The organism is Pseudonocardia zijingensis, assembly GCF_042657305.1.
Classification (GTDB): Bacteria; Actinomycetota; Actinomycetes; order Mycobacteriales; family Pseudonocardiaceae; genus Pseudonocardia; species Pseudonocardia zijingensis.
This window is the reverse complement of the sequence record NZ_JBHSKO010000008.1, coordinates 55,629-110,550: the sequence shown is the minus strand read 5'-3', so window position 1 is coordinate 110,550 and position 54,922 is coordinate 55,629. Positions and strand designations below refer to the sequence as shown.

The window sequence follows — 54,922 nt, the reverse complement described above, 5'->3', positions numbered from 1 at the left end:
CGGGCTCGTCCTCGGCGGCGTGCTCGGGATGGTGCTGGCCCTGGCGATGCAGCGGTTCGGGCTCCTGGAGCGCGCGGCCCTGCCCTACGTCGTGGCGTCGCAGACGGTGCCGCTGATCGCGATCGCCCCGCTCGTCGTGGGCTGGGGCGGCAAGATCGCGATCGCGGGGTGGACGTGGCAGCCGTGGGCCAGCGTCATGGTGATCGCGTCGTACCTGGCGTTCTTCCCGGTGGCGGTCGGGATGCTGCGGGGCCTGAACTCGCCCGCGAAGGCTGACGTCGAGCTGTTCCGCACCCTCGCGGCGAGCTGGTGGACCACCCTGCTGCGCCTGCGGCTGCCCGCGTCCGTGCCGTTCCTGCTCCCGGCCGTGCGGCTCGCGGCCGCGGCCTCGGTGGTGGGCGCGATCGTCGCCGAGATCTCCACCGGCACGCGCGGCGGGATCGGCCGCCTGATCATCGAGTACGCGCAGTCGGCCACCGGCGACCCGTCCCGGCTCTACACCGCGATCCTCGGCGCCGCCGTACTCGGGCTGGTCGCGGCGGGCGCGGTGGGCCTGCTGGACATCGGCCTGCGCCGCTACCGGGGGAGTGTCCGATGACCGCAGTGGAGCTCGCCGACCTGCAGAAGCGCTTCGGCGACGGCGACACCGCCGTGCACGCCCTGGACGGCATCGACCTGGAGGTCGGGGCGGGGGAGTTCGTTTCGCTCATCGGGCCCTCCGGGTGCGGCAAGTCCACCCTGCTGCGCGTGGTGGCCGACCTCGAGCAGCCCACGTCGGGCACCGTGCTCGTGGGCGGCAAGACCCCGCACCAGGCCCGGCTCGACCAGGACTACGGGATCGCCTTCCAGCAGGCGGGCCTGCTGGAGTGGCGCAGCGTGGTGGAGAACGTCGAGCTGCCGCTGCACGTCCACGGGATCGACAAGGCCGAGCGCCGGGCCCGGGCCGTCGAGCTGCTGGAGCTGGTCGGGCTGGGCGAGTTCGCGGGCGCGCGGCCCAGCGAGCTGTCCGGCGGCATGCAGCAGCGGGTGGCGATCGCCCGCGCGCTGGCGCCGCGCCCGCGGCTGTTGCTGATGGACGAGCCGTTCGGCGCGCTCGACGAGATGACGCGTGAGCGGATGCAGGCCGAGCTGCTGCGCATCGCGCGCGAGACCGAGGCCGCCGTCCTGTTCGTCACGCACTCGATCCCCGAGGCGGTGGTGCTGTCCGACCGGGTGGTCGTGATGTCGCCGCGGCCCGGGCGGATCACCGAGGTGGTCACCGGGGAACGACCCGGCGCCGACCGGCACGTCGACGACGTCCGCGAGTCGAGCGCGTTCTTCACCGCGATCACGGCCGTGCGCGAGGCGCTGCGCAAGGGGCACCCGTGACCAGGGCGGTGCCCGGCGCCGCCGGGATCGACGCCGGCCCGCGCGGCTCGTCGGGCGCGTGGCCGCCGGTCGTGTTCGGGATCGGGCTGCTCGTGCTGTGGGAGCTGGTGGTCCGGGTCGCCGGCGTGCCCGCGTTCCTGCTGCCCGCGCCGAGCGCGATCGCCGAGGAGATCGGCACCCAGTTCTCGGTGATCCTCTCCACGGCCGCGATCACCGGCGGCAACGCGCTCGTCGGCCTCGTCGCCGGCTTCGTGTTCGGCGTGGCGCTGGCCCTGCTCGCCACCTGGTCGCGCCTGGTGGGGGAGCTCGTCACGCCGGTCGTGCTCGCCGCGAGCGCCGTGCCGATCGTGGCGCTGGCACCCGTGTTCACCACGATGTTCGGCTCGGCCACCGAGATCCCGCGCCGGCTCGTCGTGACGGTGGTGGTCACGGTGCCGGTGTTCGTCGCGAGCGCCCGCGGGCTGCGCCAGGTGCGCCCGGTGCACGCCGAGCTCATGACGGCACTGGCCGCCACCCCTTGGCAGCACGCGCGGTTCGTGCGCCTGCCCGGCGCGGTGCCCCACATCATGACCGGCCTGCGGCTCGCGGCTCCTGCCGCGGTGATCGCCTCGATCGTCGCCGAGTACTTCGGCGGCCCGCAGAACGGGCTGGGCAGCCGCATCACCGCGGCCGCCGCCAACACCGCCTACGCCCGCGCGTGGGCGTTCGTCGCCGCCTCGATCGCACTGGGGCTGCTGTTCCACCTGGCCGGGTTGCTCGTCGAGCGCCTGGTGACCCGCGGTCGCACCGCCTGACACCGGAGGTCCCCATGCCGCGCTTCCCCGTCCGCCGTCTCGCGCTGGCCGCCGCCTTCCTCCTCGCGGCCACCGCCTGCAGCGTCACGCCCGAGGGCGGTGGCGAGCCGCCACCCGGCGAGGGCCCCCAGCCGGTGCGGCTGCAGCTGCAGTGGTTCAAGCAGGGCCAGTTCGCGGGCTACATCGCCGCCGTCGAGCAGGGCTTCTACGCCGAGCGGGGGCTCGACGTGGAGATCCTGGAGGGCGGGGTCGACATCGTCCCGCAGACCGTGCTCGCGCAGGGCCAGGCCGACTTCGCCATCGCGTGGGTGCCGAAGGCGCTCGCGTCGCGCGAGCAGGGCGCGGGGATCACCGACGTCGCGCAGGTCTTCCAGCGCTCCGGCACCTACCAGGTGTCGTTCGCCGACAAGGGCATCGCAACTGCCGCCGACCTGCGCGGCAAGAAGGTCGGCAACTGGGGCTTCGGCAACGAGTTCGAGCTGTTCGCCGGCATGACCGAGGCCGGGCTCACCCCGGCCACCGACGTCACGCTGGTGCAGCAGCAGTTCGACATGCAGGCGCTGCTGTCCGGCGAGATCGACGCCGCGCAGGCCATGTCGTACAACGAGTACGCGCAGGTGCTCGAGGCGGAGAACCCGGCCACCGGGCAGCTCTACCAACCCAGCGACTTCACGGTGATCGACTGGAACGAGACGGGCACCGCGATGCTCCAGGACGCGATCTGGGCGAGCACCGACCGGCTGGAGGACCCCGCCTACCAGGACCTCACCACCCGGTTCATCGCCGGCTCGCTCGAGGGCTGGGCCTACTGCCGCGACAACGTCGAGTCCTGCCGCGACATGGTGGTGGCCGCCGGGTCGACCCTGGGCGCCAGCCACCAGCTGTGGCAGGTCAACGAGGTCAACAAGCTGATCTGGCCGTCCCCCTCGGGTGCGGGCGTGATCGACGAGGCCGCGTGGGCCCAGACGGTGCAGGTGGCCCGCACCGCCGTCAACGCCGACGGGCAGACCGTGCTCACCCGCGACCCCGACCCCGAGGCGTTCACCAACGACTACGTGGAGCGGGCGCTCGAGAGCCTGCGCGCCGAAGGCGTCGACGTCACCGGTGAGGACTACGCGCCGATCGAGGTCACGCTCAACCCCGGCGGCGCGTAGTCAGGGAGCGAGCAGCTCGTACCAGACGCCGTCGTCGAGCGTGCGGTCCGCGCCGACGCCGACGACGGCGTCCTGGTGCACCTCGCCGACCAGGGCGAACCCGGCCCGCTCGGCCACGCGCCTGCTCGCCGCGTTGTCCTTCGAGGCGCCGATCTGCAGCCGGTGGCGGCCCAGCCCGCCCTCGGCGCGGGGCGCGAACGCGTGGCCCACCACGAGGCCGACCGCTTCGCTGACGACGCCGCGGCCGCGGGCGTCCGGGTGGGCCCAGTAACCGATCTCGCCGCCGGTGGGGTTCATCGCGTCGTCGAGCCGGAAGACGGAGACGTTCGCGAGCAGCCGGTCGTCGGCGCGGTCGGCCACCGCCCAGGTCACCTTCTCCCCGAGGGACTCGGCGAGCCGGCAGCCCAGCACGAACCCGTGCGCCGACTCGGCCGTGTAGGGGTGCGGGAGCGTCGGGAGCCAGTGCCGGGTGCGGGGGTCCGAGCACGCCTCGGCGATCCGCGGCACGTCGGCGTCGGTGTGCGGGCGCAGCCGCACGCGCTCGCCGACGAGTTCGGGAACCGGCCACCAGGTCGTGCGCGGGGTGGGTTCCTCCTCGGCGGTGAGCGAGGCGAACCACCCGTCGACCAGCCGGTCGCCCCGGCGCACCGCCTGGCGCCGGGTGCCCTCGAACGTGAACCCGCACGCGTGCGCCACGCGCCACGACGCCAGGTTGCCCACCTCGGCCCACCAGTGCAGCACCGGCCGTCCTGCCTGCGTGAACGCCCAGCGGGCGGCCAGGCGCAGCGCCCGCGACATGAGGCCGCGGCCGCGCGCGGTGGGCACCAGGCCGAACCCGATGAACGGTGGCCGGTCGAGGTGCACGTCCACCTGCCCGGCGAACCGGCCGTCCTCCTCCACCACCCACCGGGCCACGGTGCCGTCGCGCCACCCGGCCGGCACGGTGTTCTCGATCCACCGCCGAGCCTCGGCAGGGCCGTACGGCTGCGGGATCGCCGTCCAGCGCCGCGTCTCGGTGTCGGCCGCGAGCGTCAGCAACCCGTCGACGTCGGACGGGCCGTGGGCGCGCAGCGTCACGACGCCGTCGGTGAGGGTGGGGGCGAATGCGGGGAGGGGCACCCGCCGATGATCGCCCAGCGTCGCGGTGGGCCGCATGTCGATACCGCCGGACGGGGATCTTCGGGATGATGCGGCCATGTGCGCCGCCCTCCCCGCCTACCTCGACCGCATCGGCTCGCCGGAGGTCACCGGTGCCGACCTGCCCACGCTGCGCCGCATCGTGGCCGCCCACGCACGCTCGATCGCGTTCGAGAACCTCGACGCGTTCACCGGGCGGGAGGTGGCGCTCGACCCGGAGGCGCTCGACGCCAAGATCGTGCGCGGCGGCCGCGGCGGCTGGTGCTTCGAGCAGAACCTGCTGCTCCGCGGGGCGCTCGACGCGATCGGCTACACCACCACGGGCCTCGCCGCGCGCGTGATGTGGACCCGCCCGGCCGACGCACCGCCCGTGCCGCGCAGCCACATGCTGCTGCGCGTCGACCTACCGGAGGGCCCGCACCTGGTCGACGTCGGCTTCGGCGGGCTCACCCTCACCGGCGTGCTCACACTGCAGCCCGACGTCGAGCAGCCCACCCCGCACGAGACGTTCCGGCTGGTGCCTGCCGAGCGCGACGGGTACGTGATGCAGGCGCGGCTGGGCGCCGAGTGGCGGCCGCTGTACTGGTTCGACCTCACCGAGCAGCTCGCGCCCGACTACGAGGTGTCGAACTGGTACCTCTGCCACCACCCGCAGTCGCACTTCCGCAGCGGGATCATGATCGCCCGCCCCGAGCCCGACCGGCGCTACGCCCTGAGCGGCACCCGTCTGTCCGTGCACCACCTCGACGGCCCCGCCGAACGCCACGACCTGGAGACGCCCGCGGAGATCCGCAAGGCGATCGAGGAGACGTTCCTCATCGACACGACCGGCCTCCCCGACCTGGAGGCACAGCTCGGCAGGCTCGTCGAGAGCTAGCGATATCGTGAGCGCGTGACCGAGCGCGTCGTGGAGATCTACACCGACGGCGCGTGCAGCGGGAACCCCGGCCCGGGCGGCTGGGGCGCGGTGCTGCGCTACGGCACCGTCGAGAAGGAGCTCCACGGCGGCGACGCCGGCCCCACCACGAACAACCGCATGGAGCTGATGGCGCCGATCCGGGCGCTCGAGTCGTTGACGCGCCCCGTCGCGGTGCGCATCTACACCGACAGCACGTACGTCCGCAACGGGATCCTCAGCTGGTTGCCCCGCTGGAAGTCCAACGGCTGGACCACGTCGGCCCGCACCCCGGTGAAGAACGCGGACCTCTGGCGCAGGCTCGACGAGGCCGCCGCTCGGCACCAGGTCGAGTGGCACTGGGTGAAGGGCCACGCCGGGCACCCGGAGAACGAGCGCGCCGACCGGCTCGCCGTGCGCGGGGTGGCCGAGGCGGTGGCTATCCCCGCAGCCGGGGCCGCAGATCCCGCTCGTTGAGGCGGCCGAGGCCGTCGCGTTCGATCCGCCGGGCCAGCTTCTCGGCGTGGGCCTGCAGCCCGGCGATGTCCAGGCCGGCCGGCGCGGGCGCGGCCCAGCAGCCGATCCGGTGCGCCGCGCGATCCAGCAGCGCCGCCGCGCCGCGAGCGTTGCCGCGCTGGGCGTGCACCAGCCCGACGGCGAGCTGGGCGAGCCCCCGCCACAGCTCGCGCTCGCTGTCCGGGGCGGACTTCCAGACGGCCTCCAGCACGTCGTGCGCCGGGAACGGCAGGCCCTCGTCGAGGAGGCGCTGGGCCTCGGTGACGCCCTCGTCCGCGTCGAGCACCAGGTCGTCGGGCACCCGCTCCACACCCTCGGCGCCGCGGGGGAGGGGCCGCCCCGCCGCGTCGCGGGGGCGGGCGTTGCGGGGCCGTCCGGCCTCGTCGCGGTCTCGCGCGATGTTCACGACGCCACGGTAGTGACGCCCACGGCGGTGGACGGGAGGATGGCCGCGTGGATCACCTCGCCCGCGCCGAGGCGCTGCTCACCTCCACCCCGCTCGTCGACGGGCACAACGACCTGCCGTGGGCGTTGCGCGTCGCCGGTGGGGACCCGGCGGCCGCCGACCTCGCGGGCGGGCTGCCCGCGCTGCACACGGATCTCCCGCGGTTGCGGGCGGGGCGGGTCGGGGTGCAGTTCTGGTCGGTCTACGTGCCCTGCGAGCTCGCCGGCGCAGACGCCGTCACGGCCGTGCTCGAGCAGGTGGACCTCGTGCACCGGCTCGCCGAGCGCCACCCGGCCGACCTGCGGCTGGTCACCACCGCCGACGACGCCGAGGCCGCGTTCGCGGCCGGGAAGGTGGCGTCGTTGCTCGGGGCCGAGGGCGGGCACGCGATCGACGGCTCCCTCGGAGTGCTGCGGGCGCTGCGGCGGCTCGGCGTGCGCTACCTGACGCTCACGCACAACCGCGCCACGGCGTGGGCCGACGCGGCCACCGACGAGCCGGTCCACGGCGGGCTCACCGGCTTCGGGCGCGCCGTGGTGCGGGAGATGAACCGGATCGGGATGGTCGTCGACCTCTCCCACGTCGCGGCCACCACGATGCGCGACGCCCTCGCCACGACCGCCGCTCCCGTCCTGTTCACGCACTCGTCCTGCCGCGTCGTCACCGACCACCCGCGCAACGTCCCCGACGACGTCCTCGCCGCCCTACCGGCCAACGGCGGCGCCTGCATGCTCACGTTCGTGCCGTCGTTCGTGTCCGGGGACGTCGCGCGCTGGGACGCCCGGCTGCGGGAGGCGATGACGGCGGCAGGCCGGGATCACCGCGACGTGGCGGCGCGGGAGGCGTTCGCCGCCGCGTGGGACGGCCCGCCGCGCCCGCGCGCCACCCTCGCCGACGTGGTGGCCCACGTCGAGCACGCCCGGGAGGTGGCGGGCGTCGACCACATCGGCCTCGGCGGCGACTACGACGGCACCGCCGAGCTGCCCGCCGGCCTCGAGGACGTCTCGCGCTACCCCGCGCTGTTCGCGGCGCTGCTCGAGCGCGGCTGGAGCGAGCCGGACCTGGCCAAGCTCGCCGGGCGCAACGCGCTGCGCGTGCTGCGTGCCGCGGAGGAGGTCGCAGCCGGAGGCTGAGCCGTCTCCGGTGCCGCCCGTCTCCGGGCGGAACGTCAGAGCACGGCGAGGCGGTCCACCAGCAGCTCCACCCTCGCCCCCGTGTGCTCCGGGGGCAGCCGCCCGGCGCGGGTCAGGGTCACCAGGCCGTGCAGGGACGCCCAGAACACCTCGGTGAAAAGACCCGCGCCGACGCCGTCCCCCGCGACCTCGCCCAGGCTCTCCAGCAGCGCGGCGAAGGCGTCCTTGAGGGGTTCCGGGGTGTCCTCCCGTGCGTACGCGAGACCGCCTTCGAGCTGGAAGATGGCGTCGTAGACCGCCGGATTGCGGTCGGCGAAGTCGAGGTAGGCGCGCGCGAGGGCGTGCACCCGGGCGCGGGGGCCGTCCGCGGCGGCGGTGGCGGCCCGCACCGCCGCGGCCATCTCGGTGGCGCCCTGGAGGGCGACGGCACCGATGATCTCGCGCTTGCCGCGGAAGTGGCCGTACAGCACGGGCTGGCTGTACTCGATGCGGTCGGCGAGGCGGCGGGTGGTGACCGCGTCCCAGCCGTCCTGTTCGGCGATCTCACGAGCCGTCGCCACGATGAGCCGCTCGCGCTCCGCACGTTCGCGCTGCTTGCGTTCCTGCACCGACATGTGACGAGTCTAGCACTGCTAGACAAGAGAGCGGCAGCAGTACTAGCGTTGCCTCGTCAGCTAGCAGCGCTAGATAGAAGGCGGGTCGTCATGCTCAACGCAGTCCAGGTCGTCACCACCGTGGTCGTCGGCGTGATGGTGGGGGTCGAGTTCTCCGTCGCCTTCGTCATGAGCCGGATCCTCGACGCCCTCCCCGGGGACAGCGGCCAGCTCGGCCACGCCCACGGGGGCCGGATGCTCGGCGCCGTGATGCCGTTCTGGTACATCGGCTCGGTGGTCCTCGCCGGCATCTGGGCCATCGCCGGGTGGCAGCACCCCGGCAACGGCCTCGTCGTCGCCGCCGGCGCGCTGCTGATCCTCAGCGTGGTGATGTCGATCCTGCTGCTCGTCCCGATCAACAACCGGAACAAGACGTGGACCCCCGACAACCGGCCCGCCGACTGGAAGCAGCAGCTGGACCGCTGGAACCGCTGGCACTACGTCCGCGTCGCCGTCCTCATCGCCGCCTTCGCCCTGCTGGTCACCGCCCTCACGTGAGCCGGTCGGCCGACCCGCCCCGCAGCAGCTGCTCGAACGGCACCGGCTCGTCGAACGGGTCCGGCGCGGCCGCGGGCTGAGGGGGCACCCGGAACCACACGTGCGTCGCGAGCGGTGAGGCGCCGACGTCGATCCGCTCCAGCGGCACCGGCACACCCCCGGGGCGCTCGAAGAGCCGCACCCCGTCGCCGAGCAGCACCGGCGCGATGAAGACCAGCACCTCGTCGAGCTCGCCCGCCTCCAGGCAGGACCGCGCGGTCGCGGCGCCCAGGACGTTCACGTACCCCTCGCCCGCCGCGGCCCGCGCCGCGGAGACGGCCTCGTGGAGGTCGGTCAGGAACGTCGTGCCGGGCACGGGATCGGCCGGCGGCGTGCGGGTGAGCACGAACTGCGGCCCCTCCCAGCCGCCGCCGAACACCTCGCCCTCGCCCTCGGTGCCCGCGTACGGGTCGGCCCCGCGGAACGTGCGCCCGCCGACCAGGCACGCGCCCACGCGGGTGATCAGCTCGTCGACGGCAGGGTCCGGTTCGAGGTAGGGGGTGAGCCAGGACATGTCCCCGCCCGGGCCCGCGATGAACCCGTCGAGCGACGTGGTGGCCGAGTACAGCAATGTCGCCATGTCATGGAGACGGTGCGGCCCCGGGAACGTCATCGGTGAGCACGGCGGGCAGCCCGAACGCGGCGAACAGGTGCGTGTCGTGGAACGCCACCACGTCGGTGACGAGACCGCGGTCGACGCGCAGCACCGAGACCGCGAACGCGCGGTGGTGCCGGTCGTCCCCGGTCCGCAGCCACGTCGCCACCGCGGGCTGCCCGTTCGCCCCCGGTGGGCCGCATCCGGAAGCGGTACCCCAGCCCGCCGGCGGCCCAGCTCTCGCACAGCGCCGCCACCACCGCGTCCCGCCCGCGCAACCACATCGGCCACGGCGGCATCGCGGTGCGCACGTCCTCGGCGAGCACCGCGGCCAGCGCGCCGGGGTCGGCGCTCTCCATCGCGGCCACGTAGCGGCGCAGCACCGCGCGCTCCTGCGCCGTCGGCGGGGCGGAGGGCGCCCAGTCGGCACGGCGGGCCGGGAGGTGCTCGCGCACCGTCACCCGTGCCCGCTGCAGGGCGCTGTTGACCGACGCCACGCTGGCTTCGAGCGCACCCGCGATCTCGCCCGGCCGCCAGCCGAGCACGTCCCGCAGCAGGAACGCCGCCCGCTGCCGGGACGGCAGGTGCTGCACGGCCACGAGGAAGGCCAGCTCGATCGTCTCCCGCTCGACGGCGGCGTCCCCGGCGTCCCCGGCGTCCCCGGGCAGGAGCCGGTCCGGGAACGGCTGCAGCCACGGGACGTCCGTGCGGGCCGGCAGCGCGGTGCCCGCGTCGGACGGCGGGCGCAGGTCGTAGGGCAGCACGCGGCGCGCCCGGCCGTCGAGCGCGTCGAGGCAGGCGTTCGTGGCGATCCGGTACAGCCACGCGCGCACGCTCGCGCGCCCCTCGAACGCGTCGACCGCTTTCCAGGCCCGCAGGAACGTCTCCTGCACCAGGTCCTCGGCCTCGTCGAACGAGCCGAGCATGCGGTAGCAGTGCACGCGCAACTCGCGGCGGTGGCGTTCCACCACCGCCGCGAACTCCTCGTGCGCGAGCGTCATCCGCCGTGCAGCAGCTGCTCGAACGGCACCGGTTCGTCGAACGGGTCCGGCGCGGCCGCGGCGGGCCGGCCGGCCACGAGGTCGGCCAGCTCACCCGCGGCCCGCGCGATGCGCCGGTCCAGCGCAGGCACGCCCGCGGCTCCGCCCGCCCAGTCCTCCGGGGCGGCGAAGACCGCGGTGGGCACCACCACCGCGCGCAGGTACGCCATCAGCGGGCGCACCGCGTGCTCCAGGGCGAGCGAGTGCCTGCCGGTGCCACCTGTCGCGCCGATCACCGTCGGCTTCCCGTCCAGGGTGCCGTCCTCCAGCGCGTCGAAGAACAGCTTGAACAGGCCGTTGTAGGACGCCGAGAACGTCGGCGTCACCGCGATCAGCGCGTCGGCGCCCACCACCGCGTCCACGGCCGGGCGCAGGCCCGCCGCGACGAACCCGGTGAGCACGGCGTCCACCAGCTCGTGGGCGTGCTCGCGCAGCTCCACGACCGTGACCTCGGCGGTCTCGCCGCGCTCCGCCAGCGCATCGGTGGTGGCCGCGGCGAGGCGGTCGGCGAGCAGCCGGCTGGAGGACGGGACGCCGATCCCCGCGCTGACGACAGCGATCTTCCGGGTGGTCATGCGGACACCTCCTCCTGCTCCCGTGCCGCCTTCAGGCTCTCGTGCGTCGGGGCGTCCGGGACGTGCTCCGGCGTGCGCGCGGCGAACTCCTTGCGCAGCACGGGGATGACCTCCTCACCCAGCATGTCCAGCTGCTCGAGCACCGTCTTCAGCGGCAGGCCCGCGTGGTCCATGAGGAAAAGCTGGCGCTGGTAGTCACCCGCCATCTCGCGGAACGTCAGCGTCTTGTCGATGACCTGCTGCGGGCTGCCCACCGTGAGCGCGGTCAGCTCGGAGAAGTCCTCGAGCGACGGGCCGTGGCCGTACACCGGCGCGTTGTCGAAGTACGGCCGGAACTCGCGCACGGCGTCCTGCGAGTTCCTGCGCATGAACACCTGCCCGCCGAGCCCGACGATCGCCCGGTCGGCCGGCCCGTGGCCGTAGTGCTCGAACCGGCGCCGGTACAGCTCCACCATCCGCCGGACGTGCCCCGCGTCCCAGAAGATGTTGTTGTGGAAGAAGCCGTCGCCGTAGTAGGCGGCCTGCTCCGCGATCTCCGGGCTGCGGATCGACGCGTGCCAGACGAACGGCGGCACCCCGTCGAGGGGCCGCGGCGTGGAGGTGAAGCCCTGCAGCGGCGTGCGGAACCGGCCCTCCCAGTCCACGACGTCCTCGTGCCAGAGCCTGCGCAGCAGCGCGTAGTTCTCCACGGCCAGCGGGATCCCGTCGCGGATGTCCTTGCCGAACCAGGGGTAGACGGGACCGGTGTTTCCGCGGCCCAGCATCAGGTCCACCCGCCCGTCGGACAGGTGCTGCAGCATCGCGTAGTCCTCGGCGATCTTCACCGGGTCGTTCGTGGTGATGAGCGTGGTGGCCGTCGACAGCTGCAGCCGCGTGGTCCGCGCGGCGATGTAGCCGAGCAACGTGGTGGGGGAGGACGGCACGAACGGCGGGTTGTGGTGCTCGCCCGTCGCGAAGACGTCCATGCCCACCTCCTCCGTCTTCAGGGCGATGGCGACCATCGCCTTGATCCGCTCGGCCTCGGTGGGCGTGCGACCGTTCGTCGGGTCCGGCGTGACGTCGCCGACGGAGAAGACGCCGAACTGCATCTCGATCCCTGCCTCAGGTAGTTGCACTCGCAATCACCCTGCCCAACGCACGGGCCGCCGGGTTCATGCCCGGACGGTGCTCGGCGCCACACCCCGCTCCCGCTTGAAGGCGGCGCTGAACGTGAACGCGTCCGCGTAGCCGACCCGCCGCGCCACGGCACCCACCGTGACCTGCGGGTCGGCGAGGTACTCGGTGGCGAGCGTCATCCGCCAGCTGCGCAGGTAGGACAGGGGAGCGACCCCCACGAGCTCGCGGAACCGCTTCGCGAAGGCCGCCCGCCCGGCCCCGCCCCGCACCGCGAGGTCCTCCACGGTCCAGCGCCGGGCCGGCTCCGCGTGCAGCGCCTCGAGAGCGGGCCCCACCACCGGGTCCGCGAGCGCGGCGAACCAACCCGGCCGCTCCGCCCGGGCCGCGAACCACGCGTGCAACGTGCAGGTGAGCAGCCAGTCCAGGAGGCGGTCCCGCACCACGGCCGGCCCGTCGCACCCGCGTTCGAGCAGCTCCAGCAGCGTCACGCAGTCGGGCTCGTCGGGCGGCACGACGGCGGCAGGCGGCAGGGCGCTCGTCAGCCGGATGCCGCTGCCCCGCGACCGGTACCCGCAGACCAGCAGCGCCGCCCCCGCACCACCCGCGCGCACGGTCACGGTGGCACCCGGCTGCACCATCGCGACCCCGCCCGCGGCGAGCGGCTCGCCCGCCACCACGACCTCGCCGGAGACCACACCGCACAGCACGAGCGGCGAGCCGACCGGCACCGGGTACACCTCGCCCGCGTCGAGCCGGACGCGGAGCACCGCGCCCTCGTGGGTCCGGATGCCGCGGAGCAGGGTCTCCAGGACCGTCACCCCGCGGAGCATAGACGGCGGCGCATCCTCCGCGGACGCCCGAACATGGCCGTCGCCGGGGCCCGGGAGATCCACTGGACGACATGAACCCGAACGACATGAACGCGGACATCTCGGTGACGGCGGCGAGCGGCAAGTCCGGCCGCCGCGTGGTGGCGGCCCTGCGGGCCGCCGGGCACCCGGTGCGGGCCGCATCCCGGTCCGCCCAGGTCCGCTTCGACTGGGAGGACGCGCGGACGTGGCCCGCCGTGGTCCAGGGGGCGCGGGCGGTCTACCTCGTAGCGCCCGAGGACTCCGCCCCGCTCCCGGCGTTCGTCGACCTCGTGCACGACGCAGGCGTCAAGCGCGTCGTGCTGCTCTCGGGCCGCGGCCGCGGCCGCGACACGTGGAACGGCCGGTTCGGCCACGCCATGGCCGCGGCCGAGGACGTCGTGCGCGCCAGCGGCCTGAGCTGGACGATCCTGGCCGCGAACAACTTCATGCAGAACTTCACCGAGGAGCTGTGGCACGCCCCCCTGCTCGCCGGCCGGCTCGGCCTGCCCACCGGCGGGGTGCCCGAGCCGTTCGTCGACCTCGACGACGTGGCCGCGGTCGCGGCCCGCCTGCTCGTCGCCGACGACCACGCGGGGCGGACCCTCGAGCTGACCGGCCCCACCGCCATCACCTTCGCCGATGCGGTGGCCACCATCGCGGCCGCCGCGGGCCGCCCGATCCGCTTCGACGACATCACCCCGGCCGACTACGCCGCCGACCTGCGCTCCGCCGGTCTCACGCAGGAGTGGATCACCGAGCTGAACGGCCTGTTCGAGGTCATGCGGGAGGGTCGCATCGCGGCTCCCGCCACCGGGGTCGAGGACGTCCTCGGCCGCCCGCCCCGCTCGTTCGCGGCCTGGGTGGCGCACATCGCACCCACCGGGGCGTGGGCCGCCTGATCTCTGTCGGTGCGTGCAGGCATGATGCCCCCCGGACGAGTGAGGGGAGGCGCGGATGACGGACGCACCGCAGCCGCTTTCGGAGCAGGACCTGACGGCTGCGCGCGCGGAGCTCGCGGAGGGCCGGCTGTACCCGGTGTGGTTCACCGCGGCCGCCGTCGGCGTCCCGGTGGGCGGGTCGGCCAAGATCGTGTCGATCGGCGAGCCAGCCGAGGGCGACTTCATCGAGGTCCGGCCCACCGGCACCAAGGACACGGTGTTCTGCTCGCCCAACGAGCTCACGGCCACCCGCCCGCCGCGGAAGCGCGCGAAGAAGCAGGCCGAGCCCGCACCCGAGCCCGCGCCGACCCCGGCCCGCCCGCAGGCCACCGCCCCGGCGCGGGAGGTGCCGGCCCGTGCCCCCGCAGCCCCGCCGGCCGCCACACCCGCGCCGGCCGCCGCTGCGAAGAAGCCCGCGCGCCCGCGGCCCGCGGCGCGCCCGGTCGAGGTCACCGTCACGCTGAACAGCACCGCCGAGGGCGAGTGGACGGTGGAGGTCACCGCAGGCCGCAAGCGCACCGTGCGCCCCACCCCGGTGCAGCCCGGAGAGGTGGCCAAGGCCGCCCGTTCGCTCCCGGCCGCCGTCGCCGAGGCGATCGAGTCGTCGCTGGAGGCCGCCCGGCAGCGGCAGGCCGAGCGGGTGGAGCGGCTGCGCGCCGAGCTCGATGCCGCCCAACGCGCCCTCCAGGAGCTCTCCGGCTGAGCCCTCGCTGCCGGCCCGGGGGCGCTCGCACACCGGCATTGGTGCTGGCACACCGATTGCAGCTGATGTGTGAGCACCGAAGTCGATGTGTGGTCGGCGCGGAGGCGGCGCTCGGCGTGGGTGGCCGAGCCCATGATCACGGGTTCGGCGCGAATCCGGGCGTTTTCGACCCGGGAATGCGCCGACTCCGTGATCATGGGCGTGGGGCGGCCCCGTCAGGGCATGATCGCTGATCCGGCGCGTGTCCCGACACCTCGCGTCGGAAAACGCGCCAGACCAGCGATCAAGGGGAGATGGTCGCTGGTTGATCTCCAGGTGCGACCATCTGCCCGTGGTCGACGCGGGGCCTCGGCCGCACAGGGATGACCGCCTCCTGGTGGCGCCGCGCGCCAACGGGGCAGGCCCCTGGCCTGCCGCGAAGCCTGCCGTAGGGGCCGCAGAGGCTCGCAGGTCAGGTCCGCGCAGCGGATCGCGAAGCGACGCGGAGCGCCCTTGACCTGTGAGGGGCGGCCCCGCACGATGCGCGGCGCCACCACGAGGCCGTAGGCCTGACAAACGGGACCTGGTGCTCGCACATCGGTTGCAGTCGGTGTGTGAGCACCAGTCTCGGTGTGTCGCCGGCGAGGCCGCGGCGTGGCGTGGACTCGCACACCGGTTGTGGTGCTGGCACGTCGGTTGCAGTCGGTGTGTGGGTGCCTGGGGTTGTGTGTGAGCGCTCGGGGCGGCTGGCGCACCGGTTGTGGTGCTGGCACATCGGTTGCAGTCGGTGTGCGGGTGCCCGAGGTTGTGTGTGAGCGGCCCCCGGGGCCTCAGGCGTGCGGCGCCGTCGGCTTGCGGAGCACGTCGCCCTGGTCGCGGCCCTTGCCGGCCAGCCGGGCCGCGGCGCGCAGGGTGCGCCTCGGGAGCTCGAGCACGTCCACCACGGCCCGGTAGCGCCAGCCGGGGACCGACAGGGTGCGGCCCTTCGCGAGGTCGGCGAGGCAGGTGTCGACCACCGCGGCGGGGTCGAGGCCGTCGCGGGAGGCGTCGGGGGGTGCGGGGACCATCGCGTTGCGCAGCTGCCCCGCCACGAGAGCGATCATTCGGACGCCGGTGCCCGCGAGCGAGGCCGCCACGGTGTCGCTGAACGAGATCACCCACGCCTTGCTGGCGGCGTAGGCGTCGCCGCGTCCGGCGAGGTAGCCGGCGAAGCTCGCCACGTTGATGATCGCGCCGCGGTGCCGCTCGATCATGCCGGGTACCGCCGCGCGGGTGAGCCGCATCAGGGCCGTGATGTTGATGTCGATCTCGGCCTGCAGCTTGCCCATGTCGGCCTGGGTGAACTCGGTCTCGCCGCTGACGCCCGCGTTGTTGACGAGCAGGTCGATCGGGCGCTCGGCGTCCTCGACCCTGGCCTGGACGGCGGCCAGCCCCTTGTCCTCGGCCAGGTCGGCCACCAGCACCTCGACCGACCGGCCGGTGCTGCGGATGAACTCCGCGACACGCTCGACGCCGGCCTGGTCGCGGTCGACGAGCACGAGGTCGTGGCCGTCGCGGGCGAGCCGTCCGGCGAAGGCGGCACCGAGCCCGCGGCTGGCACCGGTGACGAGGGCGATAGGCATGCCCCGGAGGCTAGCGAGCCGCGGAATGCCGCCCGTGGTGCCCCCGGTGGGATTCGAACCCACACTGGACGCTGTTTGAGAGCGCGGCCTCTGCCGTTGGGCTACGGGGGCGAGCTGGTTGGAAACCTTAGCGTGCGCGGCGTCGTGTCGCTCTCACCGGTCGTGGGGATCGGCGGGATCACAGTTCGGCACCGCGACCTGCCGGTATTCTGAATCCTTCCGGTACAACCCCTCCGGCGAAGGAGTGCAGCCCTGTGAGCCAGCAGGTTTCCGAGCAGCAGGACGCGGACGAGGCCCGACCGGCCACGGGCCTGCGTGTGCTCGTGGTGGAGGACGAGGCCCTCATCCGCCTCGACCTCACCGAGATGCTGACCGAGGAAGGCTACGTCATCGCCGGTGAGGCCGGCGACGGCGAGCAGGCCGTCGATCTCGCCCGCGAGCTGCGGCCCGACCTCGTCATCATGGACGTCAAGATGCCGAAGGTCGACGGGATCGCGGCTGCCGGTTCGATCGTCGAGGAGAAGATCGCTCCGGTCGTCATGCTCACGGCGTTCAGCCAGCGCGACCTCATCGAGCAGGCGCGGGACGCGGGTGCGATGGCCTACCTGGTGAAGCCGTTCGCCCGCCACGAGCTGGTGCCCGCCATCGAGCTGGCGGTGTCCCGGTTCGCGGAGAAGCGGGCGCTCGAGGACGAGGTCGCCACCCTCACCGACCGCCTCGAGACCCGCAAGATCGTCGACCGCGCCAAGGGCCTGCTCATGACGCGGCAGAACATGTCCGAGCCCGACGCCTTCCGGTGGATCCAGCGCACGGCGATGGACCGCAGGACCACGATGAAGGCGGTCGCCGAGGCGATCGTCGACGGGCTCGCCGCTCCCAAGTCCTGACGCGCCTTCCTGCCACGTCCCCGGCTCACGCTGTGCCGCTGCCACGACCACGATGTGCGGCGACCAACGTTGCGGTCCGGTAAAGGACGCGCCGTCGATGATGACGGTGTCGCTCCGTTTCCCTTAACGTCCGCCCGTCTCCCACAACGGGGGGAGTGCGTGGGCGGTCCCGCGGGGAGCCCCGGGGCGGTAGGGAAGGACATAGAGATGAGTCGGAAGCGGAAGGTGCTCGCGCTCGCCGCGACACTTGCCGGGGCCATGGTTCTCGCGGCGTGCGGTGGCGGCGGTGGCGGTGGTGAGACCGGCGGCGCCGCCCCGACCCAGCAGCGTGCTGAGCCGACGCAGGCGCCGTTCACGCCGCCGGCGGACGCCCAGCTGCCGGCCGGCGACGGCCAGGGGCAGTGCAGCGGCAACCCGGCGATCGCGTACATCGGCACGATCGCCGGCGCGAACGCGGGTCTCGGCATCGCGATCAAGCAGGCCGTCGAGCTCGCCGTCGAGGAGCACAACGAGGCCAACCCCGGGTGCCAGGTCTCCTACAAGGAGTTCGACACCGGCGGCTCCCCGCAGACGGCGCTCGCGCCCACCGTGGCGGCCATCAACGACCCGTCGATCCTCGGCGTCGTGGGCCTGCCGTTCTCGGGTGAGTCCGAGGCCGTCGGCCCGGCCCTGACGGAGGCGGGTCTCGTCGGCGTCACCCCGTCGGCCACGCGCCCGGACCTGTCGCAGAAGGGCTGGACGCACTTCTTCCGCGGCCTGGGCAACGACTCGGTGCAGGGCCCGGCCGCGGCCCGGTTCATCACCGGCACCCTCGGCGCGCAGACCGTCTGCGTCATCCGCGACGACAGCGCGTACGGCCAGGGTCTGGCCACCGAGGTGACCAACGCCCTCGGTGACGCCGCCGCGTGCGACGAGGAGATCAAGACCGGCCAGACGGAGTTCTCGGCCGCGATCGGCACGATCGAGTCGGCGAACCCCGACGCGATCTTCTTCGCCGGTTACTACGCCGAGGGCGCACCGTTCGCCCAGCAGCTGCGCGACGCCGGCGTCGAGGCCGACCTCGTCGTGCCGGACGGCGTCAAGGACCCGATCTTCGTGCAGAACGCGGGCGAGGCGTCCGAGGGTGTCTACATGACCTGCCCGTGCCTGCCCGGTGACGTGTTCCCGGAGTTCACCGAGGCCTACCAGGCGCGGTGGAACGTCGAGCCGCAGACGTACTCGGCGGAGGCGTACGACGCCACCACGGTGCTGCTGCGCGGTCTCGACCAGGGCATCTCGGACCGGGCCGGTCTGCTCGACCACGTGCGCAACTACCAGGGGCAGGGCCTGACCAAGATGTTCGCGTGGAACGAGCAGGGTGAGCTCAACGAGACGCCGGTGTGGAGCTACGTCGTGAAGGACGGCCAGATCGAGCGGCTCTCGCCGATCGACTGAGAAGAGGAAGTCAGGCGCCAACAACGGTGATGGCGAGCGCGGTCCCGGGCGAGGCCCGGGGCCGCGCCGTCGTCACGTGAAGACGGGAAACACCCTGTGATCACCCACGTCACGAGCGTGCTCGCGCAGGACGGCCTGATCGACTTCAACTTCGAGTTGCTGGTCGACCGGTTCTGGGCCAACACCATCGACGGCCTGTCCTACGGCTCCATCTACGCCCTGGTGGCCATCGGCTACACGCTGGTCTACGGCGTGCTGAAGCTGATCAACTTCGCGCACAGCGAGATCTTCGTCATCGGCATCTTCGCCGCCTACTTCACGTTCCTCGGCCTGGGCTTCGCGCCCGGCGAGACCGCCGACCTCGGGTTGGCCGCCCTGATCGGGTCGCTGTTGCTCGCCGGCGTGGTGGCGATGGTGGCCTCGGGCGGCGCCGCGGTGCTGCTCGAACGGGTCGCCTATCGCCCGCTGCGCAAGCGGGGAGCACCCCGCCTGGTCTTCCTGATCACGGCGATCGGTGCGTCGTTCGCCATCCAGCAGCTGTTCCTGATCTTCCTCGGCGGCAACGCGCAGCCCTCGATCCGGCTGCTGCGGCCCACCGAGGCGTTCGAGGTGTTCGGCGCCCGGGTCACGAACATCCAGATCATGACGGTCGTCGCCGCGATCGTGTTGATGGTCATCGCCGAGACGTTCGTCAACCGCACCCGCCTCGGGCGGGGGGTCCGGGCGGTGTCCCAGGACCCCGACACCGCCACGCTGATGGGCGTCAACCGGGAGCGGATCTTCATGCTGACGTTCCTGCTCGGCGGCGTGCTGGCCGGGGCGGCGGCGCTGTTCTACCTGATGACGATCCCGGCGGCCGCGATCTACAACGGTGGCTTCCTGCTCGGCATCAAGGCGTTCACGGCCGCGGTGCTCGGCGGCATCGGCAACCTGCGGGGCGCCCTGCTCGGCGGGCTGCTGCTGGGCGTCGTGGAGAACTACGGCCAGTCCTTCTTCGGGGGCGAGTGGCGCGACGTCATCGCGTTCGTGCTGCTGATCGTCGTGCTGATGTTCCGGCCGACGGGCATCCTCGGAGAGTCGCTCGAGAGGGCACGCGCATGAGCACCGCAACGGCTGCCGAGGGCGTCACCGTCCCGTTCGGCGCGCGCCTGCGGAACTGGTGGGGATCGCTCGACCGCTGGCAGCAGTGGGGCGTCCTCATCCCGCTCGTCGCGCTGATCTACCTGCTCCCGGTGCTCAACCCGCCGCTGCTCACCACCGAGCCGGGCACCGACTTCCAGATCACGCTGTTCAACGCGGCGCGGATCGCGCTGATCGCGATCGGCCTGAACATCGTGGTCGGGCAGGCGGGCCTGCTGGACCTCGGGTACGTCGGCTTCTTCGCGGTGGGTGCCTACACCACGGCGGTGCTCTCGAGCCCGGACTCGTTCCTGACCACGCAGTACCCGTGGCTGGTCTGCGTGCCGATCGCCATGTTCGTCACCGCGGTGTCCGGGCTCGTCATCGGCGCGCCGACGCTGCGATTGCGCGGTGACTACCTGGCCATCGTGACTCTCGGGTTCGGCGAGATCGTGCGCCTTCTCGCCGACAACCTCGACCCGTTGCGCGGCCAGCGCGGCTTCGCCGACGTCCCCGGCCCCGAGGTCACCCGCGCGGACGGCTCGGCCGTGTTCACCTCGTCGGACGGCACGCCGTGGTACTGGCTCACCGTCACGGTGATCATCATCGTGCTGATGCTCGTCGGGAACCTGGAGCGCAGCCGCGTCGGCCGGGCGTGGGTGGCGATCCGGGAGGACGAGGACGCCGCCGAGGCCATGGGCGTGCCGACGTTCCGGTTCAAGCTGTGGGCGTTCGCGATGGGCGCCGCGGTGGGCGGGCTGTCCGGCTCGATCTACGCGGGCCAGGTCGGGTACATCAACAGCCAGGGCTTCGACGTCATCACGTCGATCCTGTTCCTCGCCGCGGTGGTGCTGGGCGGGTCGGGCAACAAGGTCGGGGTGATCCTCGGCGCGTTCCTCATCGTCTACATCCCGGACCGTTTCCAGGTGATCGCCCAGTACCGCTTCCTGATCTTCGGTATCGCCATCATGGTGCTGATGGTCTTCCGCCCGCAGGGGCTCCTCGGTGCCCGCCAGCGGCTGCTGACCTACGGGCGCCAGGCCTACCAGCGCCTCATCGGCAAGGGGGAGCAGATCAGCAGCGAGAGCGCGCTGCAGAAGCACGGGAACGGGGTGGCGCAGTGAACCCCCAGGAACCGCCGACCGACGAGATGCGGCCACAGGATCCGGTCACCGAGCAGCTCGGCGTGGTGCCGCCCGAGGGCGGGCTCGTCGCCGAGCTCGAGCGGATGAGCCCCGAGGAGCGCGCGAAGCACGAGGCGCAGGTGGCCGCAGCCGCCGCCACCGACCGGGAGATCACGGTCGGCGTCGGCGACACGCTGCTGGAGCTGCGCGACCTCACCATGCGGTTCGGTGGCCTCGTCGCGCTCGACTCCGTGTCGTTCTCGATCCGCCGGGGCGAGATCCTCGGGCTGATCGGGCCGAACGGCGCGGGGAAGACCACCTGCTTCAACGCGATGACCGGGGTCTACCGCCCGTCGTCCGGCGACGTCCTGCTGGAGGGGCAGTCCCTCGGCAAGCGCAAGCGGTTCGACATCACGCGGGCCGGCATCGCGCGCACGTTCCAGAACATCCGCCTCTTCGGTGAGATGACCGCGCTCGAGAACGTGATGGTGGGCACCGACGCCCGGCACCGCACGAGCGTGCCGGGCGCGGTCCTGCGCCTGCCCCGGCACTACGCCGAGGAGCGGGCGGGCACCGACAAGGCGATGGCGCTGCTCGAGTTCGTCGGGATCGCCGACCGCGCCGCCGACAAGGCCCGCAACCTTCCCTACGGCTACCAGCGCCGGCTGGAGATCGCCCGCGCGCTGGCCACCGAGCCCAAGCTGCTGTGCCTCGACGAGCCGGCGGCGGGCTTCAACCCCGCGGAGAAGGACGACCTCGTCGCCCTGATCCGCAAGATCAGGGAGGACGGGTACACGGTGCTCGTCATCGAACACGACATGCGGGTCGTCATGGGTGTCACCGACCGCATCGTCGTCCTGGAGTTCGGACGCAAGATCGCCGACGGCAAACCGGAGGCGATCCGCGAGGACCCCGCCGTCGTGGCGGCGTACCTGGGGGTGCCCGATGGCTCTGCTTGAGCTGGACGGCGTGGCCGTCCACTACGGGCGCATCCAGGCGCTCTCGGGTGTGTCGGTCACCGTGGAGGAAGGCGAGATCGTCGCGCTGATCGGCGCGAACGGCGCCGGCAAGACCACCACGATGCGCGCGATCTCCGGGGTGCGCCCGGTGAGCGAGGGCCGGGTGGTCTTCGACGGCGACGACATCACCCGGCTCCGGGCCGACCTGCGGGTCCAGCGCGGGATCTGCCAGGCGCCGGAGGGCCGGGGCGTGTTCCCGGGCCTCACGGTGCTGGAGAACCTCGACATGGGGGCCTACACCCGCAAGGACCGGCGCTCGGCGGCGTACCGCGAGGACCTCGACAACGTGTTCGAGTTGTTCCCCCGCCTCGCGGAGCGGCGCAACCAGCCCGGCGGCACCCTGTCCGGCGGTGAGCAGCAGATGGTGGCCATCGGCCGCGCGCTGATGGCGCGTCCCCGGCTGCTGCTGCTCGACGAGCCGTCGATGGGGCTCGCCCCGCAGATCATCCAGCAGATCTTCCGGATCATCGACAACATCAACTCCGAGCAGGGCACCACGGTGCTGCTGGTGGAGCAGAACGCCAGCCAGGCGCTCGCGCTCGCCCACCGGGCCTACGTGCTGGAGACCGGGCGGGTGGTGCAGCACGGCACCGGCCGCGAGCTGCTGGAGGACCCGGCCGTCCGCAACGCCTACCTCGGCGTGGCCTGAGGCTGCTCCGCCGGGCCACCTGCCGGTCGGGTGTCGCGGTGCAGGCAGGTGAGCTTGGCGGTGCAGGTGCGCCTGCCTGCCGCGTCGGTGATGACGATCTCGGTGGTGGACGTGGTGCGGCCGACGTGGATCGGCCGCGCCACCCCGGTGACGAGCCCCTCGGTGGCCGAGCGGTGGTGGGTGCAGGACAGCTCCAGGCCCACCGGGAACCGGTCGGGCAGGGCGTGCAGGGCCGCGAGCGTGGAGCCGAGCGTCTCGGCGAGCACGGCGTTGGCCCCGCCGTGCAGCAGGCCGAACGGCTGCCGGTTGCCCGCCACCGGCATGGTGCCGACCACCTCGTCGAGGCCGAGCGACACGAACTCGATGCCCATCAGCTTGGGCAGCTGCTCGGGCGGGTCCAGGAGCGGCAGGTCGGCGGGGTCGATGGGCACCCCGGGACTCTATGCCAGCCGTGGACGAGGCCCCGACGTACGCCAGCAAGGTGGCTTTACTGGCGCAATATGTCAGTAAAGCCACCTTGCTGGCATTCGGCTCCGGCCCCGCTCGCCGCCTACGCCTTGTGCGTCACGAAGATCGCCGTGCCGGGGAACAGACGGCCCCGCAGCGGCGACCACTGGCCCCAGACGGTCTCCCGGTCCTCGGGCCACTCCGGCTCCACGAGGTCGTCGAGCACGAGCCCGGCTGCGACGAGGTCGCGCACGCGGTCGCCCAGCGTCCGGTGGTGCTCGACGTAGGTGGCGTGGCCCGCGGCGTCGACCTCGACGTAGGGGGTGCGGTCGAAGTACGACTGCTGGACGGTGAGCCCGTCCGGGCCGGGGTCGTCGGAGAACATCCAGCGCATGGGGTGGTTCACCGCGAACGCGAACGTGCCGCCGGGGCGCAGCACCCGGGCCACCTCGCGCATCACGCGTTCCGGCTCCGCCACGAACGGGACGGCGCCGAACGCGGAGCAGGCGGCGTCGAACGAGGCGTCGGCGAACGGCAGGCGCTCGGCGCCCGCCTGCACGAGCGGCACCGGGAGGCCGGTGGCGGCACCGAGCGTGGCGGCGTGGCGCAGCATCGCGGCGGACAGGTCGAGCGCCACGGGGCGGGCGCCCTGGGCGGCGAGCCACCGCGCGCACGGCGCCGAGCCGCAGCCGACCTCGAGGACGCGCTTGCCCGTGACGTCGCCGAGCAGCCCGGCGTCGGCCTCGCGCAGGCCCTCGGGGCACCAGACGAAATCGGCGTCGCCGATGTCACCGCCGTGTTCGGCCAGGTAGTCGTCGGCGTCGGCGTCCCACCAGCGCCGGCTGGCGCGCTCCGACTCCGTGCTGTCGACGGATCGGCGGGCCACGCCCGTCGTCCCGAGGACCTCTTCGGCGCTCATCGGAAGGCCCCGCCCGCGTCCGCTCCCCGCCGCTCGTCCACCGGGGAATCATCCTGCAGGCCGAGCGGTTGATCAGGGGGTACCCGCATTGCCCGGCTGATCCGGCGGGGCGTAGCATGATACCCGCGGTGTGGTCCACGTCGCGGGCACGACTCGCACTTGATCCGGCCAGGCATCGCGATGTTCTTCACGATCCACGAGTAAAGGTGACAGCACCACGTCACGAGACGTACCCCACACAGACCGCACCACCAGCCCATCCACCACCGGAGCACCCCACTACATGTCCACCGACACCACCGCCGCCCCGACCACGCCGCAGGTCGCCGTCAACGACATCGGGTCGGAGGAGGATTTCCTCGCCGCCATCGACCAGACGATCAAGTACTTCAACGATGGCGACATCGTCGAAGGCACCATCGTCAAGGTCGACCGTGACGAGGTCCTGCTCGACATCGGCTACAAGACCGAGGGTGTCATCCCCTCGCGCGAGCTCTCCATCAAGCACGATGTCGACCCCGCTGAGGTCGTGTCGGTCGGTGAGTACGTCGAGGCCCTCGTTCTCCAGAAGGAGGACAAGGAAGGCCGCCTGATCCTCTCCAAGAAGCGCGCCCAGTACGAGCGCGCCTGGGGCACGATCGAGGCCCTCAAGGAGGCCGACGAGCCGGTCGAGGGCACGGTCATCGAGGTCGTCAAGGGCGGCCTGATCCTCGACATCGGGCTCCGGGGCTTCCTGCCCGCCTCGCTGGTCGAGATGCGCCGCGTCCGCGACCTGCAGCCCTACGTGGGCCGCAAGATCGAGGCCAAGATCATCGAGCTCGACAAGAACCGCAACAACGTGGTCCTGTCGCGCCGCGCCTGGCTGGAGCAGACCCAGTCCGAGGTCCGCAGCGAGTTCCTCAACCAGCTCAAGCAGGGCCAGGTCCGCAAGGGCGTGGTCTCCTCGGTGGTCAACTTCGGTGCGTTCGTCGACCTGGGCGGGGTCGACGGCCTGGTGCACGTCTCCGAGCTGTCCTGGAAGCACATCGACCACCCCAGCGAGGTCGTCGAGGTCGGCCAGGAGGTCACGGTCGAGGTCCTGTCGGTCGAGATGGACCGCGAGCGCGTCTCGCTGTCCCTCAAGGCCACGCAGGAAGACCCGTGGCGGCTGTACGCCCGCACCCACGCGATCGGCCAGATCGTGCCGGGCAAGGTCACCAAGCTCGTCCCCTTCGGTGCGTTCGTGCGCGTCGAGGAGGGCATCGAGGGCCTGGTGCACATCTCCGAGCTGGCCGAGCGCCACGTGGAGATCCCGGAGCAGGTCGTGCAGGTCGGCGACGACTGCATGGTCAAGGTCATCGACATCGACCTCGACCGGCGGCGCATCTCGCTGTCGCTCAAGCAGGCCAACGAGGGCATGACGGTCGACACCGAGTTCGACCCCACCCGCTACGGCATGGCCGCCGAGTACGACGACCAGGGCAACTACATCTACCCCGAGGGCTTCGACGTCGAGACCGGGGAGTGGAAGGAAGGCTTCGAGGCGCAGCGCGAGGCCTGGGAGCGCGAGTACGCCGAGGCGCACGCCCGCTACGAGCAGCACATCGCGCAGATCCGCAAGACCGCCGAGGCCGAGGCCGAGGCAGCTGCCGACGGTGGAGCGGCCAACTACTCGTCCCAGGGTGGGGGTGCCCCGGCCGAGTCCGGCGGCTCGCTCGCCAGCGACGAGCAGCTGGCGGCGCTGCGGGAGAAGCTGTCCGGCGGAGCCTGACAGGCGAGTAGCAGTCCGAGCGGACAGCCCCGGTGACCACAGGTCACCGGGGCTGTCCCGTGTCCGGGGGATGCGATGTCACGGTTCGGTGAGCGAGCGGGCGCGTCGGGTGATATCCCCACCGTTCCGATCTACCGTGGAGCCATGCGCGGGGCGGGAGGAGGCCGACGCGGCCGTGGGGCCCGGCGCGCCGCGGGCGCGCTGCTGGCGGCCGCTGTCGTGCTGCTGTCCGCCGCGTGCGGCACGTCCGACCTCGAGCCCACCGCCGTGCCCACGTTCTCGGCGGCCGCCGACACCGGCCCGGCCAGCACGGCGGCCGACGACGGGCGCGTCATCCCCGCCGACTGCGGGCGCATCCTCGCCACCTCCGACCTCGAGGCCGTGATGGGGCTGCCGCTCGGCTCGGTCGCCGTGCGCACCACCATCGGCGTGGCCCAGCCCGCGGTGTCGCGCACCGAGCGGGTCTCCTGCCGGTACACGCGCGTCGGCGAGAACCGCGGCCCGCTGCTGGACATCAACGCCAGCGCCTACATCGACGCCGCGGCCGCCTCCAAGCAGTGGAAGGTCAACGTCGAGGCCGAGTCGGGGGAGCGGCGCGACATGTCGCTGGGCACCGCCCCGGCCGCGCTCTTCGAGAAGCAGGGCAAGGCGGCCCTGATGCTCGCCCACTCCACGAGCAACCTCACGCTCGTGCTGCCCGACCAGCCGCTGCCCGGCGACAAGACCCGCGCCGACGCCCTGGTCGACCTCGCGCTGAGGGTGCTCCCGTCCGTCTCGATCGTGCCGAGCAGCACGGCGCCCCCGGCGCAGGCCCCGCACACCGGGCCGGTGTCGCAGGCCGGCGCCGCACGGTGATCTAGGCTCTCCCGTCGTGCTACGGGTGGGGCTCACGGGGGGAATCGGGTCGGGCAAGTCCACGGTCGCGCGCCGGCTCGTGGCCCGAGGCGCGGTCCTGGTCGATTCCGACGTGCTCGCCCGCGAGGTGGTGGCCCCCGGCACGGAGGGGCTCGCCGAGGTGGTCGACGCGTTCGGCCCGGACGTCCTCGACCCGTCCGGCGCGCTGGACCGGCCCGCGCTCGCCGCCGTCGTCTTCGGCGACCCGGCCGCCCGCGCCCTTCTCAACGCGATCATCCATCCACGGGTGCGGGAGCGGTCCGCCGAGCTGATCGCCGCCGCCCCGGCGGACGCCGTGGTGGTGCAGGACATCCCGCTGCTCGTCGAGAGCGGGATGGCGCCGCAGTTCTCGCTGGTGGTCGTCGTGCACGCCGACGTGGAGGAGCGGGTGCGCCGGCTCGCGCTGCGCGGCACCCCGGAGGCCGACGCGCGGTCGCGGATCGCGGCGCAGGCGAGCGACGCCGACCGCCGGGCCGCCGCCGACGTGTGGCTGTCCAACGACGGTTCGCAGGCCGAGCTCGAGGCGGCGGTCGACGCGCTGTGGGAACGGCGGCTGGTCCCGTTCGAGGTGAACCTGCGGGAGCGGCGGATCGCGCAGGGCGCGCCGGGACTCGTCGCGCCGGACCCGGAGTGGGCCGCCGCGGGGGAGCGGCTGCGGGCGCGCGTCGCCGCGGCCGCCGGGTCGCTGGGACGCGGGGTGGCGCACGTCGGGCCCACGGCCGTGCCGGGGCTGCCCGCCGCGGACGTGATCGACCTGCAGCTGGGCGTCGGCTCCCTCGACGACGCCGACGCGGTGCGCGACGCCCTGCAGGACACCGGCTTCCCGCAGCACCCGTCCGTCGGCCACGACCCGGTCCGGCCGGAACGGCTCCACGGGAGCGCCGACCCGGGTCGCCCGGTCGCCCTGCACGTTCGGGTGGTGGATTCACCCGGGTGGCGCGAGGCGCTGCTCCTGCGCGACTGGCTGCGGGCGGACGCGGACGCCCGCGCGGAGTACGTCGCGCGCACCCGAACGGCGGCTGGGGCTGCCACCGGCGACACCGCCGCCGACCGGGCTGCTGAGCTGCAGGAGCCCTGGTCGCGTACCGCATCCGAGCGAGCTGAATCCTGGGCCGCAACTTCCGCATGGGTCCCGTCGTTGGACTGAACGGAGGATGCTCGCGGTAACAGACCGGAGCATCCGGCGATGGAGGAGGCAGAGCGATCTCCGTTCGGGTGAAGGACGAGTTGTCGGGGAGGGCCGAGGAGTGACCACGTCGGTCTCCCGGGCTGATCTCGACGACGTGTCGGACGGCGCCGAGCTGGTGCACAGGCCTGCCGTGAACTCCCCGGCCGAGCTGCGGGTCGACTTCGGGGCCCACCTCGAGGCCAACTACCAGCGCCTGGTCGCCCAGCTGTACGCCATCACGCTCAACCCCGGCGAGGCCCACAACGTCGTGCAGGACGCGTACTCGCGGGCCTGGCGCAGCTGGGCGGCGCTCGGGCGCACCCCCGACCCGAGCGCGTGGATCCGCCGGGTCGCGGTGCGGTCCACCATCCGCAGCTGGCGCGGTGCGATGGCCCGCTTCGGCATCGGCCGTCCACGCCCGATCGGTTCCGGTGCCGACGAGCGCACCCGCGCCATCCTCCGGTCGCTCGCCCGGCTCTCGCCCGCCGAACGACGCGCGATCGTGCTGTTCCACATGGCGGGCACCTCCGTCGAGGAGATCGCGGCGATCGAACAGGCCTCCGAGACCCTCGTCCACGCCCGGCTGACCCGCGGCCGGCACGTCGTCACGGAAGGGATGGCCGACGTGCTCCCGGACGTGCTGGGCGACGAGGCGGCCACCGGATACGCCCCCGGCTACGGGCTCGACGGCCCCGGTTCCGGGTCCTACGGGAGCGCGCAGGGATCCGACGACTACGGGCTCGACGACGACGCCCGCGACTACGAGGGAGGTCGGCGGTGACGGACGGCCACGAGCGCATCACCGACGAACTGCGGCGACTCGACGACGAGCTGGCTGCGGCCGTCTCGCTCCCGTCGGTCGACACCGTGATCCGCCGGGCGAGCACGCTCACCCGCGCCAGCACCGCCGCGGCCGCCGCCGTGCTCACGGTCGGCGCCCTCGGCGCCACCACGGCGGTCGCGCAGCTCACGGCGCCGAGCCCGGTGGTCGACACGGCCGCCGCGGTCACCGACGACCCGCGCCCGTCGAGCCGGGTCGGGGCCGGGGCGTCGCTGCCGATCTCCGAGGAGCTCCCCTCCTCCACGGAGGACTCCACCGAGGAGGAGCCGCCGCCCGTCGACGAGCCCGTCCGCGACCCCGCGCCGGCCCCCGACCCCGGGCTCGCCGCGCCGCCGCCCGCGCCCCCGGTCCCGCCCGCGCCGATCGTGGAGCCGACGACCGAGCGCCCCACCACCACCACGCGCACGCGGCCCAACGACGAGGGCGACCAGGACCACGACGACGACAAGCCCGACAAGCCGACGAAGACCACCACCCGCACCACCGACCCCGAGCCAGACCCGGAGCCGACGGAGCCCGACAAGCCCACGGAGCCGACCAAGCCCACCGAGCCCACCGACCCGGGTGACGGCGGCGGCGACGGAGACGGCGACTCGACCAGCTCGCGGTCGTCCTCCTAGGGGCTCCCGGAAGTTCAGGAAAGCCACATTCAAGGCCTCTCCGGCCCTGAATGTGGCTTTCCTGTACCCGGGGGAGGCCTACCCGGGCTCCTGCAGCGGGACGCCCGGGCGCTCCTTCCAGGACAGCGTGATCCCCAGCGTGGCCAGCCAGGCGTCCAGGTCGTGGCCGTGGCTGGCCAGGCCGTCCACGGCGCGGTAGGCGGTGTGCATCGCCGACTCGGCCGCGGCGGTGGGCAGCAGCCCGAGTGCCACCGCCGCCACGAACTCGTCCACGTCCACGACGGTGGCGTCGCGGCCGGTGCGCACGACGAGGTCGAGGTAGTGGTCGGTGAGGACCCAGCGCTCGCCCTCGCGGACGATCTCGCAGACGTCGAGGTAGAAGTCCTGCTCCCGCTCGTGGCCGGGGTTCCACCACCAGTCGGTGACGCACAGGCCCAGGTCCGGCAGCAGCCATGACTGCACCCAGTGCGCCGTGGGCCTGCCGATCATCGGGCGGCTCATGTAGAGCCCGAAGGGGGTCTCGCGGTACTCGTCGACCGCGCGCCGGACACCTTTGGTGTCGGTGTTGACGCGGGCCGGGACGTCGAAGGTGGCGATCTTCGGCGGGTGCACCCGCCTGATGCTCCCAGAGAATGTCGGTGCGGCTCGTACCCTGGAGTCGTGGCATTCGCGACTGAGGTACCCGGCAGCGCGGCGCTCCCGGACGTTCCGGTGGCGCACTCGGAGTTCCGCCCGGTCGGGGAGATCCCCCGCACCGGTGGCCGCTTCGAGGTCGTCAGCCCGTACCAGCCCGCGGGCGACCAGCCCGCGGCCATCGACGAGCTGGAGCGCCGGATCAAGGCGGGCGAGCAGGACGTCGTGCTGCTCGGCGCCACCGGCACCGGCAAGTCGGCCACCACCGCGTGGCTGATCGAGCGGGTGCAGCGGCCCACGCTCGTGATGGCGCCCAACAAGACCCTCGCGGCGCAGCTGGCCAACGAGCTGCGCGAGATGTTGCCGCACAACGCCGTCGAGTACTTCGTCTCGTACTACGACTACTACCAGCCCGAGGCGTACATCGCGCAGACCGACACCTACATCGAGAAGGACTCCTCGATCAACGAGGACGTCGAGCGGCTGCGCCACTCCGCCACGATGAGCCTGCTGTCGCGGCGCGACGTCGTGGTGGTCGCGTCGGTGTCCTGCATCTACGGCCTGGGCACGCCGCAGTCCTACCTCGACCGGTCCGTCAAGCTCGAGGTGGGCGGCAGCGTCGAGCGCGACGCGCTGCTGCGCGCGCTGGTCGACGTCCAGTACACGCGCAACGACCTCGCGTTCAACCGCGGCACGTTCCGGGTGCGCGGCGACACCGTCGAGATCATCCCGGCCTACGAGGAGCTCGCGGTCCGCATCGAGTTCTTCGGCGACGAGATCGAGGCGCTCTACTACCTCCACCCGCTCACCGGCGACGTCATCCGGCAGGTCGACGAGGTGCGCATCTTCCCGGCCACCCATTACGTCGCCGGGCCCGACCGCATGGAGCGCGCGGTCCGCGACATCGAGGCCGAGCTGGAGGAGCGGCTCGCCGAGCTGGAGCGCCAGGGCAAGATGCTCGAGGCGCAGCGGCTGCGCATGCGCACCCAGTACGACATCGAGATGATCCGCCAGGTCGGGTTCTGCTCGGGCATCGAGAACTACTCGCGCCACATCGACGGCCGCGCCGCAGGCTCCGCGCCCGCCACGCTGCTCGACTACTTCCCCGACGACTTCCTGCTGGTCATCGACGAGTCCCACCAGACCGTCCCGCAGATCGGCGGCATGTACGAGGGCGACATGTCGCGCAAGCGCAACCTCGTCGAGTTCGGGTTCCGGCTGCCGTCCGCGGTCGACAACCGGCCGCTCACGTGGGAGGAGTTCGCCGACCGGATCGGGCAGACGATCTACCTGTCCGCCACGCCCGGCCCTTACGAGCTGTCCCGCACGGGCGGCGAGTTCGTCGAGCAGGTCATCCGGCCCACCGGGCTGGTCGACCCCAAGGTGGTGGTGAAGCCGACCAAGGGCCAGATCGACGACCTGGTCCACGAGATCCGCGAGCGCAGCGAGCGCGACGAGCGGGTGCTGGTCACCACCCTCACCAAGAAGATGGCGGAGGACCTCACCGACTACCTGCTCGAGCTGGGCATCCGGGTGCGGTACCTGCACTCCGAGGTCGACACGCTGCGCCGGGTGGAGCTGCTGCGGCAGCTACGGCTGGGCGAGTACGACGTGCTGGTGGGCATCAACCTGCTCCGCGAGGGCCTCGATCTGCCCGAGGTCTCCCTGGTCGCCATCCTCGACGCCGACAAGGAGGGCTTCCTGCGCTCCGGCACCTCGCTGATCCAGACGATCGGCCGCGCGGCCCGCAACGTGTCGGGCGAGGTGCACATGTACGCCGACACGATCACCGAGTCGATGCAGTACGCCATCGACGAGACCGACCGTCGTCGCGCCAAGCAGATCGCCTACAACGAGGCCCACGGGATCGACCCGCAGCCGCTGCGCAAGAAGATCGCCGACATCCTCGACCAGGTCTACCGGGAGGCCGAGGAGGTGCCCGTCGGCGGTTCGGGGCGCAATCAGTCGCGGGGCAAGCGCGCCGCGGGCGAGCCGGGGCGCGCCCCGGCGGCCGCGAGCTCGGGCATCGTCGCGCGGCGCGACACCACCAACATGCCCCGCGCCGAGCTGGCCGACCTGGTGCAGCAGCTCTCCGACCAGATGCTCGCCGCCGCCCGCGACCTGCAGTTCGAGCTCGCCGCCCGCCTGCGCGACGAGATCGCGGACCTCAAGAAGGAGCTGCGGGGGATGGACGCGGCCGGCATCCGCTGAGAGCCTGCCGCCGGTCGCGGCGGGCACCGGCCCGGCTCCCGAGGTCAGGGCTGAGGTCTGTGCCGGCGGGCGCTGCGGGCGGACCTGGGCCCATCCGGCCTGAGGTCACATGATCAGAGTCTGTGGTCGTGAGGCCGCAGCGGTGCGATTCTCTGACCGCACGTGGTGATCATGGCCGGGCCGAGTGGGCCGGTGCCGGTCTGGGGCGCCGAGCTCGGGGTCGCGGCCTGGACCCACGCTCTGCCTTCGGGTGGGCGGGGCCGTGCGGCCGGCCCGAGCGACATGATCAGCGTCTGCGGTCGTAAGGCCGCATGTGTGCGGTTCTGTGACCGCACACGGTGATCATGGCCGGGGCCGCTGCCGGAGGGCAGGCCTGTGTGCTCTGCAGTGGAGCCGGGCCCATCCGGCCCGAGTCACATGATCGGCGTCTGCGGTTGTGAGGCTGCAGGGGTGCGGTTCGGTGACCGCACACGGTGATCACGGCCGGGCCGGTGCAGGCGGGGCAGGCCGGTGGGTCGATGCAGGCGGGCCCAGGCCGGTCCGGCCCGAGGTCACATGATCAGCGCCAGCGGTTGCGCGGCCGCACCTGTGCGGTTCTGCGACCGCAAGCGGTGATGATGGCCAGGGTGGTGCCGGGTCGTGCGGCCGGTGCCGGCCGGGCGGAGGCGGCGGCCCCGAGGCCCGGGGCGAGGGGCCGGGGGCGTCGGGTCGTGCTGTCGCCGTCGGCCGGTCCGGAGGCGCCATGATCACCGTCTGCGGTTGTGAGGCCGCACCTGTGCGGCTCTGCGACCACACATGGTGATCATGGCCGGGGCCGGTGCAGGCTGGGCAGGCCGGTGGGCCGCTGCAGGCGGCCCGGGCCCGTCCGGCCCGAGGTCACATGATCACCGTCTGCGGTCGTGGGGCCACACCTGTGCGGCTCTGCCACCGCACACGGTGATCATGGGCGATCCCCGGCCCCGACAGCCGGGGATGATCACGGCTTCGGCGCGAAAGCGGGCGAATCCGACCCGGGAATGCGCCAGCTCCGCGATCACGGGCCGACGGTCCGGGCGATGGCGGCGGGGCGGCTCCCCGGGGTGGGGGGTCGTGCGGCCCCACGGTCGGGCTACCGTGGGGTGAGCCAACAGGGGAGGGTTGCGGCGTGACGGTTGTCGGCGCGTCGGGCACGCGCACGCCGGCTGCTCCGCGGTTGCTCCAGGTGCTCCGCAGCCCGTCGCGGGTCCTGCCGGTCACGGTGCCGCTGCTGGCGCTGGTGCTGGCCGCGGTCGTGGCCCACACCGGTGGCAGGCACATCGACCTGGAGGTCTACCGGTTCGGGGTGCAGGCCTGGCTGGCCGGGGGCGACATGTACGGCTCCCTGCCGGAGACGTCGGGCCACATCGCGCTGCCGTTCATCTACCCGCCGTTCGCCGCGCTGGTGATGGTGCCGCTCGCGGTGGTGCCGTGGGTCGTCGCGTGGGCGGCGCTGCTGGGGCTGTCCACGCTGGCGCTGGGCGTCACGCTCTACGCGTTCGCGCGGCGGTTGTGGCCGTCCGGGGGCCGGGGTGGGGCGCTGTCGGTCGCCTCGATCGCGTTGCCCCTCGCGATGGCGGTCGAGCCGGGGCGGGCCATCGACTTCGACCACCCCGTCGAGGGGCGGCCCGCGTTCGGGCTCGAGCCGGTGCTGCAGACCATCGAGTTCGGGCAGATCAACCTCGTGCTGATGGCTCTGGTCGCCCTCGACTGCCTCGTCACCCGGCCGAGGTGGCCGCGCGGCGCGCTGATCGGCATCGCCGCGGCCATCAAGCTGACGCCCGCGGTGTTCGTCCTGTTCTTCCTGCTGCGCCGCGACTACCGCGCCGCCGCCACCGCGGCGATCTCCGGCGTCCTCGCCACGGCGCTCGGGTTCCTCGTGGCGCCGGCGCAGTCGTGGGAGTTCTGGTCCGACCCGGCGGGCGGGGTGAGCGGGTCGCCGTTCTTCACCAACCAGACGTTCGAGGCGATCCTCGTGCGGGCGGGCGTCGACGGGCTGCCGCGCACGGTCGCCTGGCTGCTGCTGTCGGCCGCGCTGTTCGCGCTCGCTGTGCCCGCGATCCGGCGGGCCCCCGCCCCGCTCGCCCTGGTCACGCTCGCGGCCGTCGGGCTGCTCGTCTCCCCGACGTCCTGGTCGCACCACTGGGTGTGGATCGCCCCCGCGCTGCTGGTGGCGGCGGCCACCGCGTGGGCGAAGCGGTCGGCGGTGTGGGCCGCGGTCACGGTCGCGATGGCCGCCGTGTTCGTGGTGGCCCCCCACCAGTTCGTCCACCCCCGCGGCGGGGAGCAGGAGCTCACCTGGACGCCGTTGCAGCAGTTCGTCGACAGCACCTACGTCTGGTTCACGGTGCTCCTGATCGTCCTGCTCTGGACGGCCCGCCGCTCGTGGCCGGGCGCCGCACGTTCCTAGGGCTCATGCCGTGGGGCTCATGTGCTCCTTCGCCCACGTCTCGAAGCTGGTGAGCGGGATGCCGAGCTTGCGCGCGAACTCGGGGCGCCCCGGCTGAGGGGCCACGTTCAACCACTCGTGCGTGGCGCCCATCGGGAGCATCCCGGCGGCGAACGCCTCGTCCTCGGTCATGTCGGGTGCGGTCAGCGGCGTGCCCAGGGCGCGGGAGAGCACCGCGGCGATCTCGGTCATCGACAGGTGGTCGCTCGCGAGCTCCAGCTCGACCCCGTCGAACCGCTCGGGATCCGCGACGGCCGCGGCGGCGGCCCGCCCGATGTCGTCCACGGCGACGAGTGACAGTCGCGTGTGCGGGTGCAGGACGCTGACCAGGCCGCCCTCGACCCCGCGTGGGAACAGGAACCCCAACGACGGGCGGAAGTTGTCCATGAAGAATCCCGGCTTCAGGATCGTCCAGTGCGGGAAGCCGGCCGCGCGTACCCGGTCCTGGATCGCGGCCTTGGCGCCGAGGGCGGGTTCGACGGCCCAGCGGCCCGGCTCCCACGCGGGGTGCTGCGTGTGCCGGCCCGCGCCGGTGACGGAGGTGTGCACGAACTGCGGCACCCCGGCGGCCTTCGCGCCCTCGATGAGGTTGACGCCCTGGGTCACCTCGCCGTCGAAGTCGAACCTGTCGCCGGTGAAGGCGGGCATCTGCACGGAGAAGACGGCGCGGACGCCGTCGGCGGCCCGGGCCACGGAGTCGCGGTCGAGGAGGTCGCCCTCGACCAGCTCGGCGCCGAGTGCCGCGACCGCCTCGGCCCGCGGGGAGCTCGGGTCGCGCACGAGCGCGCGGACGGGGACGCCCGCCGCGAGGAGGGCACGGGTGGTGGCGCCGCCCTGCTTGCCGGTGGCGCCGGTGACGAGGACGGGTGGGGACTGCGTGGGCACGACGTTCTCCTCGGATCGGCAAAACGGCGGGGTCCGCCGTTTCTGCTCCGCTACGATATGGCGGGCCCCGCCGCTTGGCAAACCTGGAGGTGACGCGATGGCCGTGCGGCAGCGCGCCGACGCGCGGCGCAACTACGCGCGGATCCTCGCCGTGGCCGAGGAGGAGGTCGCCGCCCACGGCGCAGCCGCCTCGCTCGAGCAGATCGCGCGCGTCGCCGGGGTCGGGTCGGCCACGGTCCGCAGGCACTTCCCCACCCGGTACGCGCTGCTGGAGGCGGTGTCCCGCAAGCGGATCGAGGCACTCGCGGAGCGGGCCCGCGTGCTCGCGGCCCGGGACGACAGCCGGGCGGCGCTCCTCGAGTGGCTCGGCGAGGTGGTCACCTACTGCATCTCCGTGCGCGGGCTCGCGGCCGTCCTCACCGACGACGGCGGCCCCGGCCCGGCGCCCGAGAACGCCTGCTCGACCGCCTTGGAGGAGGCGGCGGGCCCGTTGCTGCGCCGGGCGGTGCGGGACGGCGCGGTGGCGGCGGACGTCGGCGTCGGTGACCTGATCGCGCTGGCCGTCGGTGTCGTCCTCGCCACCGAGCACCAGCCCGACCACGCCGCACGGGCGCACCGGCTCTTCCGCCTGGCGGTGGAGGGACTGAGCCCGTTGCCGCGCCCTCTGCCGCGATGACCGGCAGGATGCAGCCATGGCGATCCCCATCCAGATCACTGTGGACGCACGAGACCCCGGTCGCCTCGCCGCGTTCTGGGCGATGGCCCTCGGCTACGTGCTGCAGTCGCCGCGTCCCGGTTACCTCGTGAGCGGCGGCGAGGAGCACTACACCGCGATCGTGGACCCGGCCGGATTCGGGCCGCGGCTGCTGTTCCAGCGCGTCCCGGAGCTGAAGGCCGGGAAGAACCGCGTGCACCTCGACGTCAACGCGGGCCACGGCGCCACGGACCGGCGGGCCACGGTGCGGGCGCGCGCGTCGCAGCTGGTGGCAGCGGGCGCCACGATCGTGCGGGAGATGCAGGAGGAGAGCGGCTGGTGGATCGTGCTCACCGATCCCGAGGGGAACGAGTTCTGCCTGCAGTGACCGCGCCGGTGATCGCGGTGGCCTCGGCGCGCAGCGCGTCGAGCACCGTGGCGACGGCCGGGCGCTCCGCCGTGGTGGAGCGCATCACGGCCTCGACGAGCCGCGCGGCGCGCACCCCGGTGAGCGGGCGGCACACGAGCCTCCCGCCGCGGTCGTCGGTGGAATAGCGCGGCAGCAGCGCGATCCCGTGCCCCGAGGCCACGAGTTCCTCGGTGACGCTGAAGTCGTTGATCCGCTGCACCACCCGCGGCGTGGCCCCGGTGGCGAGGGCGAGCGACCGCAGCACGTCGTCGACGGGCCAGCCGACCCCCACGCTGATCCAGGCCTCGTCGGCGAGCTCCTCGAGGCGCAGCGACGGGCGCCGGGCGAGCGGGTGGTCCGGCGGCAGCGCCACGTCGAGTGGCTCGCGCATCAGCGGGACGACGCGCCACCGGCTGGTGGGCGACGCGGGTGCCGTCTCGTCGCGGTGGTTGATCACGATGTCGAAGTCGGCGGCGAGCGCAGGCACGTCGGAGGGCGTCAGGTCGATGTCGCGGCACTGCAGGTCGACGCCGGGCACGGCGTCCATCCGGCGCAGCAGGCCCGGCAGCAGCATCCGGGCCCCGGACGGGAACAGCGCCAACCGCACCGGGCCGCGGGGTTCGGTGCGCAGCCGCTCCACCGCAGCCTCGGCGCGGGCGAGCGCGGCGAGCACCGCCTCGGACTCCGCGACGAGGGCGTGGCCCGCGTCGGTGAGGCGCAGGCCGCGGCCCGCCGGCTCGGTGAGCGGCACCCCGACCTCGTCGGCGAGCGTCTTGAGCTGCTGCGAGATCGCGGACGGGGTGAAGGAGAGGGCCGCGGCGACCGCGGTGACCGAGCCCCGGTCCGCCAGCTCGCGCAGCACCCGCAGCCGCCGGACATCCATTCAGCGATACTAAACAGTCGCTTCACAACATTTCGCTGGTCTTTGTGGTCCGCGCCCCGAAGACTGGCATGACGTGACCACCCGCGATCGCCTGCTCGCCGGCTTCGTCGCCGTCCTGTGGGGCGGCAACTTCCTCGCAATCCACTTCGGGCTCGAGCACTTCCCGCCGCTGTTCCTGGCGGCGGTGCGGTTCGTGGTGCTCGCCGTGCCCACGCTGCTGCTCGTGCCCCGGCCGCAGGTGCCGCTGCGCTGGCTGCTCGCGTACGGCGTCGGGTTCGGCACCGTGCAGTTCATCTTCCTGTTCATCGCGATGGACATCGGGATGCCCACCGGCCTCGCGTCGCTGGTGCTGCAGGCGTCCGCCCCGTTCACAGTGCTGCTGGGGGCCCTGCTGCTGCGCGAACGGATCTCGGCCCGCCAGGGCGCCGGCATCGCGATCGCGATGCTCGGCCTCGCCGCCATCGCCGTGTCCCGCGCCCAGGTGGCCGCGGTCCTCCCGGTGCTGCTCACGCTCCTGGGCGCCCTGTCGTGGGCGTTCGGCAACCTCGCGGGCCGGCTCGCCAAGGCGCCGAACCCGATGCACCTGACGCTCTGGATGACCGTGGTGCCCCCGATCCCGCTGCTGGCGATGTCGCTGGTGTGGGAGGGGCCCGCGGCCGGGTGGGAGGCGCTGCAGGCCACCGCCACCCCTGCCGGCCTGGTCGGCGTCGCAGCCGTCGCGTACATCGCCCTGCTCGGCACCCTCGTCGGCTCGGGGATCTGGGTCGGGCTGATGCGGCGCCACCCCGCGGGTGTCGTGGCGCCGTACTCGCTGCTCGTGCCGGTGGTCGGGATGGGGCTGGCCGCACTGGTACTGGGGGAGCTGCCGACCGTGGTGGAGCTGGTGGCGGCGGCCGTGATCGTCGGCGGGGTGCTCCTGGGCACCCCGCGACCGGCCCCGGCCCACGTATCGACGAAGGGCGCTGTCGCTGCATAGTGTGGCAACGGGTGATGCTGATGACGGACGAAGGCGTCTGCGCGGTCCGGCCGGGCACGGACATCGGCAGGTACGCCCGCGTGCTCTCCCGGGTCCACGATGCACTGCTCTCCGGTGACCGGCCGCCCGCGCGGCCCCGCCGGCTCGTGGCGCGGTCGTGGGAGCGGGTGCGGGCGCAAGGCGTCGACCCCGACGTCGGGCGGCCCGCGGCCCCGCTCCCGGCCACCGAGGTGGAACGACGGCGGGCCGGCAGCCCGCTGAACCGGGTGCTGCCCGAGCTGCGTGCCGCGCTCACGTCCGTAGCCGACGACGCCGCGCACATCATGGTCATCACCGACGCCCAGGGCAGGCTGCTGTGGCGGGAGGGGTCGGCGCGGGTGTGCCACCGCGCCGACGGGCTCGGCTTCACCGAGGGCGCCGACTGGTCGGAGGGCAGCGTCGGCAGCAACGCGATCGGCACCGCGCTGGCCGAGGCCACCCCCGTGCAGATGTTCGCGGCCGAGCACTACGTGCGCACCCACCACGGCTGGACCTGCACCGCCTGCCCCGTGCACGACCCGCGCTCGGGTGAGCTGCTGGGCGTCGTCGACGTCAGCGGGCCCGCCCACACCGTGCACCCCACCACCGTGGCGCTCGTCGGCACCGCGGTGAAGCTCGCCGAGGCGAGCCTGTGGCGTCAGCACGAGGGTCGCCTCGAGGCGCTGCGCGGGGTGGCGGCCCCGATCCTGTCCGGGCTGCGCGGCGCGGGGCTCGTGGTCGACGAGCACGGGTGGGTCGCCGCCGTCACCGGCATGCCCGGCGTGGAGCGGGTGGCGGTGCCGCGCCCGGACCGTCCGGTCTCGGTGCACGGCGTCGGCGTGTTCCAGCCGGAGCCGGTGCCGGGCGGCTGGCTCCTGCGGGTGGAGGACACGTCGCGGATCACGCTCACCCTCGACCTGGACGGCATGCCGCCGCGTGCGGTCGTCGTCGGGTCGGCGCGCTGGGTGTACCCGCTGTCCAAGCGGCACGCCGAGGTGCTCGCGCTGCTGGCCGCCGCCGGTGCCGCGGGCATGGACGCGGGCGCTCTGTCGGTGGCGCTGTTCGGCGACCGCGACCACCTCGTCACCGTCCGCGCCGAGATGTCACGCCTGCGCCGGTCGCTGGGCGGGCTGCTGCTGGCCAGGCCCTACCGGATCGCCCCGGACGTCGAGGTGTCGGCGCCCGACCCCGCCGCCTCGGCGCTCCTGCGCCGCTCCACCGCCCCGGGGGTGCGCCGGCTCGTGGGAGGCCGCTGATCAGCCGTTCAGCACCTGGGCCACGGCAGCACCCGCGTTGGCGACGTGGCGCCTGCAGGCGCGCCCGGCCCCGTCGGCGTCGCCCGCCTCGATGGCGGCCATGATCTCGCGGAGCTCCTGCACGCTCTCGGCCGCGCGCCCCGGCAGCGACAGCGACAGCGACCGCAACGTGCGCACCCGGGCGTGCAACCCGCTCGCCGTCTGGTGGAGCACGGCGTTGCCCGCCCCCGCGAACAGGATCTCGTAGAACCGGTCCTTCGCCTCGAGGACCGAGGCGCCGCGGGCCGCGCGCCGCTCGATCGTGTCCATCGCCTTCTGCAGCGCGCGCCGGTCGGCGTCGCCCGCGTTCGCGACGAACAGCTCGCCCGCCAGCCCCTCGAGCACCGAGCGCACCTGGTAGAGCTGGTGCGCCTCGTCGGCGGTGACCGTGGCCACGACCGTGCCCTTGTTCGGGACGGTGGTGACCAGGCCCTCGGCCGCGAGCGCTCGCAGCGCCTCGCGGATGCTGGTGCGCGACACCCCCGTGAGCTCCACGAGCTCGCGCTCGATCAGGTGCTGCCCGGGTTCGAAGCGCCGGTCGAGGATCGCCTGCCGCAGGTTGTCGAGCACCTGCGTGCGCACGGGAGCGGGCCGCCGCTCCACCCGCAACGACGGGGTGTTCGTCATGGTGGTGTCGCCTCTCCACGGTTCCGCGGCTTGCGGAGGATTGTCGGACAAGCATACAGTCGCGGAGGCGATCCGAGGGGAGTGGGCATGTCCGACGGGGGGCTCGAGGTCGTCCAGGTCAAGTACGGGGAGCGGATGGTCGAGCGCAGCGTCGTGTTCCACGACTACGGCCAGTACGGCCTGCCCGACGCGCAGCTGCACATGGAGTACAACTTCTGGGTCATCCGCGACGGGCAGACCGTGGTGCTGTTCGACACCGGCTACGACATCCCCGAGCGCGACTGGCTCGGCGAGATCCCCGTCGTGTCCACGCCCGACGGCCTGGCCATGCTCGGCATCGACCCCGCCGACGTCTCGATGGTGATCACGTCCCACTTCCACTACGACCACATCGGTTACCTGCGGCTGTTCACCAACGCGCGGGTCGTCAGCGGTCAGGCGGAGTACGACTACTGGTTCGGCAAGTGGGAGCGCGACGAGCTCGAGGGCGAGTTCACCATCGCCGAGCACCTTGAACCGGTGCGGCGCGCCCGGGACGAGGGCAGGCTCTGGCTGGTGGGCGAGAAGACCGACGTCCATCCCGGGATCAGCGTGTACCCGGTGGGCGGGCACTGCCCCGGTGAGCTGCTGACCACGGTGCAGAGCCGCTCCGGCCCGCTCATCCTGGCGGCGGACGCGGCCCACTTCTACGAGCAGATCGAGAACGAGTGGCCTTTCTTCGCCTTCACCGACCTGCAGGAGATGCGCTCGGCCCTGCGGTTCATCAACCAGCTCGCCGCCGAGACCGGCGCGACGGTCGTCCCGGCCACGACGGCCGGGTGCGAGACAGGTTCCCCGCGGTCGAGGGCGAGGCGGCCCGCATCGCCACCGTGCTCGGCTGACCCCGATATCCACGACGAGGAGACCGACCATGACGTTGACCGCGGAGCAGGAAGCGCTCAAGAAGGAGTTCATCGAGGTGCGCGGCACCTGGGGTGAGCCCTGGGAGGGCATGCTGCGGCTGCACCCGGAGTTCCTGCGCTCGTACCTGAACTTCTCCGCCGTCCCGTGGCGCAAGAACCACCTCGACGACAAGACCAAGGCGTTCATCTACATCGCGGTCGACGCCGCCGCCACCCACATGTACCTGCCGGGCGTGCGGCAGCACATCAAGTCCGCGCTGAAGTACGGCGCCACCCCGCAGGAGATCATGGAGGTGCTCGAGCTCACCAGCACGCTGGGCATCCACGCGATGAACATCGGCGTGCCGATCCTGGTGGAGGTGCTCGAGGAGAAGGGCCTGCGCACGGGTGCGGCGGAGCTGGACGAGTACCAGGAACGGCTCAAGGCCGAGTTCACGAAGACGCGCGGCTACTGGCACGCGTTCTGGGACGAGATGCTCGAGCTCGACCCCGAGATCTTCGACGCCTACACCGAGTTCAGCTCCGTCCCGTGGCGCAGCGGCACGCTCGAGCCGAAGATCAAGGAGTTCGTCTACATCGCCTTCGACACGGCGGCCACCCACCTGTACGTCAAGGGGCTCAAGCTGCACATCGAGAACGCGATCGGCTACGGCGCCACGCCCCAGGAGATCCTCGAGATCATGGAGATCGCCTCGGTGATCGGCATCCACGCCGCCACCTCGGCCGTGCCGATCCTGCTCGAGGAGATGGAGGCCGCCGGGCTGCCGCTGCCCGACGCCGAATCCTGACCCACCGCGAACGGGGGAGCGGAACCGATGGTGGATCGGCTGAAGGGCAAGGTCGCGCTCATCACCGGCGCGGCCCGCGGCCAGGGCCGGGAGATGGCCGAGCTGTTCATGCGGGAGGGCGCGAAGGCCGTCGTCTCGGGCGACGTCCTCGACGCCGCCGACACCGAGGACAGCAAGGTCACCTTCGTGAAGATGGACGTCACGCAGGCCGACCGGTGGAAGTCGGTCGTCGCCGAGCACGGCCGCATCGACATCCTCATAAACAACGCGCGGTGTGCGAGTACGAACCGATCCTCGAGACCACCGAGGAGCAGTACGACCGCCTGCTCGACATCGACCTGAAGAGCATCTTCCTCGGCATGCGCGAGGTGCTGCCGCACATGATCCGGCAGAAGGCGGGCTCGATCATCAACGTCTCGTCCATCTGGGGCCTGGCCGGCGTGCCCAACTCGTACGCCTACCAGGCTGCGAAGGGGGCGATCCTCAACGTCAGCAAGAACGTGGCGGCCACCCACGGGAAGGACGGGGTGGGCTGCAACTCCCTGCACCCCGGCTACATCCTCTCGCCGATCAACGAGCACCAGGCCCCGGAGATCAACGAGGCGCTCATCAACGGCACCGTGCTGAAACGCCCGGGCGTGCCGATCGAGACGGCCTATGCGGCGCTGTTCCTCGCCAGTGACGTGGCGCCGTAGGCCGTGCCCCGAACGCCAGCAAGGTGGCTTTACTGGCGCAATATGCCAGTAAAGCCACCTTGCTGGCATAAGGGAGGCCTGGGGCACGGCCCCAGCGGGTGCAACCCCCGTGCAACGGTTGCCTCGCCGCGCCGACCGGAGTGAAGTGGGTCACGCGGGGCATCGACGCCCCGTCGAGGCTCGGAGGCGCGGGTGCAGCACGGTGGGTCGAACGGGCGGGTGATGCCGTCTGCGAGCACGGAGCTGCCGGTCGTGGCGGGCTCGTGCATCGGCATCGTCGCGAACCCCATGTCCGGGCGGGACATCCGCCGGCTCGTCGCCCAGGCCTCGGTCTTCCCGAACGCGGAGAAGACCAACATGGCGCTGCGGCTGATCGCCGCGGCGGGGGCCACGGGGGTGGCCCGCGTGTTGATGTCCACCGATGCCATGGGCGTCGCGGCGGGCGTGCTGCGGGCACACGACAAGCGCCGCGCGGACGCCGCGCGCTGGCCCGAGCTGGAGTTCGTCGAGCTCGACGCGATCAGCGGCACCGCCGACGACACGCGCGCGCTGGTGCGCCGGATGGTGGACGCGGGCGCGTCGGTGATCGTGCTGCTCGGTGGGGACGGCACCGTGCGCGCGGCCGCGGCGGCGAGCGGGGACGCCGCGCTGCTGCCGCTGTCGACCGGCACGAACAACGCGTTCCCCGAGATGTGGGAAGCCACGGTGGCGGGCACGGCGGCCGGGCTCGTGTCGACCGGCCGCGTGCCCGTCGACGAGGCGACCTACCGGGCGAAGGCCCTGCACGTGGTCGCGGGTGCGAGCCACGAGCTCGCCCTCGTCGACGTGTGCGTCTCGACGGTGACGCACGTGGGGTCCCGCGCGCTGTGGCAGCCGGCCACGCTGCGGGAGCTGTACTGCGCGTTCGCCGAGCCGCACGCGATCGGCCTGTCCAGCATCGCCGGGCTGCTGCACCCGGCCGCCCGCACCGACCCGCACGGGGTAGTGGTGCGGCTGGCGGGCGCCGACGCCGCACCGCAGACCGTGCTCGCCCCGATCGCGCCGGGCGTCGTGGCGCCGGTCGGTGTGCACCGGGCCGGCCCGCTCGACCCCGGACGGTCGCACGCCGTGGAGCTGGAACGGGGCACCGTCGCCGTCGACGGCGAGCGGGAGATCGAGTTCGGGCCGACGACCCCGGTCACGGTGACGCTCGCGGCGGACGGGCCACGGGTGCTCGACGTGCGGACCGTCCTCGCCGCCGCGGCGCAGCGGCGGCTGCTCGACCCGGACGCGACCACGGAGGAGGTGCGCTCATGAGAGCGGCGCGATTCCACGGCAGGGGTGACATCAGGGTCGAGGAGGTCCCCGACCCGCAGGTGGGCCCGGGCCAGGTCGAGGTGAGCGTCGACTGGTGCGGGATCTGCGGCACCGACCTGCACGAGTTCCTCGAGGGCCCGATCTTCATCCCGCCGGAGGGGGCGCCGCACCCGATCACCGGGTCGGCGCTGCCGGTCGTCATGGGGCACGAGTTCGCGGGCGTCGTGTCCGCGGTCGGGTCCGGCGTGACGCGCCTGCAGGAGGGCGACCGCGTCGCCGTCGAGCCCTACTACGTGTGCGGTGAGTGCGTGGCCTGCGCGGCGGGCCGCTACAACATCTGCCGCAAGCTCGGCTTCGTCGGCCTGTCCGGGCAGGACGGCGGGTTCGCGGAGCGGTGCGTCGTGGACGCGCGCTGGGCGCACCCGCTCGGCGACCTCCCCACGGACGTCGGGGCCCTCGTCGAGCCGCTCGCCGTGGGCTACCACGCCGTGCGGTTGTCCGGGCTGCGGCCGGGTGGCACGGCCGCGGTGTTCGGCGCGGGCCCGATCGGCCTGGTCACCACGGCGGCGTTGAAGGCCGCGGGCGCCGGCCGGGTGGTGGTGGTCGAACCGGCGGCCGCGCGGAAGGCGAAGGCCACCGGGGCGGGTGCCGACGAGGTCGTCGACCCGACCGGCACCGACGCGCCCGCCGCGATCCGCGATCTCACGGGTGGCGGTGCCGACGTGGCGTTCGAGTGCGCCGGGGTCGACGCGGTGCTGGCCGCCGCGATCGGTTCCGTGCGCCCGGGGGGCACGGTCGTGAACGTCGCGATCTGGGGACACGTGCCGCAGGTGCCGATGAACGAGCTCGTGTTCTCCGAGGTCGCGGTGGTCGGTTCGCTCGCGTACTGCGGCGACCACGCCGACACGATCGCCCTGCTCCGCGACGGGACGGTCGACGCCCAGCAGTTCATCACCGGCCGGATCGGGCTGGCCGACATCGTCGATCGCGGCTTCCGCGAGCTGATCGACAACAAGGAGGAGAACGTGAAGGTCCTCGTGTCACCGAAGGAGGCGCTGTCATGACCGGCACCCTGCCCACCCCCACGTCCCAGGAGCTCACACCCGACCAGCTCCTCGACGCCTACCGCGTGATGCGCACGATCCGGGACTTCGAGGAGCGGGTGCACGAGGAGTTCGCGAGCGGGGACATCCCCGGCTTCGTGCACCTGTACGCGGGGGAGGAGGCGTCCGCGGCGGGCGTGTGCGCCCACCTCGACGACCGCGACGCCATCGCCTCCACCCACCGCGGCCACGGCCACTGCATCGCCAAGGGCGTCGACATCACGGCGATGATGGCCGAGATCTACGGCCGCAGCACCGGGTCGTGCCGCGGCAAGGGCGGCTCGATGCACATCGCCGACCTGTCCAAGGGCATGCTCGGGGCCAACGGGATCGTCGGTGGTGGCCCGCCGCTCATCTGCGGCCGCGCGCTGGCGTCGAAGCACAAGGGTGACGGCGGGGTCGCGGTCGCGTTCTTCGGTGACGGCGCCTCCAACCAGGGCACCACCCTGGAGTCGCTGAACCTGGCCACCGTGTGGAACCTGCCGGCGATCTTCGTGGCGGAGAACAACGGGTACGCCGAGTCGACGTCGTCCACGTGGTCGGTGGCGAGCGACGACATCGCCGACCGGGCCGCGGCGTTCGGGATGCCCGGTGTGATCGTCGACGGGTTCGACTTCTTCGCCGTGCACGAGGCCGCGGGCGAGGCGGTGGCCCGGGCCCGCGAGGGCGGTGGCCCGACGCTGATCGAGGTCAAGTTCACCCGGTACTTCGGGCACTTCGAGGGCGACCAGCAGCTCTACCGCGGCGCGGAGGTCGCCGACGCCCGCGAGCGGCTGGACTGCCTGAAGCGGTTCCGGGCACGGGTCACCGAGGCGGGGCAGCTGTCCGCCGAGCAGCTCGACCGGATCGACACCGAGGTCGCCGCCGCGGTCGACCAGGCCGTCGCGGCCGCGAAGGCCGCCCCGAAACCCGGCGTGGACGACCTGCTCACCGACGTCTACGTCTCGTACTGATCGGAGGGTTCGACGATGGCACGCAACATCACCTACCGCGAGGCGATCAACGAGGCGCTGGCGAGCGAGATGGAGCGCGACGAGCGCGTGATCGTCATGGGTGAGGACAACGCGGGTGGCGAGGGGGCGCCCGGCGAGAACGACGCGTGGGGCGGGGTGCTCGGCGTCACGAAGGGCCTGTACGGCAGGTTCCCGGGCCGGGTGCTGGACACCCCGATCTCGGAGTCGGCGTTCATCGGGGCCGCGATCGGCGCCGCGACCGGCGGGATGCGCCCGGTGGCCGAGCTGATGTTCATCGACTTCATGGGCGTCTGCTTCGACCAGATCTTCAACCAGGCCGCCAAGTTCCGGTACATGTTCGGCGGGAAGGCCGTCACCCCCGTCGTGATCCGCACGATGTGGGGCGCGGGCCTGCGGGCCGCGGCGCAGCACTCACAGTCGCTGCTGTCGGTGTTCACCCACGTCCCGGGTCTGAAGGTCGCGGCGCCGTCCAACGCGTACGACGCGAAGGGCTTGATGATCGCCTCGATCCGCGACGACGACCCGGTGATCTTCGCCGAGCACAAGATGCTCTACGACACCTCGGCCGACGTTCCGGAGGAGAGCTACGTGCTCCCGTTCGGGGAGGCCAACGTCGTGCGCGAGGGCGGGGACGTCACGATCGTGGCCATCGGCCGGATGGTGCACACCGCCCTGGAGGCGGCCGAGGAGCTCGCGGGCTCCGGCGTGCAGGCCGAGGTGATCGACCCGCGGACCACCAGCCCGCTGGACGTCGACACGATCCTGGAGTCGGTGGAGAACACCGGCCGCCTGGTGGTGGTGGACGAGTCCAACCCGCGCTGCTCGCTCGCCACCGACGTGGCGGCCACGGTGGCGCAGGACGCGTTCGGGTCGCTGCGCGCGCCGATCCAGCTGGTGACCGGGCCGCACACCCCGGTGCCGTTCACCGACGCGCTGGAGGACCTGTACATCCCGGACGCGGCGAAGATCGCCGGCGCGGTGAAGACGGCGGTCGACTATGCCCGATGATCGGATCCTGACCGTCACGATGCCCAAGTGGGGCCTCTCGATGAAGACGGGCAAGATCGTCGACTGGTTCGTGTCCGAGGGCGACACGATCGCCAAGGGCGACGACATCGTCGACATCGAGACCGACAAGATCGCGGGCACCCTGGAGTCACCGGTGGAGGGCCCGGTGCGGCGGATCATCGCCGAACCCGGCTCGGACCTGCCGGTGGGCGCGGTGCTCGCCGTCGTGGCCCCGGCCGAGGTGCCCGACGCGGAGATCGACGCCGTCGTCGAGGAGGCGAAGGCGGCCGTCGAGTCCGGGGCGCTCGAGGGGGAGGACGAGCCGGAACCCCAGCTCGTCGACGTCGGCGGGCGGACGATCTCCTACGTGTCCCTCGGGCCCGACGACGCCGGCGTCCCGGTCGTGCTCGTGCACGGCTACGGCGGCGACAAGAACTCCTGGCTGTTCGTGCAGCAGCCGCTCGCCGAGGAGGGACACCGCGCGATCGCGCTCGACCTGCCCGGGCACGGGGCGTCCGGCAAGGACGTGGGCGACGGCTCGCTCCGGACGCTCACCGACACCGTCACCGGGTTCCTCGACGCCCGCGGGATCGAGCGGGCGCACCTGGTGGGGCACTCGCTCGGCGGCGCGGTCGTGGCCGCCGTGGCGAAGGCCGAGCCGGGGAAGGTGGCGTCCCTGACGTTGATCGCCCCGGCCGGCTTCACCCCGGACGCGGACGCGGAGTACCTGCGCGGGTTCGCATCCGCGTCCTCGCGGCGGGAGCTGAAACCCCTGGTGGGACGGCTGTTCTCGGACGAGTCGCTCGTCACGCGCCAGCTCGTCGACGACCTGCTGCGCTACAAGCGGCTCGACGGCGTCGACAAGGCGCTCACCGCCGTGCTCGGCACCCTGCTGGGCGAGGGTGACCGGCAGGCCATCGACACCCGGGCCCTCCTGGAGGGCGTCGATGTGCCGGTGACGATCGTGTGGGGCACGTCCGACCGCATCCTGCCGGTGCCCGACGGCGTGGAGCTGACGCGGGTGGCCGCGGGGCACATGCCGCAGATGGAGGCGCCCGGGGAGGTACTGGCGGCGGTGAAGGCGCGCCTCTAGAACGCCGGCAAGGTGGCCATACTGGCGTAATGCGCCAGCATGGCCACCTTGCTGGCATCGGGGGTACGTAGTTCTCCGACTACCGCCCCGGGCACGGCCGTCCTTACCCTGCGCCTCCTGACCCGAGGGGGTGTGCCATGACGGCTGAGACCGTGGCGACGACCTACGACATCGAGGGCAGGCTGCTGGAGGTCTGCACCTGCAACGTCCTGTGCCCCTGCTGGGTGGGCGAGGACCCCGACGGCAACGGCACCTGCGACTCCATCCTCGGCTGGTACGTCGACCGGGGCACGGTGCAGGGGGTGGACGTGTCCGGCCACTGCGTCTGCGCGTCGAGCCACATCCCCGGCAACGTGCTGGCAGGCAACTGGAAGGTCGCCCTGTTCGTCGACGACCAGTGCAGCGACGAGCAGCAGTCCGCGTTGATGAACGTCTTCACCGGTCAGCTCGGGGGCCCCGTGGCCGACCTCGCCGCCCTGATCGGGGAGGTCGTGGCGGTCGAGCGGGTGCCGATCACCTTCGACGTCGTGGAGGGCAAGGGCTACATCAAGATCGGTGAGGTCGCCGAGGCGCGCCTCGTGCAGTACCTAGGGCCGACGGGACAGCCCACCACGCTGCACGAATCGATCTTCTCCACGATCCCCGGCTCGCCCGCCTACGTCGGCAAGGCCGAGAACTTCCGGCGCGACGGCAGCAGGCACGGCCTGCCGGATGTCTCGGTCATGGGCCAGAACGCCATCCAGGGCTCGTTCCACTTCGCGGCCTGATCGTGCCGGGGCTCGTCTCCGCGGCGGCGCGTGCCCGCCACGACCCCGGGGTCGTCCTCTGGGTCGTGGCGGGTGCGTGTTGGGTCCTGACCGCATCGCTCGTCGTCGCGGGGCCTGCGGGAGCGGGTCACCACGGCGCGGCGCCCGGAGCTGCGCCGTCGTCCTGGTTCGCGCTCCTCGCCGTCTGGCTGGTGATGATCGGCGCGATGATGCTGCCGACCGTGGTGCCGATGGTGCGGATGTTCGACGTGGTCAGCGCACGGGCCCCGCGCCGCGCGGCCGTGCGTGCGGCGTTCCTGGCCGGGTACCTGGCGGTCTGGACGGGGTTCGCCGGGGTCGCGCTGCTCGGCGACGCCGCGGTGGACGCGCTCGTCGCGGCGTGGGCGTGGCTCGCCGCCCGGCCCGGGCTCGTGCTCGGGCCGGCGCTCCTGCTGGCGGGCGCCGTGCAGTTCAGCCCGCTCAAGAACGCCTGTCTGACGGCGTGCCGCAACCCGGTCGGGTTCCTCTGGCAGCACTACCGCCGCGGTACCGCCGGCGCCTGGCGGCTGGGGCTGCGGCACGGCCTGTCGTGCCTGGGCTGCTGCTGGGCGCTGATGCTCGTGATGGTCGCCACCGGCCTCGGCAGCCTGGTGTGGATGGTCGGGCTCACGGTCGTGATGGTGATCGAGAAGACGGCGCCGCGGGGTGCCCGGCTGGTGGTCCCGGTCGGGATCGTGCTGCTCGTGGCCGGCGCGTCGCTGACGCTCTCGGCGCTGCTGACCCCGCCGGCCCCGGCCTGACGGGACGCCAGCAAGGTGGCTTTGCTGGCCGATTACGCCAGTAAAGCCACCTTGCCGGCATAGCGGGGCGGGGGCCTGCGAGCGGGGCGGGGGCCCTAGCTCGTGATGTCCTTGCGCTGGAACCGCCAGATCGCGGCTGCGCCCAGCACCAGCGCGTAGATCGACGCCGAGAGCGCGCCCCGCGTCATGCCGTCCCAGTCGACCGGGTTGCCGAGCAGGCCGGCCCAGGCGTCGTCGAAGTGGGTGGGCAGGAAGTCGCGCAGGCCCTCGAGCGCGGTGATCTGGTCGAGGATCTGCGACACGATCGACACCATGACCGCGCCGCCGACGGCGCCGAGCGGGGCGTCGGTCGACACCGACAGCAGCAGTGCGAGCGCCGCCACCCAGCTCAGGTGCACCGCGAGGTACACGGCGCCGGACAGGACCCGTACGACGCCGGGGCCGTAGTCGAGGGAGGCGCCGGTGGGGCTCACCATGTCGCCCGCGCCGTAGGCGAGGGTGCCGACCACGAGCGACACGGCCGGCAGCAGGAGCAGGGCGACGAGCGACAGCACCGCCGCCACCACCGTCTTCTGGCGCAGCAGGCGCGCCCGCGGCACGGGCGCCGCGAGCAGGTACCGCAGGCTCGACCAGGACGCCTCCGCGGCCACCGTGTCGCCGAAGAACAGCGCCACGACCACGACCAGCAGGAACGACGACGAGGCGAACATCGCGAACACGGCGAAGTTCAGCCCGCTGCCGGTGGCGAGGTCGACGAGGCTGAGCGAGTTGGTGGGCGGGGCGTCCGGGGCCAGCTCGAACGCCACCCACAGCAGCACGGGCAGCAGCACGACCAGGCCGAACACCACCTGCGTGCGCCTGCGCCGCAGCTGCCGCTCCAGCTCGACCCGCACCGGCAGGGTGCGTTCGGGCCGGAAGGACCGCCGCGTGACCGGCGACGGTGGCGTCCTGGTGCTCTCCGTCGTCGTATGCGGTGTCATGGTGTCCGGTCCTCCCCGACGAGCTGCAGGAACGCGTCCTCGAGGCGCCGCCGCGGGCCGGCCGCGGCCACCTCGACGCCGGCCGCGACGAGCGCCCGCACGGCCTCGGCGCGCGGCGTGCCGTTGAGCTCGGCGTGCACGCCGCCCTCGACCACCTCGACCGAGAGGACGCCCGCGAGGTCGGACAGCACGGACGCGGCGCGCTCGGGCGCGTCGACGGTGAAGGTGGCCGCGCCACCGCCGGCGATGATCTCCTCGACCGTGCCGTCCGCCACCACCTCGCCGCGGTGCATGACGACCACGTGCGTGCAGGTCTGCTCCACCTCGGCGAGCAGGTGGCTGGACACCACGACGGTGCGGCCCCGCGCGGCGTAGCGGCGCAGGACCTCGCGCATCGCCGAGATCTGGGGCGGGTCGAGCCCGTTGGTCGGCTCGTCGAGCACGAGGAGGTCGGGGAGCCCGAGCATCGCCTGCGCGATGGCGAGCCGCTGGCGCATGCCCTGGCTGTACGTGCCAACCCGGCGCCCGAGCGCCGCGCCGAGGTCGGCGATCTCCAGGGCCTCCTCGACGTGCGCCTCGGCGGCCGGGCGGCCGGTGGCGGCCCAGTAGAGGCGCAGGTTGTCGGCGCCGGACAGGTGGGGGAGGAACCCGGGGCCCTCCACGAACGCGCCGATCCGCGCCAGCACGGGCGAGCCCGGCCCGATCGGCTGCCCGAAGGCGCTGACCGTGCCCGCGGTGGGGCGCACCAGCCCCATGAGCATGCGCAGCACGGTGGTCTTGCCTGCCCCGTTGGGGCCGAGCAAGCCGAGCACGATGCCCTGCTCGACGGTGAACGACACGTCCTTCACCGCCTGGAATCCACCGGCGTAGGTCTTGGCGAGACCGCTGACCCGCAGCGGCGGCCCGTCTTCGGCGGCGACGGGCGCGGTGGCGCGCCGGCGGCGTAGCCGGAACCCCATCCAGCCGAGGAGGGCGATCGCGAGCACCACGGCGATGCCGACGAGCGGGCCGAGCGGCACCGTGGAGGCGGTGGCGCTGGTGCCCGGCACCACCGGCACGATGAGGTCGCCGGTGACGTCGACCTGCCAGACCGCGGGCTCGACCGGGCTGGTGAAGCCCTGGTCGGTGGTGGCGATCGAGACGGCGAGCCGGTTGCCGGACTCGACGGGTGCCACCAGGCCGGGCAGCGTCACCGTGACCGTCGCAGGCGTGCCGTCGGCGGGAACCGGTACGCGCATCGGCGCGACGGCGCCGCCGAGCAGGGTGCGCCTGCCGTCCGGGTCCAGCTCCGTGACGCGCGCGAAGAGCACGGCCTCGGCCGGCGCGGGCTGACCCGGCACCCGCGCGACGCTCACCTGCACCCGCGGGGCGCCTGCCAGCACGAGCGAGGCCTCGAGCGGGGGCGTGCGGAACGTGGCGGACTGACCCGCCGGATCGGCCGCGAACGCCGAGATCCGCCCGGCGGCGGATCCGAGCGCGCCCCCGAGACCGGGCAGCGAGGTGATCGCGGCGGGCCGGCCGCCCGCCGGGTGCACGATCTCCTGCGCGTCGCCCTCCAGCGGCAGCGGCGTGGTGAGCAGCGCCGCGGCTCCGGGCAGGCCCGGGTACGCCGGTGCGGCGAGCGTGCGGCTGGTGGGCGTGTTGGAACCGGCCCGCACCCCGCTGGGCACCACGTAGGAGAAGCCGGTGCCCGGGTCGTCGCCGATGCCGGCGAGGTGGAAGTCGAACCAGTCGCCGACGGTGTCGCGGACGGCCTCGGCCGGAGCGGCGCCGTCGTGCCCGCCCGCGAACCACTCCACCTTCACGCGGCCGCCCGCACCCGTGATCTGCCGCGCCGTCGCGTCGGCCTGGTCGAGGCCGAACAGCGTGTCCTGCTCGCCCTGCACCAGCAGCGTCGGCGCGGTGATCCGGTCGGCCACGGTGGCGGGCGACGAGCGGCGCAGGAGCTCCGCCGTGGCGGGGGAGATCCGGCCGGTGGTGGCCGCCTCGGTGTAGGCCGCGCAGATCTCCGCGGTGAAGCGGCCGCACGGGTTCGCCGGTCCGGCGCTCGCCGCCGCGGCGCCCGGCTCGTCCGAGGTCTCGTCGCGCCCGGCCGAGAAGAGCAGCCCCGCCCAGCCGCTCTTGAACACCCCGTCCGGCGCGGCGATGCCGTGCGCGGGCGTGTCGGCAGGCGGCGGCGCCGCGGCTGCCGCGTTCGGGAACAGCGCCTGGCCCAGGTTGTTCCAGGTGATCACCGGGGCGAGGGCGTCGACGCGCGGGTCGAGCCCGGCGAGGAGCAGCGCGAGCGCCCCGCCGTACGACGCGCCGGTGACGCCCACCCGCGGGTCGCCGGGCGCGTCCTGGACCACGTCGGGACGACCGGCGAGCCGGTCGACGAGGGCCCGCGCGTCGGCCACCTCGTGGTCGGGGGAGTCGAGGGCGATCTGCCCGGTGCTCGTGCCGAACCCCCGCGCCGACCACGTGAGCACCACGAAGCCGCGTGCCGCGAGCGCGCGGGCGTCGGCGTCGACCGAGGCCTTGCTCCCGCCGAAGCCGTGCGCCACGAGCACGGCGGGAGCCGGCGTGGTGGCGGGGAGGTAGAGCGAGGTGTCGAGCTCGACGCCGTCGGCCGTGGTGACACGCTCTTCCGCCACCCGCACGTCCGCGGGCGCCGCGGCACCCGTGAGCAGGAGGCCACCCAGCACGGCGAGCACGGCGCTGAGCGCGAGGGACGGCCTGCCGCCGCGGGTGGGGTGCACGCGACGACGTTACGGGGTGGCCCTCGGTGAGGCCCTCAGTCCGCTCTCAGCCCGCGGCCGGCCCCGGCAGGGTGACCTCGTCGAAGTGCTCCACCCGCGGGTTGCCGTCCAGGAACGGGCCGATGTGGCTGCGCCAGCGGGCGAAGTTCTCGGACTCGCGGAACCCGACGGTGTGGGCCTCGACGCTGTCCCACCCGATGATGAGCACGAACCGGCCGGGCGACTCGATGCCCTTCGTGAGCCGCGCGTTGCGGAACCCGGGGGTGTCGGCGACGTACCGGATGCCCTCCCGCACCGCGTCGGCGAACTCTGCGCCGGTGCCGGGCAACACGGTGATGTCGGCGATCTCCAGAACCATCTCCGCATCCTCGCACGCGTGGAACGGGCGCGATCGGGGCACAGAAGCGGCATGGAGCACTTCACCATCGCGTCCGTCGCGGAGAGCAGCGACGACTTCCGGCGTGTCCTCTGGACCGGCGAGCACACCCAGCTCGTGATCATGACCATCCCGCCGGGCGGCGAGATCGGCGAGGAGGTCCACGAGGGGATCGACCAGATCCTCACCTTCGTCAGCGGCACGGCCGAGGCGCAGGTCGGCGGTGAGAAGAAGGCCGTCGAACCGGGCGACCTGGTCGTCGTGCCGGCGGGCACGAAGCACAACTTCGTGAACACGGGCCCGAACCCGCTCGTGCTGTACACGGTCTACGGCCCGCCCGACCACGCCCCCGGCGCCGTGCACCGCACGAAGGAGGAAGCCGACGCCGCGGAGGAGTCGGGCGAGGACGAGCCGCCGACCTCCTGACGGAGGCCCGCGCCAGGGGACCGGCACGTCCGTTCCGACCCGTTCGACGGACCATCGGAGAGACACCGCTCACACCCCGGCGCGTCCAGCTTTCCCATCTGCGGCCGGTGCGCAACCGTTGCTCCATGAGTGCCGCAGGAGCGGAACCGGCGACGAGCCGGGACTGGAAGGACGAGTTGGTCGAGCTGCACGTCCTCGCAGCCAACGGGGACACCGCCGCCGCCTCGAGGGCCGAGGAGTGGCTCGCGAGCGATCCCGAGGCGCGCAAGGCGTGGGCCGAGGTGGAAGCCACCTGCGACCGGATTCGCGGATCCGAGGGATGATGCCACCGCTTTCCTCCTGACTCGTCCACCCGAGAGGCAATAGCCTCGTCGGGGGCGACGGTTCGGGAGGACGGTCGTGGCACAGCGAGGTGTGGTCGCCGCCGGGCATCCGGCGTCGGCCGAGGCGGGCGTGGCGGCCCTGCGCGCCGGCGGCAATGCCGTCGACGGCGCGGTGGCCGCCGTCGTCACGTCGTTCGTGGCGGAGCCACTGCTCACCGGCCTGGGCGCGGGCGGATACCTGCTCGTCGCCCCACCGGGTGAGCAGCCCGAGCTGCTCGACTTCTTCGTGTCGGTGCCCGGCCGCGGTGCCGGGGTGTCCCCGCTGCCGATGACGCGCGTCGTCGTGTCGTTCGAGGACGCCACCCAGGTCTTCGACATCGGGGCGTCGTCGTGCGCGACGTACGGCGCGCCCGCGGGCGTCGCGGCCGCGGTGGAGCGGTTCGGCCGCATGCCCCTGACCGACCTCACCGCCCCGGCGGCCCGGCTCGCCCGCACCGGCGTGCGGGTCAACGCGATGCAGGCGTACGTGTTCGGGCTGCTCGCCAACGTCGTGGACGCCACCCCGGAGGCCGCCGCGCAGTTCCTCGTGGACGGCCGGGCGCCGCGGGAGGGCGACCTGCTCCGCGACCCGCAGCTCGCCGACGCCCTCGACCGCCT

57 protein-coding genes, 1 tRNA gene and 1 pseudogene (2 of these 59 only partly in view) are annotated in these 54,922 nt (G+C 73.1%); 40 read left to right on the top strand and 19 right to left on the bottom strand.

What is annotated here, in order from left to right:
• The 4 genes in view from ACFPL3_RS18220 to ACFPL3_RS18205 are tightly spaced (at most 14 nt apart) and all read left to right on the top strand, a layout consistent with a single transcriptional unit that may run on beyond the window.
• On the top strand, positions 1-598 hold the 3' portion of the coding sequence (locus ACFPL3_RS18220; protein WP_343940151.1) for an ABC transporter permease. 272 nt of this gene lie to the left of the window's left edge; the window shows 598 of its 870 coding nt (coding positions 273-870); its start codon lies off the left edge, out of view; the stop codon is at positions 596-598.
• On the top strand, positions 595-1,368 hold the full coding sequence (locus tag ACFPL3_RS18215) for an ABC transporter ATP-binding protein (protein ID WP_343940153.1): 774 nt from the start codon (positions 595-597) through the stop codon (positions 1,366-1,368). The genes ACFPL3_RS18220 and ACFPL3_RS18215 overlap by 4 nt, the downstream gene beginning before the upstream one ends.
• Positions 1,365-2,162: an ABC transporter permease gene (locus tag ACFPL3_RS18210; protein WP_343940155.1), complete on the top strand. Its 798-nt coding sequence runs from the start codon at positions 1,365-1,367 to the stop codon at positions 2,160-2,162. The genes ACFPL3_RS18215 and ACFPL3_RS18210 overlap by 4 nt, the downstream gene beginning before the upstream one ends.
• Positions 2,163-2,176: 14 nt before the next feature.
• Positions 2,177-3,316: an ABC transporter substrate-binding protein gene (locus ACFPL3_RS18205; protein ID WP_343940157.1), complete on the top strand. Its 1,140-nt coding sequence runs from the start codon at positions 2,177-2,179 to the stop codon at positions 3,314-3,316.
• Here ACFPL3_RS18205 and ACFPL3_RS18200 read toward each other — a convergent pair whose 3' ends face one another.
• On the bottom strand, positions 3,317-4,435 hold the full coding sequence (locus tag ACFPL3_RS18200) for a GNAT family N-acetyltransferase (protein ID WP_343940159.1): 1,119 nt from the start codon (positions 4,433-4,435) through the stop codon (positions 3,317-3,319). It abuts the gene before it with no gap.
• 76 nt (positions 4,436-4,511) lie between these two features.
• On the opposite strand from ACFPL3_RS18200, the gene ACFPL3_RS18195 reads away from it, so the two are divergent.
• The gene (locus ACFPL3_RS18195; protein ID WP_343940161.1) at positions 4,512-5,330 is read left to right on the top strand and encodes an arylamine N-acetyltransferase family protein; all 819 of its coding nucleotides are present in this window, start codon (positions 4,512-4,514) and stop codon (positions 5,328-5,330) included.
• 15 nt (positions 5,331-5,345) lie between these two features.
• On the top strand, positions 5,346-5,825 hold the full coding sequence (gene rnhA / locus ACFPL3_RS18190; protein ID WP_343940163.1) for a ribonuclease HI: 480 nt from the start codon (positions 5,346-5,348) through the stop codon (positions 5,823-5,825).
• Here rnhA and ACFPL3_RS18185 read toward each other — a convergent pair.
• Positions 5,788-6,270, bottom strand: coding sequence for a DUF309 domain-containing protein (locus tag ACFPL3_RS18185; RefSeq protein ID WP_343940165.1), 483 nt, complete (start codon positions 6,268-6,270; stop codon positions 5,788-5,790). The two genes, rnhA and ACFPL3_RS18185, sit on opposite strands and share 38 nt — an antisense overlap.
• Before the next feature lie 47 nt (positions 6,271-6,317).
• Between ACFPL3_RS18185 and ACFPL3_RS18180 the strand changes: the two genes are divergently transcribed.
• Entirely contained in the window at positions 6,318-7,442 is a 1,125-nt protein-coding gene (locus tag ACFPL3_RS18180; RefSeq protein WP_343940167.1) for a dipeptidase, read from the top strand.
• Between the two features lie 35 nt (positions 7,443-7,477).
• Here ACFPL3_RS18180 and ACFPL3_RS18175 read toward each other — a convergent pair whose 3' ends face one another.
• Entirely contained in the window at positions 7,478-8,056 is a 579-nt protein-coding gene (locus ACFPL3_RS18175) for a TetR/AcrR family transcriptional regulator (RefSeq protein WP_343940169.1), read from the bottom strand.
• 90 nt (positions 8,057-8,146) lie between these two features.
• Between ACFPL3_RS18175 and ACFPL3_RS18170 the strand changes: the two genes are divergently transcribed.
• Positions 8,147-8,593, top strand: a complete 447-nt coding sequence (locus tag ACFPL3_RS18170; RefSeq protein ID WP_343940171.1) for a DUF1772 domain-containing protein — start codon at positions 8,147-8,149, stop codon at positions 8,591-8,593.
• Here ACFPL3_RS18170 and ACFPL3_RS18165 read toward each other — a convergent pair.
• The 5 genes from ACFPL3_RS18165 to ACFPL3_RS18145 all read right to left on the bottom strand — a co-directional run bounded on the left by ACFPL3_RS18165 (position 8,586) and on the right by ACFPL3_RS18145 (position 12,776).
• On the bottom strand, positions 8,586-9,212 hold the full coding sequence (locus ACFPL3_RS18165; RefSeq protein ID WP_343940173.1) for a dihydrofolate reductase family protein: 627 nt from the start codon (positions 9,210-9,212) through the stop codon (positions 8,586-8,588). The two genes, ACFPL3_RS18170 and ACFPL3_RS18165, sit on opposite strands and share 8 nt — an antisense overlap.
• Positions 9,213-9,241: 29 nt before the next feature.
• On the bottom strand, positions 9,242-10,228 hold the full coding sequence (locus ACFPL3_RS18160; RefSeq protein ID WP_343940175.1) for an RNA polymerase subunit sigma-70: 987 nt from the start codon (positions 10,226-10,228) through the stop codon (positions 9,242-9,244).
• Complete coding sequence (locus ACFPL3_RS18155) at positions 10,225-10,842, bottom strand: FMN reductase (protein WP_343940177.1); 618 nt, start codon at positions 10,840-10,842, stop codon at positions 10,225-10,227. The genes ACFPL3_RS18160 and ACFPL3_RS18155 overlap by 4 nt, the downstream gene beginning before the upstream one ends.
• On the bottom strand, positions 10,839-11,930 hold the full coding sequence (locus tag ACFPL3_RS18150; RefSeq protein WP_343940179.1) for an LLM class flavin-dependent oxidoreductase: 1,092 nt from the start codon (positions 11,928-11,930) through the stop codon (positions 10,839-10,841). Before ACFPL3_RS18150 ends, ACFPL3_RS18155 begins: the two co-directional genes overlap by 4 nt.
• A gap of 63 nt (positions 11,931-11,993) precedes the next feature.
• Positions 11,994-12,776 carry an AraC family transcriptional regulator gene (locus ACFPL3_RS18145; RefSeq protein ID WP_343940181.1) on the bottom strand — a complete coding sequence of 261 codons (783 nt, stop codon included), beginning with the start codon at positions 12,774-12,776 and terminating at the stop codon, positions 11,994-11,996.
• Positions 12,777-12,859: 83 nt separating this feature from the next.
• Between ACFPL3_RS18145 and ACFPL3_RS18140 the strand changes: the two genes are divergently transcribed.
• On the top strand, positions 12,860-13,708 hold the full coding sequence (locus ACFPL3_RS18140; protein WP_343940183.1) for an NAD(P)H-binding protein: 849 nt from the start codon (positions 12,860-12,862) through the stop codon (positions 13,706-13,708).
• A 55-nt stretch (positions 13,709-13,763) separates the two neighbouring features.
• A complete protein-coding gene (locus tag ACFPL3_RS18135) occupies positions 13,764-14,450 on the top strand; it encodes a DUF6319 family protein (RefSeq protein WP_379589378.1) in 687 nt (228 codons plus the stop codon).
• Positions 14,451-15,259: 809 nt separating this feature from the next.
• On the opposite strand, the gene ACFPL3_RS18130 is transcribed toward ACFPL3_RS18135, so the two are convergent.
• Both ACFPL3_RS18130 and ACFPL3_RS18125 read right to left on the bottom strand, forming a co-directional pair.
• On the bottom strand, positions 15,260-16,051 hold the full coding sequence (locus ACFPL3_RS18130; protein WP_343939046.1) for an SDR family NAD(P)-dependent oxidoreductase: 792 nt from the start codon (positions 16,049-16,051) through the stop codon (positions 15,260-15,262).
• 35 nt (positions 16,052-16,086) lie between these two features.
• Positions 16,087-16,162 (bottom strand) — tRNA-Leu (locus ACFPL3_RS18125).
• Positions 16,163-16,305: 143 nt separating this feature from the next.
• Between ACFPL3_RS18125 and ACFPL3_RS18120 the strand changes: the two genes are divergently transcribed.
• The 6 genes from ACFPL3_RS18120 (at position 16,306) to ACFPL3_RS18095 (ending at position 22,283) form a co-directional block, all read left to right on the top strand.
• The gene (locus tag ACFPL3_RS18120; RefSeq protein WP_343939048.1) at positions 16,306-16,938 is read left to right on the top strand and encodes an ANTAR domain-containing response regulator; all 633 of its coding nucleotides are present in this window, start codon (positions 16,306-16,308) and stop codon (positions 16,936-16,938) included.
• A gap of 207 nt (positions 16,939-17,145) precedes the next feature.
• On the top strand, positions 17,146-18,372 hold the full coding sequence (locus ACFPL3_RS18115; RefSeq protein ID WP_343939050.1) for a branched-chain amino acid ABC transporter substrate-binding protein: 1,227 nt from the start codon (positions 17,146-17,148) through the stop codon (positions 18,370-18,372).
• Positions 18,373-18,471: 99 nt separating this feature from the next.
• Positions 18,472-19,473, top strand: coding sequence for a branched-chain amino acid ABC transporter permease (locus ACFPL3_RS18110; protein WP_379589434.1), 1,002 nt, complete (start codon positions 18,472-18,474; stop codon positions 19,471-19,473).
• Positions 19,470-20,615: a branched-chain amino acid ABC transporter permease gene (locus tag ACFPL3_RS18105; RefSeq protein ID WP_343939054.1), complete on the top strand. Its 1,146-nt coding sequence runs from the start codon at positions 19,470-19,472 to the stop codon at positions 20,613-20,615. Before ACFPL3_RS18110 ends, ACFPL3_RS18105 begins: the two co-directional genes overlap by 4 nt.
• Before the next feature lie 26 nt (positions 20,616-20,641).
• Positions 20,642-21,574, top strand: a complete 933-nt coding sequence (locus ACFPL3_RS18100) for an ABC transporter ATP-binding protein (RefSeq protein ID WP_343939064.1) — start codon at positions 20,642-20,644, stop codon at positions 21,572-21,574.
• On the top strand, positions 21,561-22,283 hold the full coding sequence (locus ACFPL3_RS18095; RefSeq protein ID WP_425564156.1) for an ABC transporter ATP-binding protein: 723 nt from the start codon (positions 21,561-21,563) through the stop codon (positions 22,281-22,283). The genes ACFPL3_RS18100 and ACFPL3_RS18095 overlap by 14 nt, the downstream gene beginning before the upstream one ends.
• Here ACFPL3_RS18095 and ACFPL3_RS18090 read toward each other — a convergent pair.
• Both ACFPL3_RS18090 and ACFPL3_RS18085 read right to left on the bottom strand, forming a co-directional pair.
• The gene (locus ACFPL3_RS18090; protein ID WP_343939056.1) at positions 22,265-22,714 is read right to left on the bottom strand and encodes a PaaI family thioesterase; all 450 of its coding nucleotides are present in this window, start codon (positions 22,712-22,714) and stop codon (positions 22,265-22,267) included. The genes ACFPL3_RS18095 and ACFPL3_RS18090 overlap by 19 nt on opposite strands.
• Positions 22,715-22,833: 119 nt before the next feature.
• Positions 22,834-23,649: a class I SAM-dependent methyltransferase gene (locus tag ACFPL3_RS18085; RefSeq protein ID WP_343939058.1), complete on the bottom strand. Its 816-nt coding sequence runs from the start codon at positions 23,647-23,649 to the stop codon at positions 22,834-22,836.
• A gap of 283 nt (positions 23,650-23,932) precedes the next feature.
• Between ACFPL3_RS18085 and rpsA the strand changes: the two genes are divergently transcribed.
• The 5 genes from rpsA (at position 23,933) to ACFPL3_RS18060 (ending at position 28,922) form a co-directional block, all read left to right on the top strand.
• On the top strand, positions 23,933-25,399 hold the full coding sequence (rpsA, locus tag ACFPL3_RS18080; protein ID WP_343939060.1) for a 30S ribosomal protein S1: 1,467 nt from the start codon (positions 23,933-23,935) through the stop codon (positions 25,397-25,399).
• A 144-nt stretch (positions 25,400-25,543) separates the two neighbouring features.
• Positions 25,544-26,254: a hypothetical protein gene (locus tag ACFPL3_RS18075; RefSeq protein WP_379589375.1), complete on the top strand. Its 711-nt coding sequence runs from the start codon at positions 25,544-25,546 to the stop codon at positions 26,252-26,254.
• Between the two features lie 16 nt (positions 26,255-26,270).
• On the top strand, positions 26,271-27,440 hold the full coding sequence (coaE, locus tag ACFPL3_RS18070; protein WP_379589374.1) for a dephospho-CoA kinase: 1,170 nt from the start codon (positions 26,271-26,273) through the stop codon (positions 27,438-27,440).
• A 100-nt stretch (positions 27,441-27,540) separates the two neighbouring features.
• Positions 27,541-28,242, top strand: a complete 702-nt coding sequence (locus tag ACFPL3_RS18065; RefSeq protein ID WP_343946937.1) for an RNA polymerase sigma factor — start codon at positions 27,541-27,543, stop codon at positions 28,240-28,242.
• On the top strand, positions 28,239-28,922 hold the full coding sequence (locus ACFPL3_RS18060; RefSeq protein ID WP_343946936.1) for a hypothetical protein: 684 nt from the start codon (positions 28,239-28,241) through the stop codon (positions 28,920-28,922). Before ACFPL3_RS18065 ends, ACFPL3_RS18060 begins: the two co-directional genes overlap by 4 nt.
• Positions 28,923-29,000: 78 nt before the next feature.
• Here the strand turns inward: ACFPL3_RS18060 and ACFPL3_RS18055 are convergent, their stop codons facing one another.
• Positions 29,001-29,543: a ribonuclease FAU-1 family protein gene (locus ACFPL3_RS18055; protein ID WP_343946941.1), complete on the bottom strand. Its 543-nt coding sequence runs from the start codon at positions 29,541-29,543 to the stop codon at positions 29,001-29,003.
• 39 nt (positions 29,544-29,582) lie between these two features.
• On the opposite strand from ACFPL3_RS18055, the gene uvrB reads away from it, so the two are divergent.
• Both uvrB and ACFPL3_RS18045 read left to right on the top strand, forming a co-directional pair.
• Complete coding sequence (gene uvrB / locus ACFPL3_RS18050; RefSeq protein ID WP_343946935.1) at positions 29,583-31,766, top strand: excinuclease ABC subunit UvrB; 2,184 nt, start codon at positions 29,583-29,585, stop codon at positions 31,764-31,766.
• A gap of 1,144 nt (positions 31,767-32,910) precedes the next feature.
• Positions 32,911-34,191, top strand: a complete 1,281-nt coding sequence (locus tag ACFPL3_RS18045; protein WP_343946934.1) for a glycosyltransferase 87 family protein — start codon at positions 32,911-32,913, stop codon at positions 34,189-34,191.
• 3 nt (positions 34,192-34,194) lie between these two features.
• Here the strand turns inward: ACFPL3_RS18045 and ACFPL3_RS18040 are convergent, their stop codons facing one another.
• Positions 34,195-35,115, bottom strand: a complete 921-nt coding sequence (locus tag ACFPL3_RS18040; protein ID WP_343946933.1) for an NmrA/HSCARG family protein — start codon at positions 35,113-35,115, stop codon at positions 34,195-34,197.
• A 97-nt stretch (positions 35,116-35,212) separates the two neighbouring features.
• On the opposite strand from ACFPL3_RS18040, the gene ACFPL3_RS18035 reads away from it, so the two are divergent.
• Positions 35,213-35,791, top strand: a complete 579-nt coding sequence (locus tag ACFPL3_RS18035) for a TetR/AcrR family transcriptional regulator (protein ID WP_343946932.1) — start codon at positions 35,213-35,215, stop codon at positions 35,789-35,791.
• 16 nt (positions 35,792-35,807) lie between these two features.
• On the top strand, positions 35,808-36,197 hold the full coding sequence (locus ACFPL3_RS18030; RefSeq protein ID WP_343946931.1) for a VOC family protein: 390 nt from the start codon (positions 35,808-35,810) through the stop codon (positions 36,195-36,197).
• On the opposite strand, the gene ACFPL3_RS18025 is transcribed toward ACFPL3_RS18030, so the two are convergent.
• Entirely contained in the window at positions 36,160-37,101 is a 942-nt protein-coding gene (locus tag ACFPL3_RS18025; RefSeq protein ID WP_343946930.1) for a LysR family transcriptional regulator, read from the bottom strand. The genes ACFPL3_RS18030 and ACFPL3_RS18025 overlap by 38 nt on opposite strands.
• Before the next feature lie 73 nt (positions 37,102-37,174).
• Between ACFPL3_RS18025 and ACFPL3_RS18020 the strand changes: the two genes are divergently transcribed.
• Complete coding sequence (locus ACFPL3_RS18020; RefSeq protein WP_343946929.1) at positions 37,175-38,077, top strand: EamA family transporter; 903 nt, start codon at positions 37,175-37,177, stop codon at positions 38,075-38,077.
• 20 nt (positions 38,078-38,097) lie between these two features.
• On the top strand, positions 38,098-39,351 hold the full coding sequence (locus ACFPL3_RS18015; RefSeq protein WP_343946928.1) for a GAF domain-containing protein: 1,254 nt from the start codon (positions 38,098-38,100) through the stop codon (positions 39,349-39,351).
• Here the strand turns inward: ACFPL3_RS18015 and ACFPL3_RS18010 are convergent, their stop codons facing one another.
• On the bottom strand, positions 39,352-40,017 hold the full coding sequence (locus ACFPL3_RS18010; protein ID WP_343946927.1) for a GntR family transcriptional regulator: 666 nt from the start codon (positions 40,015-40,017) through the stop codon (positions 39,352-39,354). It abuts the gene before it with no gap.
• An 87-nt stretch (positions 40,018-40,104) separates the two neighbouring features.
• Here ACFPL3_RS18010 and ACFPL3_RS18005 point away from each other — a divergent pair, with 87 nt between their 5' ends.
• The 10 genes and pseudogenes from ACFPL3_RS18005 (at position 40,105) to ACFPL3_RS17960 (ending at position 49,422) form a co-directional block, all read left to right on the top strand.
• A complete protein-coding gene (locus ACFPL3_RS18005) occupies positions 40,105-40,995 on the top strand; it encodes an N-acyl homoserine lactonase family protein (RefSeq protein WP_343946926.1) in 891 nt (296 codons plus the stop codon).
• Entirely contained in the window at positions 40,928-41,707 is a 780-nt protein-coding gene (locus ACFPL3_RS18000; RefSeq protein ID WP_343946925.1) for a carboxymuconolactone decarboxylase family protein, read from the top strand. Before ACFPL3_RS18005 ends, ACFPL3_RS18000 begins: the two co-directional genes overlap by 68 nt.
• Before the next feature lie 27 nt (positions 41,708-41,734).
• Positions 41,735-42,402: pseudogene (locus tag ACFPL3_RS17995) on the top strand (SDR family NAD(P)-dependent oxidoreductase).
• A 222-nt stretch (positions 42,403-42,624) separates the two neighbouring features.
• Positions 42,625-43,698, top strand: coding sequence for an ATP-NAD kinase family protein (locus ACFPL3_RS17990; protein ID WP_343946922.1), 1,074 nt, complete (start codon positions 42,625-42,627; stop codon positions 43,696-43,698).
• The gene (locus ACFPL3_RS17985; RefSeq protein WP_343946921.1) at positions 43,695-44,762 is read left to right on the top strand and encodes a 2,3-butanediol dehydrogenase; all 1,068 of its coding nucleotides are present in this window, start codon (positions 43,695-43,697) and stop codon (positions 44,760-44,762) included. Before ACFPL3_RS17990 ends, ACFPL3_RS17985 begins: the two co-directional genes overlap by 4 nt.
• Entirely contained in the window at positions 44,759-45,754 is a 996-nt protein-coding gene (locus ACFPL3_RS17980) for a thiamine pyrophosphate-dependent dehydrogenase E1 component subunit alpha (RefSeq protein ID WP_343946920.1), read from the top strand. Before ACFPL3_RS17985 ends, ACFPL3_RS17980 begins: the two co-directional genes overlap by 4 nt.
• A 15-nt stretch (positions 45,755-45,769) precedes the next feature.
• Positions 45,770-46,783, top strand: coding sequence for an alpha-ketoacid dehydrogenase subunit beta (locus tag ACFPL3_RS17975; protein WP_343946919.1), 1,014 nt, complete (start codon positions 45,770-45,772; stop codon positions 46,781-46,783).
• A complete protein-coding gene (locus ACFPL3_RS17970; RefSeq protein WP_343946918.1) occupies positions 46,773-47,876 on the top strand; it encodes an acetoin dehydrogenase dihydrolipoyllysine-residue acetyltransferase subunit in 1,104 nt (367 codons plus the stop codon). The genes ACFPL3_RS17975 and ACFPL3_RS17970 overlap by 11 nt, the downstream gene beginning before the upstream one ends.
• A gap of 137 nt (positions 47,877-48,013) precedes the next feature.
• Positions 48,014-48,643: a DUF1326 domain-containing protein gene (locus ACFPL3_RS17965; protein WP_343946917.1), complete on the top strand. Its 630-nt coding sequence runs from the start codon at positions 48,014-48,016 to the stop codon at positions 48,641-48,643.
• 2 nt (positions 48,644-48,645) lie between these two features.
• Positions 48,646-49,422, top strand: a complete 777-nt coding sequence (locus ACFPL3_RS17960) for a DUF2182 domain-containing protein (protein ID WP_343946916.1) — start codon at positions 48,646-48,648, stop codon at positions 49,420-49,422.
• A 95-nt stretch (positions 49,423-49,517) separates the two neighbouring features.
• Here ACFPL3_RS17960 and ACFPL3_RS17955 read toward each other — a convergent pair whose 3' ends face one another.
• From ACFPL3_RS17955 to ACFPL3_RS17945, 3 genes are read right to left on the bottom strand one after another with little or no spacing between them, the layout of a single operon-like run.
• On the bottom strand, positions 49,518-50,402 hold the full coding sequence (locus tag ACFPL3_RS17955) for an ABC transporter permease (protein ID WP_343946915.1): 885 nt from the start codon (positions 50,400-50,402) through the stop codon (positions 49,518-49,520).
• Positions 50,399-53,140, bottom strand: coding sequence for an alpha/beta fold hydrolase (locus ACFPL3_RS17950; RefSeq protein WP_343946914.1), 2,742 nt, complete (start codon positions 53,138-53,140; stop codon positions 50,399-50,401). The genes ACFPL3_RS17955 and ACFPL3_RS17950 overlap by 4 nt, the downstream gene beginning before the upstream one ends.
• A gap of 46 nt (positions 53,141-53,186) precedes the next feature.
• Positions 53,187-53,498, bottom strand: a complete 312-nt coding sequence (locus tag ACFPL3_RS17945) for an antibiotic biosynthesis monooxygenase family protein (RefSeq protein WP_343946913.1) — start codon at positions 53,496-53,498, stop codon at positions 53,187-53,189.
• Between the two features lie 51 nt (positions 53,499-53,549).
• Between ACFPL3_RS17945 and ACFPL3_RS17940 the strand changes: the two genes are divergently transcribed.
• From ACFPL3_RS17940 to ACFPL3_RS17930, 3 genes are all read left to right on the top strand, one after another.
• Positions 53,550-53,942 carry a cupin domain-containing protein gene (locus ACFPL3_RS17940; protein ID WP_343946912.1) on the top strand — a complete coding sequence of 131 codons (393 nt, stop codon included), beginning with the start codon at positions 53,550-53,552 and terminating at the stop codon, positions 53,940-53,942.
• Positions 53,943-54,067: 125 nt separating this feature from the next.
• Complete coding sequence (locus ACFPL3_RS17935; RefSeq protein WP_343946911.1) at positions 54,068-54,265, top strand: hypothetical protein; 198 nt, start codon at positions 54,068-54,070, stop codon at positions 54,263-54,265.
• A gap of 76 nt (positions 54,266-54,341) precedes the next feature.
• Positions 54,342-54,922 carry the start of a gamma-glutamyltransferase gene (locus ACFPL3_RS17930; protein ID WP_343946910.1) on the top strand. Its footprint extends 841 nt past the window's final position, so the window shows 581 of its 1,422 coding nt (coding positions 1-581); its start codon is at positions 54,342-54,344; its stop codon lies beyond the right edge, outside the window.

Coding starts and splice junctions, on each gene's coding strand:
- ACFPL3_RS18165 (WP_343940173.1), bottom strand. CDS start 9,212: ATGGCGACATTGCTGTACTCGGCCACCACGTCGCTCGACGGGTTCATC.
- ACFPL3_RS18170 (WP_343940171.1), top strand. CDS start 8,147: ATGCTCAACGCAGTCCAGGTCGTCACCACCGTGGTCGTCGGCGTGATG.
- ACFPL3_RS18095 (WP_425564156.1), top strand. CDS start 21,561: ATGGCTCTGCTTGAGCTGGACGGCGTGGCCGTCCACTACGGGCGCATC.
- ACFPL3_RS17975 (WP_343946919.1), top strand. CDS start 45,770: ATGGCACGCAACATCACCTACCGCGAGGCGATCAACGAGGCGCTGGCG.
- ACFPL3_RS18115 (WP_343939050.1), top strand. CDS start 17,146: ATGAGTCGGAAGCGGAAGGTGCTCGCGCTCGCCGCGACACTTGCCGGG.
- ACFPL3_RS18075 (WP_379589375.1), top strand. CDS start 25,544: ATGCGCGGGGCGGGAGGAGGCCGACGCGGCCGTGGGGCCCGGCGCGCC.
- ACFPL3_RS18140 (WP_343940183.1), top strand. CDS start 12,860: ATGAACCCGAACGACATGAACGCGGACATCTCGGTGACGGCGGCGAGC.
- ACFPL3_RS18005 (WP_343946926.1), top strand. CDS start 40,105: ATGTCCGACGGGGGGCTCGAGGTCGTCCAGGTCAAGTACGGGGAGCGG.
- ACFPL3_RS18085 (WP_343939058.1), bottom strand. CDS start 23,649: ATGAGCGCCGAAGAGGTCCTCGGGACGACGGGCGTGGCCCGCCGATCC.
- ACFPL3_RS18205 (WP_343940157.1), top strand. CDS start 2,177: ATGCCGCGCTTCCCCGTCCGCCGTCTCGCGCTGGCCGCCGCCTTCCTC.
- ACFPL3_RS18105 (WP_343939054.1), top strand. CDS start 19,470: ATGAGCACCGCAACGGCTGCCGAGGGCGTCACCGTCCCGTTCGGCGCG.
- ACFPL3_RS17955 (WP_343946915.1), bottom strand. CDS start 50,402: ATGACACCGCATACGACGACGGAGAGCACCAGGACGCCACCGTCGCCG.
- ACFPL3_RS18035 (WP_343946932.1), top strand. CDS start 35,213: ATGGCCGTGCGGCAGCGCGCCGACGCGCGGCGCAACTACGCGCGGATC.
- ACFPL3_RS18150 (WP_343940179.1), bottom strand. CDS start 11,930: ATGCAGTTCGGCGTCTTCTCCGTCGGCGACGTCACGCCGGACCCGACG.
- ACFPL3_RS18215 (WP_343940153.1), top strand. CDS start 595: ATGACCGCAGTGGAGCTCGCCGACCTGCAGAAGCGCTTCGGCGACGGC.
- ACFPL3_RS17980 (WP_343946920.1), top strand. CDS start 44,759: ATGACCGGCACCCTGCCCACCCCCACGTCCCAGGAGCTCACACCCGAC.
- ACFPL3_RS18030 (WP_343946931.1), top strand. CDS start 35,808: ATGGCGATCCCCATCCAGATCACTGTGGACGCACGAGACCCCGGTCGC.
- ACFPL3_RS18175 (WP_343940169.1), bottom strand. CDS start 8,056: ATGTCGGTGCAGGAACGCAAGCAGCGCGAACGTGCGGAGCGCGAGCGG.
- ACFPL3_RS18130 (WP_343939046.1), bottom strand. CDS start 16,051: ATGCCTATCGCCCTCGTCACCGGTGCCAGCCGCGGGCTCGGTGCCGCC.
- ACFPL3_RS18195 (WP_343940161.1), top strand. CDS start 4,512: ATGTGCGCCGCCCTCCCCGCCTACCTCGACCGCATCGGCTCGCCGGAG.
- ACFPL3_RS18135 (WP_379589378.1), top strand. CDS start 13,764: ATGACGGACGCACCGCAGCCGCTTTCGGAGCAGGACCTGACGGCTGCG.
- ACFPL3_RS17985 (WP_343946921.1), top strand. CDS start 43,695: ATGAGAGCGGCGCGATTCCACGGCAGGGGTGACATCAGGGTCGAGGAG.
- ACFPL3_RS17990 (WP_343946922.1), top strand. CDS start 42,625: ATGCCGTCTGCGAGCACGGAGCTGCCGGTCGTGGCGGGCTCGTGCATC.
- ACFPL3_RS18010 (WP_343946927.1), bottom strand. CDS start 40,017: ATGACGAACACCCCGTCGTTGCGGGTGGAGCGGCGGCCCGCTCCCGTG.
- ACFPL3_RS18100 (WP_343939064.1), top strand. CDS start 20,642: ATGCGGCCACAGGATCCGGTCACCGAGCAGCTCGGCGTGGTGCCGCCC.
- ACFPL3_RS17970 (WP_343946918.1), top strand. CDS start 46,773: ATGCCCGATGATCGGATCCTGACCGTCACGATGCCCAAGTGGGGCCTC.
- ACFPL3_RS18160 (WP_343940175.1), bottom strand. CDS start 10,228: ATGACGCTCGCGCACGAGGAGTTCGCGGCGGTGGTGGAACGCCACCGC.
- ACFPL3_RS18015 (WP_343946928.1), top strand. CDS start 38,098: ATGACGGACGAAGGCGTCTGCGCGGTCCGGCCGGGCACGGACATCGGC.
- ACFPL3_RS18155 (WP_343940177.1), bottom strand. CDS start 10,842: ATGACCACCCGGAAGATCGCTGTCGTCAGCGCGGGGATCGGCGTCCCG.
- rpsA (WP_343939060.1), top strand. CDS start 23,933: ATGTCCACCGACACCACCGCCGCCCCGACCACGCCGCAGGTCGCCGTC.
- ACFPL3_RS17935 (WP_343946911.1), top strand. CDS start 54,068: ATGAGTGCCGCAGGAGCGGAACCGGCGACGAGCCGGGACTGGAAGGAC.
- ACFPL3_RS17965 (WP_343946917.1), top strand. CDS start 48,014: ATGACGGCTGAGACCGTGGCGACGACCTACGACATCGAGGGCAGGCTG.
- ACFPL3_RS17945 (WP_343946913.1), bottom strand. CDS start 53,498: ATGGTTCTGGAGATCGCCGACATCACCGTGTTGCCCGGCACCGGCGCA.
- ACFPL3_RS18025 (WP_343946930.1), bottom strand. CDS start 37,101: ATGGATGTCCGGCGGCTGCGGGTGCTGCGCGAGCTGGCGGACCGGGGC.
- ACFPL3_RS18000 (WP_343946925.1), top strand. CDS start 40,928: ATGACGTTGACCGCGGAGCAGGAAGCGCTCAAGAAGGAGTTCATCGAG.
- ACFPL3_RS17940 (WP_343946912.1), top strand. CDS start 53,550: ATGGAGCACTTCACCATCGCGTCCGTCGCGGAGAGCAGCGACGACTTC.